A 56,073-nucleotide genomic window follows, 5' to 3' on the forward strand; every position below is an offset into this window, starting at 1 on the left:
CGTTCCCACTCAGCATCACTCAGATCACCCCGCCCCATGTCCACATCAACGACCTGGACACGAAGTAGTCACATGATCGACCGGACAAGTCCTAGGGCCGGCCGACGGCGGGGGACGCGGGACGCGGTTACCAGTACGCCGGGTACTTCGCCGCGCCGCGGCGGATGCGCGAGCCGGCGTACCCGGTGAGGACGAGGAGCAGGGTCGCGCCGAAGAGGAGCGGAACGAACCGCTGCGGGGACGGGGTCTGCAGCACGATGACGACGGCGGTGGCGCAGGCGGGCGAGTGCGGCGTCCGGGCGATCATGGTCATGGCCAGCGTGATGCCGCCCGCCACCGCCGCGGCCCAGGCGTGGCTGCCGACGGCCGTGAGGACGCCGTAACCGGCGGCGGCGCCCAGCAGATGGCCGACGATGACGCTGCGCGGCTGGGCCAGGGGCAGGGTGGGCGCGCTGTGGACGAGGGCGGCGCTGGCCGCCAGGGGCGGTATCAGGACCGGTTCGTGGATCACCGTGCCGATCGCCACCAGCGCCAGCAGGACGGCCGTCACGGCACTGACGCTGTGGAACGCGGCACCCGGGGAGGGCGCGGCGGGAGCGCGGCCGGCCGCGCCGCGCGCGCTCGCCGGGGCAGTGGCGGCAGGCTCGACAGGGGCGGCCGGCGCCGTGGCCGGTTCGAGGCAGAGGGTGGAGTCAGTACGCATGGAAAAGATCTCTGGGGCAGGGGCAGGGGCTGGGGCGGGGCGGGGCGGTCGAAGCTGCGCGGAGCGTGCCCTGCGGATGTACAGAGTTCTGATCCTGCGCTCGGCCCGGGTGGGGCCAGACGCTTTCCGTGTACAACTTTATCGGTCGGGGCCGGGCCGCCTCTCCGCACCCCCCGGCACCGTCCCGCTCCCGCCCCCCGGCGCGCTGACGCCGGGGGGCGGGCACGTGTCACCGCACAGCGGGCACGTGCTGCGTGACGCAGTGGATCCCGCCGCCGCCCCAGGCGAGCGTGCGGGTCGGTATGCCGACGATCTCGCGGCCCGGGAAGAGCGTCGCGAACCGGCTGAGCACGACGGCGTCCTCGGCCACACCGGCCGTCGGCACGACGACGCTGCCGCGCGTCTCGTAGTAGTTGGTGTAACTGAACGTCTCCACGAGCGCGCCGTTGACCCGGAACTGCGGCTGCTGCTGCAGCTCGACCAGGTCGAACCGTCGTCCGCAGGCATCGGTGGAGGCCTGCAGGACCGCCTTGTTCGCGTTCATACGGGCGTGGTTCGGGTGGGTCACGTCGGGCTGGGTGTGCAGCAGCAGCCTGGCCGGGCCGAGGTACGAGGCGACGAGGTCGACATGGCCGTCGGTGATGATGTCGTTGTTCAGGCCGTACGGAAGCCAGATCACCTTCGAGGCGCCGTACGCGGCCAGCAGCGCCGCCTCGATCTGGCCGCGCGTCATACCGGGGTTGCGGTTGGGGTTGAGCAGGCATTCCTCGGTGGTGACGAGGGTCCCCTGGCCGTCGGTGATGACGGCCCCGCCCTCCAGGACGAGGTCCACCGGCCGGCGGGGTACGGAGAAGTGGGCGCAGACGCCGACGGGCAGCAGGTCGTCCTTGTCGTAGGGGTACTTGTTGCCCCAACCGTTGAAGCGGAAGTCGAGGCCGGTGCGCTGGGTGCGCTCGGCGTTCAGGCTGAAGATGGGGCCGGTGTCGCGGGTCCAGCAGTCGTTGATGGGGTACTCGATGACGTCGACGGTGCTGCCGCACTGCTGGCGGGCGTCGGCGGCGGTGCCCGGCTCGGCGACCATGGTGACGGGTTCGAACCGGGCGATGCTCCGGGCGATGGCCGCGATCTCGCCCTGGACGTTCTTGAGCAGGGTGCCCCAGCCGACGTTCTTGTCCCAGGGCCAGGCCATGACGCACCCGGAGTGGGCCTCCCACTCGGCGGGGACGGTCCCGGTGGCGGTGGTGGCGGATGTCGCGGTCGAGGCTGTCGCCGCGCCGGCGCTCCTCGCGCCGAGGAACGTGGTCGCGGCGGCGGTCAGTGCGGCGGTACAGAACATGCGTCGGGTGCTGCGGGGCAGGTCCATGGGCGGTGTCCCTCCGAGTCGCGTTGCGCTTCTGTTGTCGTGACTTCTGCTGCTGTGGGGGATGGGTCAGGAGTGGTCGGCGGTCGGCGCCGTGGGCCGCGCGTCCGCCGACGGAGCGGAGGCCGGGGCGTGCGGGGTGTCCTCGCCGCCCGGGCGGTCGTCGCGCAGCTTGTCCTGCGGCCGTCGGACGGCGAGGTAGATCAGGCCGGAGCCGAGGACCACGGCCGTGCCGAGGAGGGCGGCCCAGACCTGGTACCAGGGGGCGTCCGGCGGCGCGAGGATGGCGCGCGGCCAGCAGACGTTGATCACTTCGAAAGCGGTCCAGGCCACGGCCAGGACGTTGAGCACCGTGCCCTTGCGCCCGAGCCGGATGCGCCCGGAGGGGATCCAGGTGCCGCGCAGCCGGGCGATGAGCGCGGCGAGCGAGACCAGGAAGAAGGGCAGATAGGTGGCCGCGGTGCCGAAGGAGATCAGGCTGCCGATCGCCGTGGCGTTCAGGCCGAGCGCCAGCGCGCTGCCGCTGATGAGCGTGGAGGCGATGAGACCGCCGATGGGGGCCTTGCGGCGGTTGACCTTCCTGACCTGACGGGAGAAGGGGAAGACGCCGTCGCGGGCCAGGGAGAACAGTCCGCGGGCCGCGCCGCCCTGCGAGGCCATCGCGCAGGCGAGGAAGCCGACCAGGACCACGATGACGAACGGCTTGTCGGACCAGGAGCCGAAGGAGTGCACCACGGCGGTGGTGACCGGGTCGATGTCCTGGCCGGAGACCACGGCGGCCGGGTCGGGGTGCGCCAGGGCCACGGCCATCGCGTTGAGGATCACGACCGCGCCGACGCTCAGCAGCGCCCACCACATGGCGCGCGGCACCTGTCGGGCCGCGTCCTTGGTCTCCTCGGCGGTCGAGACACAGGCGTCGAAGCCGATGAAGGCCCATCCGGCGACGGCGACCGCGGCGAGGAAGCCCATGGCGGTGGAGCCTCCGGAGAGCGCCTCCGCGCCGAGGGACTCGGTGAAGAGCGGGAAACCGTGTTCACGGAAGAAGAGCAGCAGGATCATGCCCACGAGTACGGAGGCAATCGCCTCGGCGGCGATTCCGAGGGACACGAACCAGCGCAGGATGGTGATGCCGTACGCGTTGACCAGCATGCACAGCAGCAGGATGCCGACCGCCACGGCGACGAGTCCGCCGGGGGTGGGGGCGGCCCCGATGAGCGCGAACACCCAGGGCGCGGCGAGATAGGCCACCGTGGTGTTGCCGAACATCACGGCGAACTGCCAGACCCAGCCGCCCAGCCAGCCGAACGCGGGACCCAGCAGCCGCCTTCCCCACTGGTACGGGCCTCCGGCGAGCGGCCACTGCGAGGTGAGCTCGGAGTAGACGTTCACCACCAGACACTGGCCCGCCAGCACCAGCGGCAGGGCCCACACCCACAGCGGCCCGGCCACCGTGGTGCCGACCATCGAGACGGCGTACAGGGCGACGACGGGTGAGACCACGGCGAAGCCCATCGAGATGTTGCCGAGGATGCCCAGGCTGCGTCGCAGCTCCTGCGCGTATCCGAGGTCCTTCAGGCGGGCGGCGTCGGCGTCGGGCCCGGCCTGGGGGGCGGGCGGTTCGCCGGCCGGGATCCGGCCAGACGGTTCGTTCATGATCACCTCACGGAGAACGCACGGCCGTTGCCGGCGCGCGGAGCTAAACCTAACCGCGTTAGGTAAATGGGGTGGCGTGAATGTAGCCCCACTCCGAGCCGCTTGTGAAGCGTTTCCGACGGGTAATCTGCACGTCGGACAACCGAAGGAGCCGCGCGATGCCCCGCCCGAGCCAGACCCTTCTCAGCCGACCGGCGATCGCCCGGGCGGCCCTGGATCTCCTCGACGAGCAGGGCGCGGAAGCCTTGAAGATGCGGACCATCGCGGACCGGCTGGGCGTGCGAGGGGCTTCGCTCTACCACCACGTCGCCTCCAAGGACGACCTGCTCGACGCGGCGGCGGACCTGATCAACGACGAGATCGACCTGGGCCCTCTCGCCGACCCGGGCGGTACGCCGGGCATCGCGCAGTACGCCCGCGGGTACCGCCGCGTCTATCTGCGCTATCCGCACATGATCCCACTGATGGCCCGGCACCGGGTCGCCTCCGACAAGGCACTGCGCGGGTACGACGCGCTGATGGCCGCCCTGACCGGCGTCGGCTGTCCGCCCGCCGAGGCGGCGGAGGCTGCCGCCGCGATCGACAACCTGGTCCTCGGGTCGGCGCTCGAGACCTTCACCGCCGGCTTCACCCGCGCACCGGAGGGCTACCGCCCGGACTACCCGGCGCTCGCGACCTCGCTGAGCGCCGCCGATGCGGCGCGGGACGGTCTGCGCGGCCTGGACGACCGGGGGTTCGAGCTCGGCCTGCGCCTGCTGCTGGCCGGGCTGCCCACCAGCGGCGCCCCGGCGGCCCCCACGGCCTGACGCGGCGCCCCGACCCGACAGCCGCCGGCTCACCGCCGGACACGGACCCCGCTTCCCGGGCCCGAGCAAGGCCCCGGCCCGGCTCCCCCCACGGGCGTGACCTGCGTGGCCGGCTCCCACCTCACCGTTCAGGGCGATCCGGGACCCGCGTCCGTGCCGCGTTGAGCCAGGTGGCGGTGCCCCGCGCGGATCCGGCCGCGCAAGAGGTGCAGGGCCCCCCGGTCCGGGGAGACGATGGGACCCGGAACCCGGGGACTGCGGAGGCGAAGGGTGCGAGCAGGATTCCGGACCAGGCAGCACGCCGGGGCGGCAGGCGGAAGGAGTGCCTGGGGATGAGCGCGAACGACGCTTCTCAGCCCGGCCCCGTCCCGGTGGGGGGTCTCTCGTCCGCACCCGGCGGTCTGCTCGATCAGCTGAACGTGGCCGCCGTCGTGCTGGACGCGAACGGACGGGTCGCGCTCTGGAGTCCGCAGGCGGAGAGCCTCTTCGGGTACACCGCCGAGGAGGCGCTGGGCCGCTTCGCGGGCCGCCTCCTGGTCCACGAGGAGCATCTGGACATGGTGATCGGTCTCTTCGGACACGTCATGGAGAGCGCCGGCAGCTGGGCGGGGGTCTTCCCCGTCCGGCACAAGGACGGCGGGACGCGGCTGGTCGAATTCCGCAACATGCGGCTGCAGGACGACCGACGGGCCTTCTTCGCCCTGGGCCTCGCCATCGACCAGGAGACCCTGCGGGCCGTCGAGCGGGACGTCGCGCTGTCCAGCCGGCTGATCTCCCAGGCACCGATCGGCCTCGCGGTCCTGGACACCGAGCTGCGGTACGTCACCGTCAACCCGGCCCTGGCCCGCATCAACGGCCTTCCGGCCGCCGAGCACCTCGGCCGGCACGTCCGTGAGGCCCTGCCCTTCCTCGACGCCGACGCGATCGAGGCCTCGATGCGCCAGGTCCTGGCGACGGGCGTCCCCCTGATCGACCAGCACGCCGTCGGCCGCACCCCGGCGCACGCCGGTGACGAGCAGGCGTGGTCGGTCTCGTACTTCCGGCTGGAGAGCCCGAGCGGACAGGTGATCGGCCTGGCGACGTCGGTCGTCGACGTCACCGACCGGCACCGGGCGGCCACCGAGGCCGCCCGCGCGCGCCGGCGCCTCGCCGTCATCGCCGACGCCTCCGTCCTCATCGGAACCACCCTCGACCTCGACCGGACCGCCCAGGAGCTGGCCGACGTCGTCGTTCCCGACCTGGCCGACCTGGCGGCGGTGGACGTGCTCGACAGCGTGCTGATCGGGCATCGGGGCGCCGCGGCCCCGATGCGCGGCCCGACGGTGTTCCGGGCGCTGGCGCTGGCGGCGGCGTTCGAGACGGAGGCCATCGGCGCCGCCGACCGCACCGGCGAGCTCGCCAAGTACGACACCGACCGGCTGGTCACCCAGTGCGTCACCCGCGCCGAACCGGTGCTGATCCCCCGGGTGGAGAGCGCCCACCTGCCGCAGATCGCCCGCAGCCCCGAAGCCGCCGTCGTCCTGGAGCGCGCGGGCCTGCGCTCCTATCTGGCGGTGCCGCTGATCGCCAGGGGCGAGGTGCTCGGCGCCCTGGACCTCAAACGCTTCCGCAACCAGCTGCCCTTCGACGACGACGACGTGGTCCTGGCCGGTGAGCTGGCCGCCCGGGCCGCCGTCTGCATCGACAACGCGCGCTGGTTCCAGCGGGAGCGCAACACGGCGCTCACGCTCCAGCGCAACCTGCTGCCGCAGCGCCCGGCGGTCCGGGCGGGACTGGAGATCGCGTACCGCTACGAGCCCGCGCAGGCCGCGGGCGAGGTGGGCGGCGACTGGTTCGACGTCATTCCGCTGAGCGGCGACAAGACCGCGCTGGTCGTCGGCGACGTCATGGGCAGCGGCGTCGACGCGGCCGCCACGATGGGCCGGCTGAGCGCCGCCGTGCGCGCCCTCGCCGATCTCGACCTCGAACCGGACCAGGTGCTGCGGCACATCGACCGCAGCACCTTCGGCCTGGAGCAGTCCATCGCCACCTGCGTGTACGCCGTCCACGACCCGCACCAGGGGCAGTGCCGCATCTCCCTGGCCGGCCACCTGCCGCCCGCCCGGGTACGCCCGGGCCGTCCCCCGGAACTGCTCGACCTGCCGACGGGCACACCGCTCGGCGTCGGCGACGTCCCCTTCACCACCACCACCTTCCGCCTGCGGCCCGGCGACGAACTCGTCCTCTACACCGACGGCCTGGTCGAGAATCGCGAGGAGGACATCGACACCCGCCTGGCCCTCTTCCTGTCCCTCCTCGACGCCCCCGGCCGCCCCCTGGAGGAGACCTGCGACGGGCTGCTGCAGGCCCTGCGGCACCCGGACGACCACGACGACGTGGCTCTGCTGATCGCGCGCGTCCAGCCGTTCACCCCCGGCCCGTGAGCGCGCGCGGCTCCCTCGCACGTCGCCGGGCCTCACCGACCCTCCCGCCTTCAACAACCTGCACGGGCCTGGACGGGCCTGCACGGGCCATCGCCGCAGGCGAATTCGTTTCGTACGGTCGCGGGCGGTTACCCGCTCCCTGAGCCGCGGACACCGACGGGAAAACACGACCGACGGGAAAGGCAGGTGAACGTCATGCACTCCACCGACCACCACCCTCCGCCGAGCAGTACCGAGGCCTCGATGGGCGAGCTGGTGAACCGTGCGTCACGGCAGCTCTCGGAGCTCGTACGCGAGGAACTCCAGCTGGCCCGGGCCGAGATGACCGAGAAGGGAAAACGGTTCGGCATGGGCGGAGGCCTGTTCGGCGGCGCCGGAGTGGTGGCCTTCCTCGCCCTGCAGGCCCTGGTGGCCGCCGCGATCGCCGGGCTCGCGCTCGTTCTGCCGGTGTGGGGTTCGGCCCTGATCGTCTTCGGCGTCCTGCTCGCCGTCGCCGGTGTTCTCGCCCTGACCGGCAAGAAGAAGGTCCATCAGGCGGCGCCGCCGACCCCGACGCGGACCATCGACAGCGTCAAGGCGGACGTCGCCGAGATCAAGGAGAAGGCCCACCGATGAGCACCTCATCCCCCTATGACGGCCACAACCCCACGCCCGACGAACTGCGCGAGCAGGTGGAGGCCACCCGTAAGGAACTCGGTCGGACCGTCGAGGCACTCGCCGAGAAGGCCGACGTGAAGGAGCAGGCCAAACACAAGGCAGCCGCGCTCACGGCCTCCGCCAAGGCGGCCGCGACACAGGCCCAGCACAAGGCGGCCGACGTGGCCCACCAGGTCAAGGAGCGGGCCCCCGAGCCGGTGAGGGAGAAGGTCGCCGTCGCCAGGACCGAGATCCCGCGCCGGGCCGCGATCGCGGCGGACGCCGTGGCGCACCGGACGCCGGAGCCGGTCAGGGACAGGACCCGGCAGGCCGTCGGCTTCGTGCGCCGCCGGCCGGTGCCCTTCATCGCCGCGGCCGCCGTCACGGTCCTGGCCCTCATCAGGGTCCGCCGGGCGAGGAGGAGCCGGTGAAAGCGGCCGCACTCGCCTACAAGCCCGTCGGGATGACGCTCGGCATGGTGAGCGGCCTCCTCGCAGCGGCGGCGTTCAAGCAGACGTGGAAGATCCTCGGCCACGAGGACGACGCTCCGGACTCCACCGATGAGCACCGCACGTGGCAGGAGGTCCTGCTGGCGTCGGCGCTGCAGGGCGCCATCTTCGCCGTCGTCAAGGCGGCGGTGGACCGCGGTGGGGCCGTGGCCACGCGACGCCTGACCGGCACCTGGCCCGACTGAGCTCTCGCTGTTCCCGCGTCCCGCCGCCCTGGTTCCCGGGGCGGCGGGACGCTCGGCTGTGTCGGTTCCGGGCTCGGTCCGCCTCCGGGGCGCTGTGAGCGTGCGCCGACGGTCGATCGTGCTCGGCCCCCGCCCTCAGGACCTCCGCGCGTCCTCCCTCTCGACGCCCGCGCGCCTTTTCGGCTCACTCGCCGGGGCGGCCTTCCGTCGCTCCCCCGGCCCCGCGGCCGGGGGAGCCCCATTTCGGCTCACTCGCCGATTCCGGCGGTCCGCTGTTCGTTGGTGTCCTGACGGATGCGGTCCATGTGGCTGGTGACGCCGTCCACGCGGGCCGCCAGGTCCGGGTGCGCGTCCTGCAGGTGCCGGCGCGTGTCGGCCAGGGGCCGGACGAGCTTGGCGGCGTCGTCCTCGGCGAGGGCGCGCGCGAGGTGCCCTATGGGGGCGTCGGCGTGGGGCGGAAGGTCGGTGAGAGCCGTGATCTGACCGGCGAGCTGGCGCAGTTCGGCCGCGTTCCCCCGGGCCCAGGCGCTGACGGTACGGTCGGCGGCGCGGCGGTCGCGGGTGGCCTGGACCCGCTGCTCGCCGGTGGTGCCGGCGGCCCCGGGCCGCAGCCGCAGATAGCGGCGTTCGGCCGCCTGGCGGCTGGTGACTCCGAGCGGCTGGGCGAGTTCGGCCCAGCTCGCGCCGGCGTCGCGGGCCGCTTCGATGAGGCCCGACTCCCACCCGGCGAGCCGGTGGCGCACCTCGCGCAGCAGAAGGAGAGCCGACAGGGCCTGCTCGGGCCCGGTGGGTCCGCCGTCGTGACCGGCGCCGGCCGGGGCGGCGCCGGCTTCCCGTACGGCCTCGTCGATGGCGTCCAGCGCCGCCGCCGCGGCGACGAAGGAAGCGGGGCTCACGGAGGGCGAGGGGCCCACGTCGGAGGGGGGCTGGGCTGCTTCGGCCACGGTGCGACTCCTTCGCTGCTTGTCATCCTTTCGACGACATCAGGCTTGTCATCGTTTGGATGACATGTTACAACGGGAGACAGGTGAAGCGCATTGGCAGGTACTGCCTGAACCAACTGGAGGTGTTTCGCGATGTTGATGCGCACCGACCCGTTCCGCGAACTCGACCGGCTCACCCAGCAGTTCCTGGGCTCGTCCGGCACCTGGTCGCGACCGTCCGCGATGGCGATGGACGCCTATCGCGAGGGCGACGAGTACGTCATCGCCTTCGATCTGCCAGGTGTGTCGACGGACGCCATCGACATCGACGTCGAGCGGAACATGCTGACGGTCAAGGCCGAGCGGCGCCCGGCGCCGAAGGCGGAGAATGTTCAGATGGAGCTCTCGGAGCGTCCGCTGGGCGTGTTCTCCCGCCAGATCATGCTGGCCGACACGCTCGACACGGAGAGCATCAAGGCGGACTACGACGCGGGGGTGCTGACCCTGCGCATCCCGATCGCCGAGCGTGCCAAGCCCCGCAAGATCGCCATCGGCGGGGAGTCGGCGCCCAGGCAGATCAGCGGCTGACGTCAGAAGCACACCCCGAGCGACGGAGGGCGGGAGCCCGGACTCCCCTTCCCGGACCCGCCCTCCGCGCCGGACCCGAACAGGGGGCAGTGGTGGTGCACATGAGGTGGGACGCATTCCTTGACCAGGTCCGGGAACGCGGCGAATACGACTCACAACAGGAAGCCGAGCGCGCGGCCCGGGTGGTCCTCGCGCTGCTGGGCGCGCATCTGGTGGGCGAGGTGAGAACCGAGCTGGCCGCCCGGTTGCCGGAGACCTTCGCCCTGATCCTGCTCAATCCCCTCCAGGCGGCCGAACCCCTGGCTCCCGAGCGATTCGTCCGCGCCACCGCGGCCTGGATCGACGGGGCCAGCGAGGAAACCGCCACCTGGGACACCAGCGCCGTCCTGAGCGTGGTCGCCGACGCCGCCGGCGACGACCTCATGGAACGCGTGCTGCTCCAACTCCCCGTGGGCTACGACCTGCTCTTCGGTCGCCCCCGGGCGATCTGAACCCGCGCCGCCGGGGTGACGGCGCGCGAGACAACGCCAGAGAAGGAAGGAAACGAACTGTGCAGTGGCACGAACTCGTCCAGCAGGTGCGGACGTCGGGCCGGTACGACACCGACGCGGAGGCGGAGCGCGTCCTGCGCGCCGTGCTGACCGTACTGGGCGGTCATGTCACCGGCGAGGAGCGCTGTGAACTCGCCGCGGCCCTGCCCCTGCGGGCCGGCCGCCTCCTCGCCGCACAGATCCCCTTCACCGAGCCGCTGGCCGCGCCCGCCTTCGTCGAGGCCGTCGCCGCCCTGCTGGAACCCCGCACCCTGCCCGCCGCGCGCTGGGCCACCGGCACGGCCCTCGCGGCCATCGGCGCGTGTGCGGGGGACGACCTCACCGACCGGATCCTCGCCGGGCTCCCGCGCGGCTACGCCCTGCTGTTCGGCCAGGCGGAACTCGCCCCGGCCGCCTGAGCGGCGCCAGCGCCCCTCCCTCGCGCGGGCGGCCCGGAGACCTGCCCCTCGGCAAGCCCCGGACCCGTTCTCGACTGGGCCCGCCCGGGAACCTCATCCCGCGACGAGCCGCTCGAACACCGCGGCGTCGAGGACCGCCGCGCCGCCGGGATCGTTGTTGAAGTAGGCGTAGACGTCCGCGTCCTTGGGCCAGGTGTCGGCGATCCGCGCCGCCCACGACCGCAAAGCGGTTCTCCCGTACCGGGGCCACGGGCGTGCGCGGCCCTCGTGGAAGCGGACGTAGCCCCATTCGGCGGTGCGCCACAGCGGAGTCACCGGGCGCGATCCCCGGTCCGCCCAGCACAGCGTGGCTCCCCTCTCGGTCAGGACGGCGCGTACCTCGTCCGTCCACCACGAGTCGTGCCGGAGCTCGACCGCCACCCGCGTCCCTCGGGGGAAACACGCGAGACAGGCGTCGAGCGCCGAGGCGTCCGCGCGCAGGGTGGGCGGGAGTTGCAGCAGGACCGGGCCCAGGCGGTCGCCGAGCCCGGCGCTGTGCGTCATGAGCCGGTGGACCGGCTCCCGCGGTTCCCGGAGCCGCTTGATGTGGGTCAGATACCGGCTGGCCTTCACCGCCATGACGAAACCGGCGGGGGTGCGCTCACGCCAGTTCGCGAACGTCTCCGGGCTGGGCAGCCGGTAGAAGGCGTTGTTGTTCTCCACCGTGCGGAAGTGCCGGGTGTACTCCTCGAGCCACAGCCGCTGGGGCCGGTCGGGAGGGTAGAAGATCCCTGCCCAGTCCCGGTACTGCCATCCGGACGTTCCCACGAGCACGGGCATGGCACCCATCATGCGCGCGGCCGGGAACCGGCGCATGCGGGTGCCGGCCGCGCTCCCCCACCCGGGTCAGAGGCGCACCTTCCACGTCACGGTGGACTTCATCGTGGCGGCGGTCCTCGGGTCCCGTACGGCGGCTGTGCGGTCCTCGGCGGTGACCGAGAGCTTGTGGGCGCGCCGGTCGAGCAGCCGCCCGCCCAGCTCGGACACCCGCACCTTGGTGTGACCGCGCACGTGCTTCAGTTCCTTGCCGTCGAGGTACCACCGGACGGACGGACGGCGGGGGTCCGGCCCCATGAACGCGGGTACGGTGACGCGTGCCGAGTCCCGCAGCCGCAGCGTGCGATCGGTGGGGGTGAGCGCGGTGGCGATCTTCGCGTGCCGGTAGAAGCCGCCGATCATCGCTTCCACGCCGGGCAGGTTGAACGGCTTGCCGAGGACGCGCATCAGCGAGTTGTCGGTGGGCCGGTTCAGCCCGGCGACGTAGTAGCCGCCGCCTTCGTACGCGCCGACCGTGCCGCCGTCGGGCGACTCCTCGCCGAGCCAGCGGTACCACTTGGCGCGGCCGGCCGTCATGTCCGCTGCGGTCAGGGTGGAGATGTTGGAGTCGGCGGGCTCGGGTCCCGTGTACTGCTCGTAGCCCGGGTAGCCGGGATAGAAGTACTCGTCGGCGAGCTTGCCCAGGGAGTGGCCGGTCTCGTGGATGGCGACCTGGCCGGACTTGGCGTTGCCGGCCGAGGCGGTGGAGATGCCGTCGTAGCCGAGGGTCGCGCTGGGCTCGTTGTAGCCGGCGCCGCCGTACTTGGCGCTGTTGGCGAGGACGATCACCAGATCGGCCTCGGGGGCCTTCGCCACGTACCCGTCGACCTTGTCCTGGTCGACGCAGAGCAGCCGCTCGATGTCCTCGCACCAGAAGTACGACCCGACGGCCGTGTCGCGGACCGTGCCGGGGTCGGGGTCGCCCGAGACGCCGGACTGGTTCGACACGGCGTCGACGGTCCACACGTTGAACAGCTTCTGGTAGGTGCTGTACGGCTCGACCGCCGCCAACTCGGCCCACTTCTCCTTGGCGTCGGTGTGGAACGCGTCCAGCTCGGCGGAGGTGTAGCCGTCCCCGATGACGACGACGTCGAGCCGGTCGGCCGTGGGGCCGTTGTCCAGCAGTTTGGTGACCGTGCCGTCGGCGGCCGCCTCGGACGCCGAGAGCCGCGACTGGGGCCGGTCCAGGCCCTGGGGCGGTACGTGCTTGTGGCCGGACCCGGCGACCGTGCCGTGCTCCGGCCCGGGTATCTCGACCTCGACCCCGGCCCTGGTGGGCGCCTCCGGGTCGTCGGCCGCGGTGGCGGGCGCGGCGGTGAGAACGGCCGCGACGGCGGCGGTCACACCGACCGCCGCCATGGCTCTGCGCAGGGCTGCGCGCATGGAATCCCCTCCCCGACAAGGAAGTTAAGTGAATGAGTAAACGGAATGAACCGGCTGCTTAAACTAGGCGGCGGCACAGGACGTGCGCAATGCCTACTGCCCCTGAATACTGGGGAGTTCGAGCTACCAGGGGGTTCCCATGGACGAACCGGTCGAGATCGGCCGCCGGGTGCAGCGGCTGCGCGGCCAACGCGGCCTGACCCAGCGACAGTTGGCGGAACCCTCGTACACGGCCGCCTATGTGTCGACCCTGGAGTCCGGCAAGGTCCGCCCCTCCGAGACCGCGCTGCGCTTCCTCGCCGAGCGGCTCGGGACCTCGTACGAGGAACTGGCCACCGGGCGCCCCGCCCATCTGGCCACCGAGCTGCGTCTGGCCCTCACCGACGCCCAGCGGGAGCTGGCCACCGGCGCCGCCGACGAGGCCGCCGTGCACTACCGCCGCCTGCTCACCGACGCGGAGCACCTGGGCATGGCCCCCGAGCGGGCCGAGGCGCTGCTGGGTCTGGGCGACTGCGCGCTGGAGACCGGTGAGCTCGCCGACGCCCGACGGCATTTCGAGGCGGCCGAGCGGCTCCTCGCGCGGGAGCCGCTGCCCCGCCGCGCCCGCGCGGTCCGGGGCCGCGCCGTCGCCCACCTCCTCGCCGGGGAGCTGCGCTACGCCTGCTACCTCCTCGAGTCCACCATCGACGAGCTCGGCGCGAGCGGTCTGACCGACCCCGAGGCGCTGGTCCTGCTGTACGCCGCCGTCATCGGCCCCTACATCGACATGGGCGCACACGCCCGCGCCGCCCACGCCGCCGAGCTCGCCCTCGCCCTGGCGCCGCGGGTGGACGACCCGGCACTGGTGGCGGGCATGCACCGGCAGGTGGCCCGTACCTTCCTCGCCGAAGGGCGCACCGCCGACGCCGACGCCTCCCTCGCGAAGGCCCAGGCCATCTACCGGCAGCTCAGACTGCGCACGGACCTCGCCCACTGCCACTGGATGCGCGGCTACGTCCACGCGCAGAACGGCGAGCTCGCGCTCGCCGAGGAGGAACTGCGTACCGCCCGGGAAATGCTGACCGCCAAACGCGCGCTGCTCTACACCGCCCAGGTGGAGGTGGAGCTGGCCGACGTCCTGCGGCGGCTCGGGCGGCACGAGGAGGCGACCGGTCTGCTCTCGGCCCTCCTGGAGCTCGGCGACCGGCACGGCGCGGTGCACGCGGCCGGAGCGCACCGGCTCCTCGGCATGATCGCCGAGGAGCGGGGGGAGCCCGAGACGGCCGAGGAGCATTACGTCCTGGCCCTGGCGCTGCTGGAGCGCAGCGGCGCCAGCGGTGACCTGGCCGACCTGTGCCGCCTCCTCGGCGACCTGCTGCGCCGCACCGGCCGCACCGAGGCCGCTCTGGACGTCTACCGCACGGGCCTGGGCCACCGGGCCGCTCCGGGCACGACGACCCTGGGGCCGGCGCCGGCGGCGCCCTTCCCGCAGCGATAGCGGGGCTTCGCACGCGCTCACTCGGACGTGTCCGAAGGATCAGTTCAGTGTTACAAAGGACACGTGGTCGATCGTCGCAACCCGTGCCGGGCACGTTGGTGCGGTCACTGAGCGGGAAGCGCCCGCGGAGCGTCGCCGGGCAGGTGTTCATCCTCCAGGTGGCGGTCGTGGTGCTGCTCGCCGCCGGTGCCGTGCTCGCCCTGGTGCTCCAGTCGCGGCACGACGTGGACCGTGAGGCCCGTACCCGCTCGGTCGCGGTCGCGGAGACCTTCGCCCACTCCCTCGGGCTCCAGGCGGCACTGAAGACCCCCGACCCGTCGAAGATCCTCCAGCCGCTCACGGAGGAGACGCGAAAACAGGCGGGCGTCGACTTCATCGTGGTGATGGACACCGAGGGCATTCGCTACACCCACCCCCAGCCGGACCGCATCGGCAAACGGTTCGTGGGCACGATCGAGCCCTCCCTTGCGGGCCGGGTGCACACGGAGAGCGTGGAAGGTCCCCTCGGCCAGGAGATCCAGGCCATCGTGCCGGTGACCTCGGCCGACGGCCGGGTCGTCGCCCTGGTCTCGGCCGGTCTCACGGTGAAGAACGTCACCGGCGTGGTGGACCGGCAGCTCCCGGTCATCCTCGGGGTCAGCGCCGCCGGGCTGGCCCTGGCCACCGTCGGCACCGCCCTGATCACCAGACGGCTGCGGCGGCAGACCCACGGGCTCGGACCGCTCGAGATGACCCGGATGTACGAACACCACGACGCGGTTCTGCACGCCGTCCGCGAGGGCGTCCTGATCACCGACGGGGAAGGCCGGCTGCTGCTCGCGAACGACGAGGCGAAACGGCTGCTGGACCTGCCCGCCGACGCCGATGGGCAGTACGTCCGGAAGCTGCCCGGGCTCGACCCGCGGATGGCCGAACTCCTGCTGTCCGGCAGGATCGCCACGGACGAGGTCCTCGCGGCCGGGGACCGGCTCCTGGTGGTGAACCAGCGGCCGGCGAAGCCACGCGGCCAGCCGGAGGGCGCCGCCGTCACCATCCGCGACTCCACCGAGATGCGCGTTCTGACGACCCGGGCCGAGGCGGCCCGCCGACGGCTGAAGCTGCTGTACGACGCGGGAGTGGGCATCGGCACCACGCTCGACGTGGTCCGGACGGCCGAGGAGCTGGCGGACGTCGCCGTCCCCCGTTTCTCGGACTTCGTGACCGTCGACCTGGCGGACGAGGTGCTGCACGGCGAGGAGCCCACCGGCAGCAGCGCCGACATACGGCGTACGGCGGTCAGCGGCATCAGCGACGACCAGCCGCTCTATCCGCGCGGCAAACTGATCGACTTCCTGCCCTCCACCCCGCAGGCCCGGGGGCTCGGCACCGGGCAGGCGGAACTCGTACCCGACCTGTCGGACGCGCCCGGGTGGTACGCCCAGGACCCACCCCGGGCGCAGAGCATCATCGACTACGGCATCCACTCCCTCATCACCGCGCCGCTCAAGGCGCGGGGCGTCGTCCTCGGGGTGGTCAACTTCTGGCGCACCCGGAAACCGGAGCCCTTCGACGACGACGATCTCTCCCTGGCCGAGGAGCTGGTCGCGCGGGCGGCCGTCAGCATCGACAACGCCCGGCGCTACACGCGCGAGCACGCCCTGGCGGTCACCCTGCAGCGCAGCCTGCTGCCGCGCGGCCTGCCCGAGCAGAGCGCCGTCGAGGTGGCCCACTACTACCTTCCCGCGCAGTCCGGTGTGGGCGGCGACTGGTTCGACGTGATCCCGCTGTCGGGCAGCCGCGTCGCACTCGTCGTCGGCGATGTCGTCGGCCACGGGCTGCACGCCGCGGCCACCATGGGCCGGCTGCGCACCGCCGTCCACAACTTCTCCTCCCTCGACCTGCCTCCCGACGAGCTGCTCGCCCGTCTCGACGACCTCGTCCGGCGCATCGACCACAACGGCGAACCGGACGACCACGAGGGCGGCATGCTGGGCGCCACCTGCCTCTACGCGGTCTACGACCCGGTGTCGCAGAACTGCGCCGTGGCCCGCGCGGGCCACCCGCCGCCGATGGTGGTCCGGCCCGACGGCACGGTGGACGTCCCCGACGTGCCGGCCGGTCCGCCGCTGGGCCTCGGCGGCATGCCGTTCGAGACGGCGGAGCTGACCCTGACCGAGGGCAGCCAGCTGGTCTTCTACACCGACGGGCTGATCGAGGGCCGTACCCGCGACATCGACGAGGGCCTCGAGCTGCTCCGCACGGCCCTGAGCCATCCCGACCGTGATCCGCAGGAGAGCCGCCGGGCGATTCTCGAGGTACTGCTGCCGGCCCGTCCGCGCGATGACGTGGCCCTGCTCATCGCACGGACCCGCGCCCTCGGCCCGGAGAGCGTCGCCGAGTGGGCGGTGCCGTTCGAGCCGAGCGCGGTGGGCGCCATGCGGGCGGTCATCGGCGAGAAGCTCACGGAGTGGGGACTGTCGGAGCTCGAATTCGGCACGGAGCTGGTCCTCAGCGAGCTGATCACCAACGCCATACGGCACGGCTCGGCACCGGTCCGGGTACGCCTGCTGCGCGACCGCACCCTGACCTGCGAGGTGTCCGACGCCAGCAGCACCGCACCGCACCTCCGCTACGCCGCCACGACGGACGAGGGCGGGCGCGGGCTCTTCCTGGTGGCCCAGATCTGCCAGCGGTGGGGCACGCGGTACACCCCGGAGGGCAAGGTCATCTGGGCCGAACAGTCGCTGCCGGGCGCGTCGGACGGCGCGGAGGCGGCCCTGCCGAACTTCCTCGACATGGACCTCGACAGCGACATCGACACCTTCTGACGGCTGGGCGGGCACGTGCGGAGAGCCGGCGCCCGGCGGGAGCTGCCTCGCCCTCCGCGTCCAGTGCGCGAACCCCTCGATGTAAAGGAAGCTTGACACCGTGTCGGAAGTACTTGACACTCCTGAGTGTCAGGTTTTCTTTACATGGGGAGTCGGCGTGGCAGTCGAAGAGAAACGTGCCTGGATCCTGGTCCTGGTCAGCATCGCGTCGTACGCGGTCTATCTGGCCGTCGTCCTCGGGCGGCCCGGGGACGCGCCCCTTGCCGAGGCCCCCTATGTGTCCGCACTGCTGTGGACGGTGATCTCCGCGATCGTCGCCTCGATCGTGCTCCACATCGTGGTGTCCTCCTTCTCGCCCAGGGAGGCCACCGTCAAGGACCAGCGCGACCGGGAGATCCACCGCTTCGGGGAGCACATCGGGCAGTCGTTCGTCGTGGTCGGCGGCGTCGCCGGGCTCGCGCTCGCGATGGCCGACATCGACCAGTTCTGGATCGCCAACGCGATCTACCTGGCGTTCGTCCTGTCGGCGATCCTCGGTGCCGTCGCGAAGATCGTCGCCTACCGGCTGGGCTTCCACCCGTGGTGAGGCCGACCAGGGTCACCAACACGATCCGGGCCCTCCGCTTCGCCCACGGCGAGATGACCCAGGCAGAGCTCGCCCGCCGCGTCGGGGTGACACGGCAGACCGTCATCGCCATCGAACAGGGCCGCTACTCCCCCTCGTTGGAGATGGCGTTCCAGATCGCCCGGGTGTTCTCCGTCCCGCTCGACGACGTGTTCCAGTACCCCGACTCCGAGGGAGACACCTCATGAAGGCCATCGTCCACGACACGTACGGACCGCCCTCGGTGCTGCGTCTCGAAGAGACCGCGAAGCCGGTGCCCGGCAAGGGCGAGGTGCTCCTGCGGGTCCACGCGGCCGGCGTCGACCCGGGGGTATGGCACCTCACGGCGGGCCTGCCCTACCTGATCCGCGGCATGGGCTTCGGCCTGCGTGCGCCGAAGACCCGCGTCCGGGGCCTGGACGTCGCCGGACGCGTCGAGGCGGTCGGCCCGGGTGTCACCCGCTTCCGGCCGGGCGACGAGGTGTTCGGCAGCTGCGACGGCTCGTTCGCCGAGTACGCGTGTGCCAAGGAGGACCGGCTCGCGCCCAAGCCGGCCGGCCTCGACTTCGAACAGGCCGCCGCCGTACCGGTGTCGGGGTGCACCGCCCTGCAGGCGGTGCGGGACGCGGGTCGGCTGCGGGCGGGGCAGACCGTCCTCGTCCTCGGCGCCTCGGGAGGCGTCGGCACGTTCGCCGTGCAGCTGGCCAAGGCCCTCGGCGCCCATGTCACGGGCGTCTGCAGTACCGCCAAGACGGACCTGGTCCGCTCCATAGGCGCCGACGAGGTACTCGACTACACCCGCGAGGACCCGACCGACGGCACCCGCCGGTTCGACCTCGTACTCGACACCGGCGGCAACCGGCCCCTCTCCCGGCTGCGCCGCGCCCTCACCCCGCGCGGAACCCTTGTCATCGTCGGGGGCGAGGGCGGCGGCGACTGGGTCGGCGGCTTCGACCGGGCGCTGCGCGGACTCCTCCTGTCGCCGTTCGTCGGCCAGCGGCTCCGCGGGCTCGCCGCGGTGGAACGCCACAAGGACCTCGTGTACCTCGGCGAACTCATCGAGGCCGGCTCGGTGACCCCCGTCGTCGACAGGACGTACCCGCTCGCCGAGGCTCCCGACGCGATCCGCCACCTCAAAGAGGGCGAAGCGCGCGGCAAGTTCGTGGTCCGGGTGCTCCACGACCAGTGAAGCGAAGGTGGGGAACGACGTGCTCGTGTTGGGTAGGATCCGGTGGCTCGATCTGACGGACTACGGGGGTAAGTGGCGTGAGCGGACACGGAGGAGGCGGGTTTCCGGGTCCGCAGGGCGGCCCGGGCGGCCGGCCGCCGGGACCCGGCCCGCATCGCGGACCGTATCCGCCGGTGCCACCCGGCGCCGTCGGCCCCTACGGCCCGCCGCGGCCACCCGTTCCGCCCCAGGGGTATCCCCATCCCCCACGCCCGTACCCTCAAGGGCCCTATCCCCAGGGCCCGTACGGCGGCCCCTGGCCGCCCGGCCCACCGCCTCCCCCGCCGACCCGTCGCCAGAAGATCGTCCGCTTCGTCTTCAATCCGCTGTACGCGGCCCAGCGGGTCTTCCGTCCCTCGCGCCCGGGCGTCATCCAGGACCCCACCATCCGCAAGCTCCAGTTGTGGCGGACGGCGCTGGGCGCGGCGGCGTGGCTCGCGCTGACGCTCACCTACACCGCCATCAGCAACGCGCGGCAGGCCGAGGCCGTCGCCGCGGACCGCTTCGACCAGAGCTGGTCCAGCGTCCTCGTCCTGGTGTGTACGTTCCCCGTCGTGGTCGGGTCGTTCATCGCGGCCGCCCGGGGGAGCACGCGGCGCGTCTATCTGCGCCGGTCGCTGCGTTCCGCGGGGGCGGTGTTCGCCCTGATGGGCTCCATGTTCACCTTCCCCCTCGCGATGGCGCCCGAGCTGCAGCCGGTGCGGGACCTGATCGGGCTGCCCGGGAAGATCGTCCTCTGGCTGCTCTGCCTGTGGTCGCTCGGCTTCGCCATGTACGGCATCGGCCTGTCGCTCGTCCATGTCTTCCGTACCGCGGACATCCACGAGCTGGTGCCCCCGGCCCTCGCCACCATTCTGGTGTGGGAGATGGCGCTCCTTGACCTGGTGACCGGCGCCTATCCGAACGTCCCGCCGCTCGCCCGCGTCGTCTTCATCCTCGGCGCGCCGGTGACGGTGTCGGCCCTCTCCTGCTGGGAGCTGTACCGGCTGCGCCGCCACCACGGGCTGAGCCTGCACGCGGCCCTGCGGCCGCCGGCCTGAGCGGAGCCGCCGTCGGTCCGCGTCGTGTCCGGCCGGTCCGACACGGCCCCGGCGGGTTCACGCCCCGCCGGGGCCGTGTCGGAGCAGTACCGCGCGAACGGTCTTGCCCCGGGGACCCGGGAGCACGCTGACCCTCTCCGCCACATTGCGCACCATCGGCCAGCCGAATCCGCCGGTGCCGCCCGTGAGGTCCGGGGTCCGCTCCCGAGGCGGACGAGGGTCCGCGTCAGTGACGGCGACGGTCACGGCGTCGGGCCGCGCCTCCAGGCGCAGCGCGCACGTGGCGCCACGCGCGTGCCGTACGGCGTTGGTGACCAGTTCGGACACCACGAGCTCGACGCTCGCACCGACCTGGGCGTCCACGGTCGGCGTGAGCGTGCGCAGGAAGGCGCGGGCGACATCGCGCGCGCGGGCGATCGCTTCCGGTCGCCTTTCGAGGACCGCGTGGCCCGGCGGTCCAGTGGCCAATCGGGTATGGGCGTCCACGAGTCCCTCCTCGTAGCTGTGGTCGGACAGATTCGCTTGCCCCGAAAACGGACTTTTCAACGTCTCCGGGAACCTGAGGAAAGCGGGTGTAGCCGCACCGATGCGGGGAATCTTCGACACCCCGATGCCCGGCGCACAAGGCCGGCACGGAATCCGGCAGCAGGCCCGAGAAGGCCCGACAGAAAAGGCGATGCTCCACGATGTCCGATGACGCGTATCTGTTCCTGCTTCCTGAGCGACATCCCCGGCTGGGCGCCGCCCTGGGCGCCGTCGGCGGCCTGGAGTGCGCCGAGACCCCGGCCGTACGGGCCTGGCTGGACGCGCACGAGGTGTCCGCCTCTTCGGAGCGGGTCAGGATCCTGCCGTCCGAGGCGAAACTCTTCATCCCCGCCGACGTCGAACGTCTGCCCGTCCCGCTGACGGAGGAGGAGACAGTACGGGTGCGGCAACAGGGCGCGCCGCAGTCCGTCACCGACATGGAGGCCGAGCTCCTGGAGTTCCGGGACACGACCCAGGACTGGGAGGCGCTGGTGCACCGGGCGCTGGCCGCCGGTGTCCCCGCGCCGCGCATCGCTCAGCTCACGGGCCTCCCCGCCGAGGACATCGCCCGCCTCACCGTGTGAGCGGGCCGCGCGGGCGTGACCGGCGTCGGCCCGGTCATCCGGCGGGGGCCCGGGACCGCCGCGTGAAGCGGTGCCACCAGCGCTCACGCCGGGGATGAACGGCCCGCGCCAGCCTGCGCCCCATCAGGAGGTACCCCAGCAGGGCGCCCGCGGTGTTGAGCAGGACGTCGTCGATGTCGAAGGCGCGCCCGGTGATGAGGGCGCCCTGGACCAGTTCGACGAGCGTCATGACCAGCGCCGTGACCACCGTGATGCGGATGCGTCCCCTGGTCCGCGGCGCCAGGACCGGCAGGAGCAGACCGAAGGGGACTCCCAGGGCGATGTTTCCGCCGAGCTGCTTGACGGTGTCGCGGAACGCGGGCTGCGCGAGGTACTGTCGGATCGAGTTGCCCGGTCGCAGGTTGGTGTGCGTCAGCGCCTCCGAGGCGGCCGAGGGCTCCAGCGTCAGACGGGCCAGCACCACCGCGAATCCGACCGTCGCCCCGAAGGCCACCAGCATGGCCGCGGCGCGCGCCACGGGAGAGAGTCCCGTTCTCTCGGCGCTCCTCTGCCGCCCTGACCCCTTCCCGGTCCGGCGGTGCGGAACGGTCCGTGCCATCTCGTGCCCCCCTCGTCGGGATCGTGGTCAAGCTCGGTCGGGTCGTTGGTCGCGGTCGGCCTGCTCCGCGAACCGGGAGTCCGTCGCACGCGTCCGCGACGGCTGGAGGACGAGGTCCGCCACGTCGAGCAGCGACACCCCGTCGCGGGCGCTGACCTCCTGCAGTCGCACCAGCGCCTCCGCGACGGCGCACCCTTCTCCGGCCGCGACATAGCCGGCGGCCCGGTGAATGCGTTCCCAGCGCGCCGCGCGGGTGTCGGTGGTCCACACCGGCCGTCGGCAGTCGGACCCGGCGTGCACGGGCCGCCAGCGCATGAGCGCCTCCAGGGCGAACCCGGCCGCGGACTGCGCGTCGGCGATATGGCTGCCCGTGACCGGGGTGGCTTCGGTGTAGTACAGGCAGATCACGCCGATCGGTGTGTGCTGGGCGTGCAGCGGGAGCGCCAGTACGCGCTGGACGTCGGGGAGGTCCTCGGCCAGCCGGGGACCGGTACGGCTGTGGTAGTCGCGCAGGTCGGTCACGAGCACCGGCCGCATCTCGAGTGCGGCACTGATCGAGGGCCCGTCGGCCAGCGCGAACTGCGCCGCCTCGCCCTGCAGGGCCGACTCGTCGGTGGCGTGGAGAAGTTGCCAGTCCTCCAGACGCGGCAGCAGCGAGAGGGCCGCGCGGCGCGCACCGAGCGACTGCGTGAACGCGGCGCAGAGGCGCTGCGGCAGGGCGCGCCTCCCCACGGCGGCGGCGACGGAGACGTCATGCACGATCGATGGTGGTTCCTCCATGGCTCCATCCCTCAACGGTTGAGGGTTCGTCTACCACTCCTCGGCGACGTCATGTCTGCTCTGTGCGAACGGCCTTCATCGGCGGGCCGCCGGAGGCACATCACGGGCACCCGGCCGGGTAGGCGTAGCGGTATGACCATTCATCGGAGGGTACGGAGCGAGGAACCACGGGTGGGCACGCGCGCCTACGCCGACGTCGAGCGGGCCAGGCGGCGGCTCGAGGCCCATGCGGCCGAGGGCGCCCGGGCGCCGCAGTTCTCCAGCGGGGCGTCGGCGGCTTACCAGTGGTCGCTGGGGCGCGTGGAACGCGGGCCGGTCACGGGGGCCGGCGTCGCGGAGGGCGTGCCGGATCTGAAGGTGCTGACGGCCGAGGTGGACGCGGCCGTGGTGCAGATGGAGGATCCCACCGGGCGCCCGGGGCAGCGGGACTACAGCCGCGGCGTCCACGACGCACTGGCCTGGGTCTGCGGCCACCGCGACGAGGCCCCCTGACGGGCGAAACGCGGACACGAAGAGGCGCCCTGACCTGGGCATGCGCGGGGTCGGCTCCCTACGCGGCCCCCGACCCGCGAAGGTGCACGGAACCGCCACGACGAGGCCTGATGGGCGGGGGCGCGCGGCGCCGGTTGCCGTCGGCAACCGGCTCGTCCGCGAACCCTCCCCGCGTCCGCGGCGTACGGCGTTACGGCCGCCCGTGCCAGTCGAGGCAGACGACCATGGCGTCGTCCTCCGCGTCGATCGGCCCGCGATGTCCCGCGAGCTCCTTGAGCACCGCCCCGGGCACCTGGGAGGGCGGGAGCAGCCGGGTCGCGGCGATGGCCCGGGCCAGCGCCTTCTCGCTGTAGCGCTCGCCCGCCGGTGAGGTCACGTCGTAGACGCCGTCGCTGAGGAAGAAGAGCCGGTCCCCGGGCAGGACTCGGATGGACTCGGCCGTGTAGATGCTGTCCTCGAACATGCCCAGCGGCAGCTGCGCCTCGAGCTCGATCGGCTCGGCCTTCCCCTGCCTCAGGCGCCACATCTTCGGCGATCCGGCGTCCACGATCTCCACCTCGCCGGTGGCCAGGTCGAAGCGCAGCAGCAGTACGGAGAGGTGGACTCGCCCCTGGTAGTGCCCGTAGACGGCCTGGTCCGCGAGGAAGGCCTGATCGACCAGCGACAGTCCGGCCCGCCGGGCGTTGCGCAGTGCGTTGACCGCGAGGTTGGTGAGGAGGGCGGCTTCGATGCCCTCTCCCATCCCGTTGGTGACGGTCAGGGTGAGGTGGTTCTCCGAGGTGGACCAGTCGAAGTTGTCTCCGAAGATGGCGTAGGCGGGTTCCAGCTGGGCCCCGATCTCGTACTCGGGACGGGAGCAGGAGCGGCCGGGCAGGAGCTGCCACTGCATCTCGGCGGCGAGGGTGAGCCGGCTCGCGCGGCTGGCCTGGAGGTACAGGTCCGTGTCCCGCTCGGCGACGACGATCTCGTGGCCGAGGACCTCGGCGATCTCCTGGAGTTCGTATTCCGCTTCCGCCGTGTACGCGTCGGCGGGGAGGCAGACGGTGAGGACGCCCATGCGGTCGCCCCGCACGCTCACGGGAAAGTGGGCGTTCACCTGGCTGGTCCGGTCCAGCTTCTCCACGTAGGGTTGCTGGGCCCCGAAGGCCCGCCCCGGCCCGCTGTTGTGGACAGGAACCGGGTCCGCGGTGTAGGGGAGCGCGTGGACCGGTTGCAGTATGGTCATCGCGTAGTCGGCCATGAGCAGGTCAACGGAGGCGGCTGTGTAGTGGGCGATGAGCGCGTCCCGCACTGCGTTCACGAGAGCGTGGGGCGCGGAACCGCGCAGAGCCCGTTCCACAGCCTTGAATCTGTCCACCGTTCGATTACCACCTATTCGTGAAGATAGAGCAAAAGGAGCGGTTGGCCTCTTATGTCTCAGCGACTGACAGGGCCGTTGCGAAGTGTCACAGTTGGGGGCATGCATCCCGAGACTCCTTCTGGCGACGGTCGGCAGGCTGCCGTGCGCGCCACTGGGGAGATCATCGAGCTGCTGGAAGTGCTCTGGAACAAGGGCCGGGACATGGCGTCGGCCGGCCCGGTCTCGTCCTCGCAACTGCGCGTGCTGTACATCCTGGATCGCGAGCAGCCGATCAATCTGCGCACGTTGGGTGACATTCTCGGATCGGCACCGTCTTCGGTGAGTCGCATGTGCGACCGTCTCGACGCATTGGGCTTCATCGAACGGTCCGCCAGTTCCGCCAGCCGCCGCGAACTCGAGCTGCGTTTGTCGAACCGTGGAGAAAGTTACCTAAAGGACCTGCGCTCCCGTCGGGAAATCGCCCTGCTCGAAGTCGTCTCCGCGATGACGGGGGCCGAGCGCGCTTCCCTCGTGGACGGCCTGAACGGTTTCTGTTCCGCCGTGGAGGACTCCACTCCGAAGAGGGACACGGTGCACCCGGGTGCGGCGGAGTCCGCCTGACCGCTCCACGCGGTCGGCACGTCGACCGCTTCACCCGTCACCAGCCTTCATCTCTCCTCTGAACGCGCGGAGGGCGCACACACGATCCGCACGGGGAAAGAGTGTTTCCTCGGGCATACAGTTGTCAAACTGCAACTGTTGACGTTCATATGGGCCCCCTCACTCCTCCCCCCGCGGGGTGGCGCCCTGAACCCCCTCCCCAGGTGGGCGACTTCCGATGGTCCCCCGGCCTCCGCTAACTTTTTCCCTGCGACAACTATTGCGAAGGTGGGATCGCATGACCGTCCAGGACGCCGAGGCGCGGCTCCATGTCAGCGTCGCGCTGCGCGAGCAGAGTGAGAAAGTGGCCGACCGCTGGGTCCAGTTGCAACTCGAGCAGGCAGTGCTGGGGACCGGCATCACCGAGATCGAGCTCCGCGAGGAGGCCGACGCCGTGGTCGAAGCGCTGCGCTCCGGCCTGGAGTCGGACCGGCGCACGGAGCGCGTCGTCGCCGCTCACCCGGCCCTGCGGCAGGCGTTCACCGAACTCTCCCTGCGCCGCGCACGGGGCGGCGCCTCGCCGACCGCGACGGCGATGGCGATCCTGGCGCTGAAGGAGGCACTGCTGGAGACCGTGCAGCAGGTCACGCGCGACGCCGACACGCTGTACTCCGCCGTCCTGCTCGTCAACCGGCTGGTGGACGCGGCCGGCGCGCTGTCCTTCACCACCTACGTGGAGGGGCGCGAGGAGATCATCCGGCGGCAGAGCCGGCAGCTGCTCGAAGTGTCGACTCCCGTCGTACGCCTGTGGGACAAGGTGTTGGCCGTCCCGTTGATCGGCGCGCTGGACACCAGCCGTACGCAGGTGGTCGTGGAGAACCTCCTGGAGGCCATCCAGCGGGAAGAGACCCAGGTGGCGATCATCGACATCACCGGCGTCCCGACGGTGGACACGGCGGTCGCCCACCATCTGATGCAGACGGTCAACGCCGTGCGGTTGATGGGCGCGGACTGCCTGATCAGTGGCATCCGCCCGCCGATCGCCCAGATCATCGCCCAGTTGGGCATCGACCTCTCGTCCATCCTGACGCGCGCGACCCTCGCCGACGCGCTCGCCGCCGCCATCTCCCTGACCGGCCAGTCCGCGCACCTGGCCGGTTCCACGGCCGCCCGGTGACCGGCTCCTCCTACGGAGGCGTACCGATCCTGCGCCTGGGCGACGTCCTCGTCACCGGTCTGCTCGACGAACTCGACGACAAAGCGGTCGTGTCGTTCACCGACGAACTGACCCAGCGGATCGTCTCCGACCGGGCGCGGGGCGTCCTGATCGACATCTCGCAGCTGGAAGTCATCGACTCGTTCGTCGCCCGGACGCTCATGCAACTCACCACCACGGCACGGCTGTTGGGTGCCAGGGTCGTGGTGGCCGGCATGCGGCCGGCCGTCGCCATCACCCTGGTGGAGCTGGGGCTGCGACTGCCCGGCGTGGAGACCGCGCTCAACGCCGAGCTGGCCATGGCAGCTCTGGGCTGGTCCCGTACTCCCCCGTCCCCTTCGAAGGGAGCCCCGGGTGCTTCCCTCCAGTGACCTCGGCCGGGCTCCGGCTCCTGGCGCGGACGCCGGTGAGCAGCACGGCGCGGGACCCGTGACGCACCAACTCCGCGCCGAGGAGGACCTGCTCACCGCCCGGCACGCCGTCCGCGCGGTCACGCAGCGCGCCGGATTCGGTCTGGTGGACCAGACGCGCATCGTCACGGCCGCGAGTGAACTGGCCCGCAACGCCTATGTGCACGGCGGCGGGGGGACCCTCGCGATCGAGCTCGTCCAGCGGGCCGGTCGACGCGGTCTGCGGCTGTGCGTGGCGGACCAGGGCCCCGGCATCGCGGACCTGGACAAGGCCTTCAGGGACGGCTACACCTCCGGCGCGGGCCTGGGGTACGGCCTGGGCGGCGCCCGGCGCCTCATGGACGAGTTCCACGTCCGCACCGCTCCCGGACAAGGCACCACCGTCATCGCCCTGCGCTGGCACACCCGGCCGTGAACACGTCCTCCACGCCGACGTCATTCGTCCCCATCGATCACCACAGCGCCGTGTCGATGGCGGCCCGGCGCGCCCAGGACCTCGCCCGCGCCTGCGCGATGCCCGGCGCGCTGCCCGAGCAGGCGGCGGTCGTCGCCGGCGAACTCGCCAGCAACATCGACAAACACGCCCGCAATGGGGCGGTGTATCTGCAACCCGCCGCCCGGGGGTCCGGCCTGGACGTCATCGGCGTGGACCGGGGGCCCGGCATCGCCGACATCGCTCTGAGCTTCACTGACGGCTACACCACCACCAACACCCTCGGGGCCGGCCTCGGAGCGGTACGGCGCATCGCGACCGACTTCGCGTTCCGCTCCGAACCCGGGTTCGGAACCCTCGCACACGCCTGGCTCGCCGCCCCGGGCGGGACGCGACAGCCCGCCGACGTAGGAGCGTTGTGCCTTCCGGCGGCCGGTGAGCAGGAGTGCGGGGACGGATACGCCGTCGCCCGCCGGGGGGACACCTGGACCGGGCTCGTCCTGGACGGGCTGGGCCACGGCCCCGAGGCCGCGATCGCGAGCCGGCTCGCGGTGCGCACGTTCGTCCACCGCGCGGATCAGCCGCTGCCGGACATCCTCACGGCGCTGCACAAGGCGCTGCGCCACACTCGCGGCGCGGCGGCGGCGGCCGTACGCGTCCACGCGGACCGGGCCGAGTACTGCGGCATCGGCAATGTGCGCGCTGTGACGCTCACCCCCGAGGGTGTCGACCAGCAGCTCACCGGGCAGCCGGGAATAGTGGGATACACCATGCCGGCCCCGCGCGTGCGCACGCTGGGGCTCCACTCCTGCCCCTCCGTCATCGTGGTGCACACCGACGGCATCGACCACCGCTGGACGCACGCGGCGCCCTCCCCGCCCTCCGGGCTGCCCCCGTCGCTCCTGGCCGCCTCGCTGCTCCACACCCACCGCCGCCGTCGCGACGACGCCACCGTCCTCGCGTTCGGCCCCCTCCAAGGGGTCACATGTCCCGAGACACCTTCCGTACGCTGAGCGCCCTGCGGCGCACGGCTCGGAGCATCGCCCTCACGCACCGGCTCCCCGCCGAGCAGAGAGCCCGGCTCGTACTGACGCTCAGTGAGGTGTCCGCGGTCCCGCTGGGCCACGGACGCCAGGTCACCCTCACCACCGCTCACGAGTCGACCGGTGACGGCCCGGGCCTGCTCACCATCGCGCTGGGCTTCCCGCAGCAGGGTGTGGGTGTCACCCCGGATCCCGACCGACTCCCCCTGCCGGGGTGTGCGACGGCCGACGGCACGATCGTCTGGCATCTGCCGCTTCCCCCGGACCTCGAGCGCCCCGACCGGTCCGGGCGCGTCGTGCTGCCGTCACCGGGCCCGCCGCCGTCGGGACGCACCGCTCAGGCGCTCGTCACGGCGTCACCGGACAACGGCCACGCCGATCTGGCACTGATGGAGGAGGAGCTCCGCGCCGCCCTCGCGCGGGCCGACGCCCTCTCGGAGGCGCACCGTCGGCTGGAGAACGAACTCGCCGAGACCAACAGCGGGTTCCTTGCCCTCTACGTCCAGCTGGAAGAGCGGGACGAGCACCTGCGCAAGGCGCACGGCCGCACACTGCGCGCCCTCGAGGACGCGCTGCGGCCCCGCCCGCTGAAGGTGGACGGGGCCGAACTCGCCGTCCACTACGCGCCCGCCGGCGACGACGACCCCACCGGCGGGGACCTGTACGACTGGTTCACGCTGCCGGACGGAACCGTCCACATCACCGTCGTCGACGCGCTGGGCCACGGCGTCACCAGTACGCGCACCGCCCTGACGGTGACCCATGCCGTACGGACGCTGGCGCTGGAGGGCCACCCGCTGGAGACGATCGTGGCGCGCACGGACGAGATCCTGACGCCGTTCGACGAGAACGTCATGGCGACCCTGCTCCTGGCGCGCCTCGACCCCGCCACGGGCGAGCTGAAACTGGCCAATGGCAGCCACCCGCCCGCGCTCCTGGTCCGCCCCGACGGGACGGGCGCGTACCTCGAGGTGCGGGGCCGCGGTATCGGCTATCCGCAGCCGGGCAGTGAACGTGTGCTCACCACCGACCTGGAGGCCGGAGATCTGGTCATCCTCTATACGGACGGCCTCACGGAGAACCGTCGCGACCCCCGGCTGGGAGAGGAGCTTCTTCTGAAGTCGGCCCTGCGGCATCTCGGTGAGCCCACCGCCGGTATTCCGGGCGCCATTGCCGAGGACATTCTCACGCATGTTCTGCATCCGGACGACACGCTCGCCATCGCCATTCGTCTGGGTTCCCGCGATGCGACGGGTTCTTGATCGCCCTCCGCGATTCCTGTCTCCATGATTCCCCGTTCCTGGTTCCCCTTATATGCGTAATCGACCACTGGAAACACCGCTGGGGCGGCACCCCGAAAGGTGCCGCCCCGACGAATGCGATTAAGGCGCGTCAGAGAAGAGGGCCGCCGTAATAGCCACCGATCGTCCGGTGGTATTCCGGGTCCTCCAGATGCTTGTCCGGGTGGAACTCCGGGGCGTCCTTGATCTGCTCCTTGGTGCGATCCACGTGGATCGCCTTCTCGTCGACGTCGATACGGGTCACCGTGCCGGCGGGCAGGAGCACGTGCTTGCCGAAGATCCAGGGGCCGGTGTCCACCACCAGATAGGAGGAGCCGACCTCGTCGGAGTGCTTGTCGACCTTGCCGATGCTGCCGTCCGTGGCCTCGACCTTGTAGCCCTCCAGCGACACGCCGTCGAGACGGCCGGACGCCTGGCGGTAACCCCAGATGTTGTCAGTCATGAGCACCTTCCTCGCAGAATGGAGATTCTGTCGGATTCGTTCTGCCATCCGACCGCTTTTCGCCCTACCAGCGATACCAGCGGCCACTTCCGCCACGGGGACGGGCGACAAACCCGATCAGCCACAGGACGAGGAGCACGACCGCGATCCACCAAAGGGCCTTCAGCGCGAAGCCCGCACCGAAGAGGATCAGGATGAGCAGGAGTACCAGAAGCAGGGGAACCATGTTTATCAACCTCCGGAATCGATGGTGCCCCCGAACATGCGGACCACACCTGCCGAGTTGAGTCGTCATTCGCCCGGACCGCTTCGCTCCATTCCGGCGGCATGTGACAGGGATCGCGCTTTTCCGCGCCGATCCGACCGCCGCCCGGCTCGAGGCGGCCGGAGCGGGCATCAGGTGCGCGGTGCGCCCGGCCCGGGCCGGGAGGCGGGAAGGCGGCCGGTGAGGAGCCGGCGCCGCCGGCGTACGCCCCTGCCGAGGACAGCCACGGGAAGCCCCCGAAACCGGTCAGCCCGGCCGGAAAGCGGCCTGACGCTCGATTGCCCAGGTCAGCCGCCGTGCGTTAGCCTGCGACGTATTTTGTCGTACGGCAATGGTTAAGTGCCGAAAAGATTTGGCGGTGAGCATGCCACCTCCGTGGCACGCCCCTGTCGGGTCTTTCGTCGTGGCATCCGAGCGGAACGAGGTTGGTCATGGCAGAGACGGTGGCCGAAGGCTCACGTCCTGTGCATCGTTCGCGCCCTTCCAGGGAGAGCGGCAAGGTGGGCGAACCGGAGCTGCGACAACTACTGGCAGGGCTCACGGCCGTGCGCGACGGCGATTTCGGTACGAGGCTGCCGGACGAGGCGGACGGGCTGCTCGGCGAGATCGCCACCGTGTTCAACGGCATGGTCGACCAACTGTCGCTGTTCACCTCCGAGGTGACGCGCGTGGCGCGCGAGGTGGGCACCGAGGGCACCCTCGGCGGTCAGGCCGAGGTTCCGGGCGTCTCCGGTACGTGGGCGGACCTCACCGACTCGGTCAACGCGATGGCGGGCAATCTGACGGCCCAGGTGCGCGACATCGCCCAGGTCGCCACGGCCGTGGCCAAGGGCGATCTCTCCCAGAAGATCGACGTCGACGCGCGCGGCGAGATCCTCCAGCTGAAGGAGACCGTCAACACGATGGTCGACCAGCTCTCCTCCTTCGCCGACGAAGTCACCCGCGTCGCCCGCGAAGTGGGCAGCGAGGGCCAGCTCGGCGGACAGGCCGAGGTGCCCGGTGTCGCGGGCGTCTGGCGGGACCTGACCGACTCGGTGAACTTCATGGCCGGCAACCTCACCGACCAGGTCCGCAACATCGCCCAGGTCACGACCGCCGTCGCCAAGGGCGACCTCTCCCAGAAGATCGACGTCGACGCGCGCGGCGAGATCCTCCAGCTGAAGAACACCATCAACACGATGGTCGACCAGCTCTCCTCCTTCGCCGACGAGGTCACCCGCATGGCCCGCGAAGTGGGCACCGAGGGCCAGCTCGGCGGCCAGGCCGATGTGAAGGGCGTCTCCGGCACCTGGCGCGACCTGACCGACTCGGTCAACTCCATGGCCGGCAACCTCACCGCGCAGGTCCGCTCCATCGCCCAGGTCGCCACCGCCGTCGCCAAGGGCGACCTCTCCCAGAAGATCACCGTCACGGCGCGCGGCGAGATCCTGGAGCTGAAGGACACCATCAACACGATGGTCGACCAGCTCTCGTCCTTCGCCGACGAAGTCACCCGCGTCGCCCGCGAAGTGGGCACCGAGGGCAACCTCGGCGGCCAGGCCACCGTGCGCGGCGTGTCGGGCACCTGGAAGGACCTCACCGACAACGTCAACGTCATGGCGTCCAACCTCACCGGCCAGGTGCGCTCCATCGCGCAGGTCGCCACCGCCGTCGCCAAGGGCGACCTCTCCCAGAAGATCACCGTCGAGGCCAAGGGTGAGGTCGCCGCCCTCGCCGGCGTGATCAACACCATGGTGGACACACTCTCCGCCTTCGCCGACGAGGTCACCCGCGTGGCCCGCGAGGTGGGCACCGAGGGCCGCCTCGGCGGCCAGGCCCGGGTGCCGAACGTCGCCGGCACCTGGAAGGACCTCACCGACAACGTCAACTCGATGGCGAACAACCTGACCGGACAGGTGCGCAACATCGCTCTGGTCACGACCGCCGTCGCCAACGGTGACCTGTCGAAGAAGATCGACGTCGACGCGCGCGGCGAGATCCTGGAACTGAAGACGACCATCAACACGATGGTCGACCAGCTGTCCTCCTTCGCCGCCGAGGTCACCCGCGTGGCCCGCGAGGTGGGCAGTGAGGGCCGCCTCGGCGGCCAGGCCGAGGTCGAGGGGGTCTCGGGTACGTGGAAGCGGCTGACGGAGAACGTCAACGAACTGGCCGGGAACCTGACCCGTCAGGTGCGCGCCATCGCCGAGGTCACGAGCGCCGTCGCGGAGGGCGATCTGACCCGCTCCATCACCGTGGACGCCTCCGGCGAGGTCGCCGAGCTGAAGGACAACATCAACTCGATGGTGGGGTCCCTGCGCGAGACGACCCGGGCGAACCAGGAGCAGGACTGGCTGAAGTCCAACCTGGCACGGATCTCCGGGCTGATGCAGGGCCACCGCGACCTCGCGGTGGTCGCCGAGCTGGTGATGGACGAGCTGACCCCGCTGGTGTCGGCCCAGTACGGCGCCTTCTACCTGGCGGAGGAGGCGCCCGGGGGGATCGAACTCACCCTCGTCGGCTCGTACGGACGCCCCGCCGACTTCGACGGCCACACCCGCTTCAAGCTGGGTGAGTCGCTGGTGGGGCAGGCGGCGCGGAGCAGACGTACGATCGCCGCCGACGGCGTGCCCGGCGACTACGTCACCATCTCCTCCGGTCTCGGCCGGACGGCCCCGGGCAGCCTGATCGTCCTGCCGATCGTCGTCGAGGACCAGGTACTGGGCGTCATCGAGCTGGGATCCTTCACCCCCTTCACTCCGGTGCACCGGCGCTTCCTCGAGCAGCTGATGGAGACCGTCGGCGTCAACGTCAACACGATCGTGGCCAACGCCCGTACCGATGAACTGCTGGGCGAGTCACAGCGGTTGGCGAGCGAACTTCGGGCCCGGTCGGAGGAACTCCAGGACCAGCAGGAGGAGTTGCAGCGCTCCAACGCGGAGCTGGAGGAGAAGGCGGCGCTGCTCGCCTCGCAGAACCGCGACATCGAGACGAAGAACCTCGAGATCGAGCAGGCGCGGCAGGAGCTGGAGACCAGGGCGCAGCAGCTGTCGCTGGCCTCCAAGTACAAGTCCGAGTTCCTCGCGAACATGAGCCACGAGCTGCGTACGCCCCTCAACAGCCTGCTCATCCTCGCTCAGCTGCTGGCACAGAACCCGACGCGCAATCTCACCCCGAAGCAGGTCGAGTACGCCGGGATCATCCACTCCGCCGGCTCCGACCTGCTCCAGCTGATCAACGACATCCTGGACCTGTCGAAGGTCGAGGCGGGCAAGATGGACATCAACCCGGAGCCCGTCCAGCTGCGTCAGCTGCTCGACTACGTCGAGGCCACGTTCCGTCCGATGACCACCCAGAAGAACCTCGCGTTCACGATCAGCACGGCGCCCGGCGTTCCGACGGACGTCCTGACCGACGACTCGCGGCTGCGGCAGGTCCTGCGCAACCTGCTGTCGAACGCGGTCAAGTTCACCGAGCAGGGCAGTGTCGAGCTGCGCATCGAGCCGGCCCGGCCGGAGGAGCTCCCCTCCTCCGTGCAGCGCGGCGAGGGCGTCGTGGCCTTCCGGGTGAAGGACACCGGCATCGGCATCTCCGAGCAGCAGCTGGAGACGATCTTCGGCGCCTTCCAGCAGGCCGACGGCACCACGAGCCGCAAGTACGGCGGCACGGGCCTGGGGCTCTCCATCAGCAGGGAGATCGCGCATCTGCTCGGTGGCGCGGTCGTCGCCGAGAGCGTCCAGGGCAAGGGCAGCACGTTCACGCTCTTCCTGCCGGTGGCGCGCACGGACTGGGGGACCTACTCCGCCGGTCCTTCGGGGGAGGCGCCCGCGACGCACGGCACGGCCGGTGTCGAGCTGCTGACGGCCCGCCCGGCTCCCCTGCCGCGGCAGAAGCGCCGGCTCCTGGTCGTCGAGGAACGCGCGCGGGGCCTGCTGTCCCTGGTCGCCGAGAGCGCGGTGGCCGATGTCTCCGGACCCCAGGATCTGGGCGAGCGCCGGGACGACATCGAGGTCATCACCGCCGTCGGCGCGCAGGAGGCCGCCGCAAGCCTGGCCACGGCGCCGTTCCACTGCGTCGTCCTGGAACTGGACATGCCCAGTGGCGAGGCCATGCGCTTCCTGGAGGCCATGGACGGTGACGCCGCCGTCATGACCGTGCCCGTCCTCGCGCACAACAGCCGCAGGCTGGACCCGGCGCAGGAGGAGAGCCTCCAGTCCCGGGCGGGCAGTCGGCCGCTCGAACTGCTGTCGAGCCTCGACGAGTTGCGCGAACGCATCGCCCTGCACCTGTCGGCGGACGAGCCCGGCGACGTCCTGCCCCTCGTACGTCCGGAGGAGACGCGCAGGCCGTCCTCGCAGCCCATCGACGGGAGCCTGCTGGGCCACACCGTCCTGGTCGTGGACGACGACGCCCGCAATCTCTACGCCATCAGCGGCATCCTCGAGCTCCACGGCATCGAGGTGCTGCACGCCGAGAACGGCCGCAAGGGCATCGAGGCCCTGCGCGAGCATCCCGAGATCGGCCTGATCCTGATGGACGTGATGATGCCGGAGATGGACGGTTACGCCGCCACCGCCGCCATCCGGGCCGAACCCGCCCACGCCAAGCTGCCCATCATCGCGGTCACGGCCAAGGCCATGCCGGGCGACCGTGAGAAGAGCCTGGCGTCCGGGGCGAGCGACTACGTCGCGAAGCCCGTGGACGCCGACGACCTCATCGCCTGCGTACGGCGCTGGCTGAACAACTGAGGCACGCCGAGGGGGAGGGGCACCGCCCCTCCTTCACACGCCTCTCCCCCACCACCGCCGACCGAGGAGCCAGCAGTCCAGTGAGCACTCCCGAACGACCGGGGCAGCCCGTGCGGGACGACGGGCGGTCGGCACCCGCCGTCCCGCACGATCCGTCCCCGCCGGCTACCGCGCACGACCCGGACCCCGTCCTCTCCCCATCGGTCGACGCCCTGACGGACCCCTCGCTCAGCAGAGCGGCCAACGTCGGCAGGCTGGCCGCGACCGTGCAGCGCCTGCGGAGCGAGATCCGCGCCGCGCAGGCGGCGGCCGACGGCCGCGCACTGATCGAACTCGCCAAGGGCGTCCTCATCGAGCGCCTTCGGTGCGGGCCGTCTTCGGCCGCCCAGCAGCTCGCGACGCTCGCCGAGGAGGCGGGCCTCTCGCAGCTGGAACTGGCGGCGGACATCATCAACCAGGCCGCCCGCGACCAGGTCGCCGAGGTCGTCGACGCCTTCGTCCACCGGACCGCCGGCCTGCCCGTGGACGGGGAGGAGAGCGGCGTCTCCGTCGCCGTGCGGCTGCGTACGGCGGAGAGCGCCGCCCTGGCGGCGGGAGATACCCAAGCGGTCGCGGAATCCCTGCTGGAACACGCGCTGACCCCGCTCGGGGCCACCGCCGTCGCGGTGTGGACGGCGGGCTCCGACGCCTCGCTGACCCTCGCGGGCCACGCGGGTTTCACCACCGACGAGGCAGGCCGCTGGCGTTACGTACCCCCCGGTGTGGCGACCCTGGCCCGCCAGGCGCTGAGCGAGCGCCGGACCGTGTGGGTACGGTCCCACTCGTCGGCGGTCCTGCCGTCCATCGGCTCCGCGCAGAGCGCCGGCGGTGGCCGGGTGGCGGTCCCGGCCGGCACCGGCGGCCGGATCCACGGCATCCTGGAGATCTGCTGGCCCGGACCGCTGGAGCCGCAGCCCCCGCAGATCGAGCGCCAGATCGAGGCGCTCGCCGAGTTGTGCGCCCACACGCTGGAGGCCATGCCGGCGTCGGCCACGGCGTGGGACACGGTCAGGCCGTCGGCCGACCTCACCGAGCTGGTGGACCTGTCCGACGGTCTGTACGACCCGGCCCTGGTCCTCACGCCGTTCTTCGGGCCCGAGGGTGAGCTCGCCGACTTCCGCATCCACCATGTCAACGGCCACTTCGTCGACCCGGCCGGCCGACCCCGTACCGCCGTCAACGGCGCCCTGCTGCTCGAGGCCTATCCGAAGGCGGTCGGCGACAGCGACCTCTTCGAGAAGATCGAGCGGGTCTACGCCACCGGAGAGCCCTACCGCACCGAGCGGATGACGCTCACCGCCCTGGTGGACCAGGTGCCGCTCGCCGCCGTCGCCGACATCAGCGTCAGCCGCCACGGCGGCAGCGTGCTTCTCATCTGGCGCGTCGAGGACGAGACGGCGCGCCTGGCGAGTCTGCTCCAGCACGCCCAGCGGCTGGGCCGGATCGGCGGCTTCGAGGAGAACGTCGCCACGGGTGAGATCACCTGGAACGGTCAGCTCTTCGACCTCTACGGCCGCCCCCCGGGGTCCGACCCCGTGCCCCTGCACGAGCTGGCCGCCCATGTCCACCCCGACGACAGCGTCCTGATCGGTCGCTTCCTGCGTTCGGTGCTCAACCAGCGGCGACAGGCCTCAGCCGCGTTCCGGCTCCAGCGCCCCGACGGCATCACCCGGCACCTGCGCGTGATCGCCGAGCCGGTGCTGGACGCCGGCCGGCGACTGCTGGCGGTACGCGGCGCCTACCAGGACATCTCCGCCCAGCACTGGACCGAGGTGGCCCTGGCGGCGACCCGCGACCAACTCGCCCACACCGAGCAGCAGGCCGCCGAGCGCAACCGGCTGACGCTGCAGCTGCAGCACGCCATCATGCCGCCGACCCAGGCCCCGCTGGACAGCCCCGGGCTGCAGATCGCGGTGCGCTACCGTCCCGCGGAGTCCGAGTCCATGGTGGGAGGCGACTGGTACGACGCCGTCGTCCTGCCGTCGAAGCAGATCATGCTGTGCGTGGGAGACGTGGCGGGCCACGGCATCGAGGCCGCCACGACGATGGTGGTGCTCCGCAACGCCATGCGCGGACTCGCCGTGACGGGAGCCGGCCCCGCCCAGCTCCTGTCCTGGCTCAACATCGTGGCCCACTATCTGACCGAGCAGGTCACCGCCACGGCGGTGTGCGGATTGTACGACCCCGAGACCCACATCCTGCGCTGGGCGCGGGCGGGGCACCTTCCCCCGGTCCTGATCCGGGGTCAGCGGGCCACCACACTGCGGCCGCTCAACGGGATACTCCTCGGCGCCCTCGCGGAGGCCACGTACGAGGAGGAGGAACTGCGGATGGAGGCGGGCGACACCCTCCTCATGTACACCGACGGTCTGGTCGAGCGGCGGGACCAGTCGGTCCAGGACTCCCTGACGCATCTGCTGGAAGGGGCCCGCACGCCCAGCACCACGCTCGAGCGGCGCCTCGACGGGCTGCTCACGCACAGCAAGTCGGACACGGACGACGACACGTGTCTGATCGGCGTGCAGGTGATGTGAGACGGACGCGGCCGCGGGCGGCGCGGGCGTGGAGCGGGGCCGCGGTCCGGAGGGGAACGGACCGCGGCCCCGCGTCGTACTGGGCGCTCAGCGCGTGGTGAGCAGGCCTTCGCGCAGTCGTGTCAGCACCCGCGTCAGCAGTCGCGAGACGTGCATCTGGGAGACGCCGAGCTGCTCGCCGATCTGCGACTGGGAGAGCTCCTCGACGAAGCGCAGGTGCAGGATGCGCCGGTCGCGGTCGTCGAGCTGCTCGATGAGCGGGGCCAGGGCGTGGAAGTTCTCGACGAGTTCCATCGCGGGGTCCTCGGCGCCGATGAAGTGGGCCAGCGAGGCGTCGTCGTCCTCGCCGCCGTTGATGGCAGCGTCGAGGGAGCTGGAGGTGTAGCCGTTGGACGCCAGCCGGGCCTCGATGACCTCGTCCTCGGAGAGGTTCATCAGGGCGGCCAGCTCGCTGACCTTGGGGGCGCGGCCGAGGCGGGTGCTCAGCTCCTCGGTGGCCTTCGCCAGTTCGACGCGGGCTTCCTGGAGGCGCCGCGGCACGTGCACCGCCCAGGAGGTGTCGCGGAAGAAGCGCTTGATCTCGCCGACGATGTACGGCACGGCGAAGGTGGCGAACTCCACCTCACGCGAGAGGTCGAAGCGGTCGATGGCCTTGATGAGGCCGATCATGCCGACCTGGACGATGTCCTCCATCTGGTCGCCACGGCTGCGGAATCGGCCGGCGGCGTAGCGCACCAGGGACATGTTCATCTCGACCAGGGTGTTACGGGCGTACTGGTACTCGGGCGTGCCTTCCTCGAGCGTCACCAGCTGGTCGAAGAACAGCTTCGACAGGGCGCGTGCGTCCTTGGGCGCGACCTGCTGAGGGTTCTCGACCACCGGCAGCTCCGCGATGCCGCCCTCCGTCACCGTCCCCGTCGCCGTCGTCGCCGCCGTCGCCACCACAGTCGCCATCGTCCTGTTCCCTCCCATAATCAGCACGCACTCTGTCTTGGTACCGGAGTCGTCCAGTGAGCCGCGTCTACCCCGGGCTCCACCTCCTATGCCCACATCTTCTCCGCGAGTTGCGAAAAATACGGGGCCGCGCGCCTCAGAGAAAGCGCCGAAGCGGGGTGACCGCCGCCTCCTTGACGCGTTCGGCCAAGGGGCGGGCCTCCCAGTCGGCGAGGGTGACGGCGCGGCTGCGGGCGAGATCCTCGTCGAAGTGCCGGTCGAGGGTGGCGGTGAACTCCTCGTCGAGCACGGCGAGCATGACCTCCTCGTCGTGGTCCATGGAACGGCGGTTGAAGTTGGTGGAGCCGATCAGGGACGCGACACCGTCCACAGTGATGATCTTGGCGTGCATCATGGTGGGCTCGTACTGGCGGATGGCGACGCCGGCCGCGAGCAGGTCGCCGTAGTGGCCCTGGCCGGCCAACTGGCTGACGCGCTGGTCGGTGTGGCTGCCCGGCAGCAGGATCTCGACCCGTACCCCGCGCCGCGCGGTCTCGCAGAGCAGTCCGATGAAGTACTCGTCCGGCGCGAAGTAGGCGGTCGCCAGACGGAAGCGGTTCTCCACGGAGGTGAGCATGATGCGGATGAGGGTCTGCATGTCCTGCCAGCCGATGCTGGCCGACCCGCGCACCACCTGGACGATCGCGTCGCCGTGCTGGGCATGGGTGGAGAAGCGGTCGCGGTGGTCGAACAGTTCGGCGTGGCACTCGGCCCAGTTCTGCGCGAAGGCCGCGGCGATGCCGTCGACGGCGGGCCCGCGGACCCGGACATGGGTGTCGCGCCACTCGCGGGGGCCGCCCGCGTCGCCGCACCACTCCTCCGCGATGCCGACGCCGCCGGTGAACGCGGTGTGTTCGTCGACGATCAGGGCCTTGCGGTGACAGCGGTGGTTCTGCTTCAGCGGGGAGAGCCACAGCGGCTTGCGGAACCAGGCCACTTGCACGCCCGCGGTGTCCATCTCCTCGAGCAGGGCGGTCTCTATCTGCCGCGCGCCGAAGCCGTCGAGCAGCAGTCGTACGCGTACTCCGGCGCGGGCGCGGCCGGCGAGGGCGGACGCGAACTCGCGGGCTATCTCGCCGCGCCAGTACACGAAGGTCATCATGTCGATGGTGTGTTCGGCCCCTCGGATGGCCTGGAGCATGGCGGGGAAGATCTCCACGCCGTTGCGCAGCGGCAGCAGCTCGTTCCCTTCGGTGGCCGCGACGCCGATGAGGCGCTCCAGGCGGCGGCGGAGCCTCTGTTTGCGGTCCTCGGTGTCGCACCGCGCCACGTCGAGGGGCGTGGCGTCGTCGTGTCTGACGAAGTCGGTGACGCTCATCCGTGTCCTCCGGTCCTCCGGGTCCGACGGCGCCGACTCGCTCCCGTGGTGGCGAAGCCGCGGACGGCGTGTGCTGACGTGGCCCGCTTACCCGGCCGACGATCAGTCACGCCGTCGCTCTTCACTCCCCCGCGCTACTCCCCCGGCCTCACTCCCCGACGGCCCTGGCCCGGCGGCGGGCGGTGCGCCGCTTGAGTATGCGGCGTTCGTTCTCGTCGAGGCCGCCCCAGACGCCAATGTCCTGACTCGCCTCCAGCGCCCACGCCAGGCACCGCTCCCGCACGGGGCAGGGCCGGCACACCGCCTTGGCCTCTTCCGCCTGCAGCACGGCGGGGCCCGTGTTGCCGAGGGGGAAGAAGAGGTCGGGGTCCTCGTCCCGGCAGGCGCCGTCGTGTCGCCAGTCCTGTCGCCAGTCCGTCATTGGCTGGTGATCCTTCCTCTCCAGGGATGTGCGGATGTGGTGCGCGTACGGTCGGGTCCGCCCGGGATCACGGGCGGGACCGTCCCCTTCGGCTGACCGTCGGAGCCCGGCCCCAAACCCGGCCGGAAGTCCTTCGGGAAAACCGTGTTCAGACGGCCTCCTCCCAGGGCGCGGGGCCCGCGCCGTCGGTCCAGGCGACGAGGCCGTCCAGATCGACGCAGCGGATCCCGCACTGCTCGGCGTAGTCAGTGGCGGGCTGGGTGAACTCGCTCGTGGTCACGACCGCCGCGACATGGGCCTCGTGAACCGCGAAGCACGTCCCTCCGAAGCGTTGTACGTCCTGGGAGCCGACCTTGTTCAAAGGGCCGTAGCGCTTGCACTGGATGACGACGCGGCGTCCGTCCGGGGCGGTCGCCGTGACGTCGGCGCCGAGGTCGCCCGCGCCGCCGACGACCTCGACGTCCAGGCATCCGTCCCGCTCGCACAGGGCCGCGACCGCCTGCTCGAAGACGGCCGGATCCATGGCGGCGTAGTCCGCGGCCTCGAAGGTCCGCGGAGCCGCTCCGGCATCCTGCGCCGGCCCGGCCGGGAGCGCGGCGGCGGGGTCGTCGCTCAGCGTCCCGGCCATCTGGTGCGTGGCCTCCACCACCGCTTCGGCGGCCCGGCCGACGGCCCGGCGCCGACGTGCCTTCCGCAGCCCCGCCGCGGCGCCGAGGAGGAGGAGCGCGGCGGCGACGCCCACGAGGGGATGCTGCCCGGCTTGTCTCGCGATCACCTTCAGCGTCAGCCCGACGCCGCACAGGACGAGCGCGAGGAGCCCGAAGAACAGGATGGTCTGCCGAAGGCTGAAGGCCGGTCCACGCCGGCGTACGGGCATCGTCATATCCGGTGGCCACCCCCGGCCGCGACAGCGTCAAGATCACTCATGACTGCCGTCTGCCCGGCCTCGGCCGACTTCAACTACCTTGAGTAGTACATCATCTGACGATCCATCAGAACCGGTGGGCGCGGGCAGGGAGGGGCAGGGGGCGTTACTGACGCGGGTGTGTCGTCCGGCGCGGCGTGCCGGACCTCAGGCGGCGAGGGCGTCGTCGACGCTGGCGTACAGCGGGATGACGTCGTCCAGGCACACCAGCTCGATCACCTTGCGCACCGGCGGCTGGAGGCACGCCAGCCGCATCCAGCCGCCGGAACCCTGCGTGCCCTGATAGGCCCGCAGGAGGGCGTTGACTCCGGAGGAGTCCATGAACCTCAGGTCCGACAGGTCGAGCAGCAGACTGCTGCTCCCCTGTGCCCGGAGTGCCGTGAACGCCTCCAGAAAGGCGTCGACCCCGTCGAAATCGAGCTCGCCGCCGACTCTGAGCACCCCGATTCCAGATGGATGTACCTCACCCCGTACCTCCACCCGCGCGAGCTCCATTCCGCTTCTCCTCCTCCACACCGCGTCGGCGCCGCGCTCCGGCGCCGAGGTCCTCGACTCGACACTCGCCCGGGGATGTCAGTGCACCGCGAGCCGCGCCCGCACCCGCTTGCCCGAAGGGAGCGGCTCGACCTTCACGCTCTCGCAGACGGCCAGGACGATCTCCAGCCCATGCTGCCCGATCCTGCCGGGATCGGGTGCCTCCGCGACGGGAGCCTCGGGCCGGGTGTCGGAGACGGCGATGTCCAGTACTCCGCCCTTCAGTCCCAGGTCCACGCGGCACGGGCCGGGAGCGTGCCGGACGACATTCGTCACCAGCTCACTGACCACCAGCCGTGCGTCGTCGATGGTCCGCGGCCTCACCGCGCCTCCGGCGGCCCGCACCGAGAGAAAGACTCCGACGAAGTCCCTCGCCGCCGCGATCGCCTCCTGCGAATCACTGAAAGCCGCTGACGCGCGCTCCGACCGCTCACACGCTTCGTCCGTCGGCGTTGTCCCCACCGCCACCTGATGCCCTGCCTTCCGCTCAAGGGCTCGGCATGTCGTCGTGCCTCGTGTGAAAGTCACGCGCTCGCCCGTCAACACCACGGTTCCCCCCTCGCCCGCTCGACTCCCCCTTACCCGCACATGCGGCACCTTGCACCCATCGACTTTCATGACGAAGGCCACAGGTGGGAGGGCGGCCCGGAGCGTACGCCACACCTTCACTCCCCCTCGGCACGCCCCCACGCGCCTCCGCCGCGCCTCCCGACACCCCGTTTACGGGAAGGGCCACGGGTAAGGCGCTCCGGGCAGGGCGCGGCGACAGCAGAGCGAGAAACAGCGAGGAGCAGCGATGATTTCCCAGGAACGGTTGGCGACGCTGGCCGGACAGCCGGTCTACGCCGCGGAGGGCGTCGGCGTCGGAACCGTCGTCCATCTCTTGCTGGACGACACCACGGGTCGGCCCGAGTGGGCGCTGGTACGTAGCGATTCGTCCGGTTTCGGCGAGAGGTTCGTCCCCCTGAGGGACGCGATCGCCGCTCCGGACCGTCTGCTGGTCCCCTTCACGTCGGCCAAGATCGCGGCGGCCCCCGCCGTCACCCGGCAGAGCCTGTCCGTGGCGGACGAGAAGCAGCTGTTCACGTACTTCGGCGTGGAGGACGCCCGCGAGGAGGTCCACGCGGAGGCCGGCGCGGGCTGGGCCGGGATGGACAGGGCTCAGGCCATTCGGGCGGGCACCGCCGGAGCGGAGTCCTCGCGCAGCCGCCTGCGCGTGTTCAATGAGCACAGTGTCTGAAGCGGTCCACCTTCGTCCGAGGAGAGCCACGTGACCACGTACGTCATCACGATTCCGGGCACGTTCCTGCGGGAGCCGAACGACGACGCCAGGGCCGCGTTCGTGCGGCGTCTCCGGCCGGCCGATCCGCGCCACACCACCCTCGGCCGGATGGAGGACCTGGACATTCTGACCGTGAACGACGACGGCACCTTCACGGTCCGCCTGGAGGTCGAGGCGGACGACAGCGGCAGCGCCGAGGACGCGGCGCGGCGCGCGACGGCCGCCGCCCTGGGCGAGGCGGGCCTCTCCGAGGACGAGGCGCCGATGGGTCCCGCGGCCGTCACCGGTATCGACTCACAGACCTGACACAACCCCCGGGGGTCGATTGCCGTCCGCCCGTCGTACCCTTCCCTTCCTGAACGCCTCTTTGGACCCGGCACGCGCCCAACAGGAAGAGACCGATCTGCTGTGAATCGCCACGACGGGGGCGCCCCCACGACCAGCGGTGAACGCATGCTGCAGCACAGCCTCGGTACGGCCGAGCGGGCCGCGGGCTTCTACGACCGCCAGGTTCAGCCGCATCTCACCCCCGACATGCGGCGGTTCATACGCCAGCAGACCATGGTCTTCCTGGCCACGGCCGACGCCGGCGGCGCCTGCGACTCCACCTTCCGCGCCGGACCGCCGGGATTCGTCGTCGACCTGGACGAACGGACCCTCACCTACCCGGAGTACCGGGGGAACGGCGTCCTGGCCAGCGCGGGCAACATGCTGGAGAACCCCCATCTCGGGCTGCTGTTCATGGACTTCAGCCGCCACCACATAGGGCTGCACGTCAACGGGACCGCCCGCCTCCACGGCGACGACGACCAGCGGCGGGCGTATCCGCATCTCCCCTTCGACACCGCTCCGGGCCGACGGCCCGAATTCTGGGTGCACATCACGGTGGACGAGGCCTACGTCCACTGCTCCAAGCACATCCCCCATCTGGAACCGGCGCCCCGCCCCCGCGTGTCCCACGATGTCCGGCCGAAGGACTCCGACTACTTCGTCACGGGCGCCCCCGGCTCCTAGGGCCTCGCATCCGGCGCTTCCGGGCCCGCTCGTCCTGCGTACGCGGGACCACGCGCCGAGGTAGCCGGAGCGTCCGGGGGTGTCACGTTCCGAGGGTACGGGCGAGGAGCACGGCCACATCGTCCTGGGCGGCGCCGGGGAGCAGCCGGCCGAGGATGCCGTCGCAGAGTTCGTCCAGCGGCTGGTCGAGACGGAGCAGCGCCCCGGCGAGCTGGTCCATCCCCTGGTCGAGGTCCCTGTCGCGGGCTTCGATGAGGCCGTCGGTGTAGAGGACCAACAGGCTGCCGGGGGGCAGCGGCACCTCTTCGGTACGGAAGTCCTGCCCTCCCGTGCCCAGCGGCGTGCCGGGCGGGCCGTGGAGGAACGTGACCGGTCCACCCGGCGTGGCCACCAGCGGCGGAGGGTGGCCGGCCCTGGCGATCACGCAGGCGCCGGACGCCGGGTCGTGGACGGCGTAGACGCACGTCGCCATCTCGTCCTCGCCCAGGTCGGCCACGACGGCGTCGAGGGAGCTGAGCATCTGCGCGGGGGAGATGTCGTGCCGCGCCAACGTGCGTACCGCCGTGCGCAGTTGCCCCATGACGGCCGCCGCATGGATGCCGTGGCCCATCACGTCCCCGATGACGAGCCCGGTTCTTCCCTCGGGCAGCGCGATGACGTCGAACCAGTCGCCGCCCACGTCGTGGTCGCTCGCGGGCAGATAGCGCCCGGTCAGTTCCAGCCCGGTGGCGGCGGGGAGCGCACTGTTCGTCAGACTGCGCTGGAGAGTCAGCGCCGCTTCCCGCTGGGTCGTGTACATCCGGGCGTTGTCGATGTTCAGCGCCGCGCGGGCGACCAGTTCGTCGATGAGGACGCAGTCCTGCTCGTCGAACGGCTCGCGGCCGCGGAGCCGGGTCACCACGACCGCGCCGAGCACTTTGCCACGGGCGACCAGCGGGATCATCCGCGCGGAGCCGATGCTGGTGGCGAGGTAGTCGCGCAGTTTGGCGGCCCGGGGATCGGTGATCAGCGCCGGGATGTCCGACTGGTAGAGGTTCATCGGCCGTCCGCCGGCGATGACCCGCTCGTAGACCGAGTCGATGGGCAGCTGGAGGGTCATGCCGGGCTTCAGTTTGGCGGTGGGGGCGGTCGGATCAGGGAAGGCGGCCGCCAGGCGGCGGACCACACCACGGGTGGAGGCGGCGGCCTCGTCCGGGTCGAGTACCTCCTCGAGGAGTTGCACGTCGGCCGAGTCGGCGAGGTGGGGCACCAGGACCTGCACCACTTCCTCGGCCGTCTGCCGCAGGTCCAGGGTGGTGCCGATCCGTGTGCCGGCCTCGGCGAGCATGGCGAAGCGGTGGCGGGCGCGCTCGGCGTCGATCTGGGCCTGCTGGCCCTCGGTGATGTCGATGAGGGAGGCGATCAGACCCAGGCGCCGGCCGGCGTTGTCGATCAGCGGGGCGTAGGAGCAGGACCAGGTCCGCTCGCGCTCGGGGTCGGCCGGGGTCCGGCCGGTGCGGCGGGCGTCGACGACGGGCGTGCCCCGATCCAGGACCTTCCGCATCATCGACTCCAGCGCCGTGGCATTGACACCGGGCACCACCTCGGTCAGCCGCTTACCCAGGTGCTCGGCGGCGGAGACCCCGTTCATCCGGGCCAGCGCGTCGTTCACCCGCAGAAACCGCAGGTCGGGGCCGAGCGTGCCCAGACCGATGGGCGACTGGGTGAAGAGGCTCTCCAGGGCCGCCAGGGAGTCCCGCATCCGCAGGACCTCCGAGGTCTCCACGGCGATCAGCAGAGCTCCCGGCCGTCCCCGCGCGTCGGTGGCGGGGACGATCCACATCTCCATCGTCACCTGATGACCGTCGCGGTGCCGCACGGGCAGCGTTCCGACGACGGTCTCCCCCGCCTGGACCTGCCGTGTCAGCTGGTCGGCCAGCTCCCGGTTGACGTCGGGGACGAGCAGGGACGCGGCAGGGCGGCCGATGACGTCCTCGGCCTGGTGGCCGAGCAGGTCCTGGGCGGCCAGCGACCACTCCTCGATGCGGCCGTCCGCGTCCTCGCGCCACAGCGCGATCGGCAGCAGCTCACGGAGCACACCCGCGTATCCGACGGCCGCCAGCGGCGGCTCCGGGACCTGGCTCGTCGACTGGTGTGTGTCCAACGCACCGACCTCACCCCGAGGGGCCCTCTACCTACCGATCCACACTAGCCGAGACGCCGATGCGGGGCGCTTCGCGCGGCGGCGGCTCAGCCCTCCGCCTTTCGCTCGGCCAGGCCCGTCACGTCTTGTACGTACCGCAGGCTCGGCGGTGCCAGGACGGCGTGCAGCTGCTGGAACACCTGCCGCGCGGCGACCGCGTTCCAGTCGTCCGGCAGCAGTTCCTCCGGGAGTCCCGGGTCCAGGTAGGGCAGCCGCCGCCACTGGGTCAGCATCGGCACGTAATGGCGGAAGGCCTCCGCGGTGTCCATGCCGTCCCGGGAGGCCAGACGGTCCGCGACGGGGCCGAAGGTGTCGGTGAAGGCGGCGTACTGCGCCTGGATCGCCGGGAAGTCCCACCAGGTGCTGACGGACGTGCGCAGCTCGCTGAACGCCGCGTACTCGGATGTGAAGAGGTGCACGTACTCGCTCAGCCCGAGGCGCACAAGCGCGCCCCGGGCGTCGTCCAGGAGCCGGCCGGGAGCCAGCCACACGCCCGGGGCCATGTTGCCGAAGCCCAGCCAGGTCAGCCGTGTGCGCAGCTGGTAGCGGTGCGAGCGCTCGGACTCGGGTACGGAGAAGACCGCCATCACCCAGCCGTCGGCCAGGTCGGCCGGTGCCAGGCTTCCGAAGATGCGCCGGTCGCCCTCGTCGAAGACGGGGTGGACGGCCGGGCTGAGGCGGTAGCCGGTGGCGCCCCGCCGCTCCGGCTCCAGGATCCCCCGCTTCTTCAGGCGGGAGATCGCCGATCGCACCGCCGGCCCGTCGACGTCGAGCGCGGCCATCAGGACGATCAGATCGGCGATGGAGGCCCAGCCGCCCAGACGGCGAAGGAACGCTCCGTAGACCGTGTTGATCAATGAGCTGGGCCTGATGGAGCTGTCCGACATGATCGCCTTCCGTCGTATGCGGTGGCGATCCTATCCAGTGCCCCGCGCCGCCCGAGGGGCGGACCGGGCGGCGCGGGGGCGGTCATGGGGTGGTCTCCTCCCACTGGGGCAGCGGCGCGTCGGCGTAGGCGCCGGAGAGCAGGTGCCCCGCTCCGGGGGCCGTCGCCGGGAGACCGAGCGCGCGCAGCATCTGGTGCGCTGTGCACACCGCGGCCGAGACGACCGGCTTGCCCAGAAGCTGTTCGGCCTCCTCGACGGCTCCCAGGGACGGCATCTGGACGCATGCCGAGAGCACGACGGCATCGGCGTCGGCATGGTCCAGGGCGTCGGCGAGCCCGGGCAGCCTGGCGGGATCGTGCGCGGCGACATCGAGGTTGCCGGGGATCTCGAGCGCCGCGTAGTCCAGCACCGTGATGCCCTCGTGCGTCAGATAGTCCACGACAGTCCGCGTCAGCGGGCGCATGTACGGGGCGATAAGGGCGATCTTCTTGGCACCGAGCGTGCGCAGGCCGTGGACGAGGGCGCCTGCGCTGGTGACGACGGGCGCCGGGGCGCCGTTCTCCACCGTACGGCCGTGGAGGCGCCGCTCGGACGTGCGGTGGTAGCCCGGGCCCATGCTCATGATGGCCACCAGGCAGGCGTAGCCGAGCACGTCCACCTCGGCGTCGGACAGTTCGACGGCGCAGCGGTCGGAGTCGGCGTCCATGGTCTTGAGCTGCTCGGGCGTCACATGGGTCATGCGCATACGGCTGGAGTGGAAGGTGAACCGTTCGGGCGCGACGCGCTCGCGTGCGCGCAGGATGGCCGGGATCTCGGTTTCCATCGTGACGTTGGAACTCGGCACGATCTGGCCGATCCGGTAGGTGCGGTGGGACACGGGGGTGCTCCTGACGGTCCGGTCGAAGGACGGAGGGGTCGAAGGACGGACGGGTCGACGGGGAACGGGGCGGCGGAAGGGACGGGAGACGGGTCAGCGGGCGTCGACGACGGGATTGGACAGGGTGCCGATGCCCTCGACGGTGGCTTCGACGGTGTCGCCGGGGACCAGGAACTCCGGGGGGACCATTCCGGCACCCACCCCCGACGGCGACCCGGTGGCGATCACGTCGCCGGGCTCCAGGGTCATGCCCGAGGAGATGTCGGCGATCAGGCGGGCGATGGGGAAGAGCATGTGCCGGGTGTTCGACTTCTGCTTGATGACACCATTCACCCGCAGTTCGAGGTCCAGCGCCATCGGGTCGGGGACGTCGTCCGCGGTGACCACGGCGGGCCCGAAGGGCGCGTAGGAGTCCTGGCCCTTGGAGAAGAACCACTGGCCCGAGCGGCGCTGGTCGCGGGCGCTGATGTCGTTGACGATGCTGTAGCCGAAGACGTGGTCGAACGCGTCCTCCTCGTCGACGCGGAAGGCGGTGCGGCCGATGACGACGGCGAGTTCGCACTCCCAGTCGAGCCGGCTCGTCAGATCGCCGTTGTGGAGGATCGGCTGCCCGGGGCCGGTGACGGCGGTGGCGGGCTTGCCGAAGAGGACCGGTCGCGGCGGAAGGTCCTTGTCGGTGTCGAGGCTGCGGCTGGACTCCTCCACATGCTCGACGTAGTTGAGACCGACGCCGATGATCTTGCCGGGACGCAGCGGGGCGCGCAGGGAGACCTCGTCGAGGCGGTGGACGGCTTCGGCCGGCAGGCCGGCCGGGTCGTCGGCGAGCAGTCGCCGCGCGGTGTCGTGGACTTCGGCGCCCGCCTCGATGAAGTCCTTGAGGGAGTGCGGCAGTTGGACGCCGCGATGCTGTGCGAGTACGGCGAGATCGATGACGCGGTCGCCGACCTGCGCGCCGAGCCGGGCGGAGGTGTCGGGGGCGGGGGACGCGTGGGCGGGGGTGTAGGTCACCAGGCGCATGGGGTGGAGCTCCTCGCGGGGATGCGGGTTGGGGGGTCGGTCGTGAGGCGGTCGGAAGGAACGCGGGCGCCTAGGCGGCGGGAGAGCCGGTGGACTGGGCGACGGGCTGGTGACCGCCGTTGTCGGGGTACGCCTCTTCCCGGTGGAAGCCGAGTGAGCGCATCACGGGAAAGTCGTTGAAGGAGAAGAGGCAGGCGTCCTCGCTCGGGTCGAGGTTCGCGTGCTCGTGCCAGGCCCAGGACGGCACACAGAAGATGTCGCCCTCACGCCACTCGAAGCGCTGTCCGGCGATCACTGATACGCCGTGCCCCTTGGCCGCGGTGTAGATGACCGAGCCGGTGTGACGGTGGGCCCGGGTGGCCTGCCCGGGCCGCAGCAGCTGCATGTGCGCGCCCATGGTCGGCATGACGGAACCGCCGGTGAGCGGACTGGTGTACTCGGCGATCACTCCGTCGTACGGAGAGCCTTCCGTGGCCCTGGCCAGGTCGCGCAGCGACTCATAGGTCGGCTCCCACGGATAGGCGAGGAGCGGCGAGTAGGGCCGGGTCCACTTCTCCGCACCGTAGGGAAGCAGGTGCGCGCCATAGGTGAGGACGGAGGAATTGATCACCTTTCCGGGCTTCTGGTAGAGCTCCGGGTGGACCTCGTAGAAGCCCGCGTCGAGGGCGTTGACGAGGGGGATGTCCAGGCCGTCCTGCCAGATGACGGGGCCGTCGTCGGAGTCGTTGCCGTGCTCGTGCCAGGTGCCGTTGGGTGTGATGGCGAAGTCGCGCGGCCCGACCTTGAGCTTCTGTCCGTCGACGATGGTCCAGGCGCCGGTGCCTTCGTGGACGAAGCGCAGGGCGGCGGCCTGGTGCCGGTGGGCGGTCATGGCCTCGCCGGGCCCCATGATCTGCAGGCCGGTGTAGAGGAGACCGGCGGCGGCGCTGACGTCGCGCCGGCCGGGGTTGACGAGCATGACCACCCGGCGGCCCGCGTCATCGGCCGCGACCAGGTCGAGCGCCTTGCGGACCAGGGGGCGCAGCGTCTGGTAGCGCCACAGGACGGGCACGGACTTCGGCTGTGGGTACCAGGGCTCGATGTCGTTGGCGACGGTCCAGAGCGCGCCGGCTTCCAACTCGGCGAGTTCGCCGTAGTAGGCGGTGAGTTCGGGGGTGTCGGCCACGCGGGCCCGGCCCAGCCTGTCGTCGTCGTACTCGGTGGTCATGAGTCCTCCTTGGGGGTGCCTGTGCCTGTGGCTGTGCGCTTGCCGCCGGTACGAGTGCCGGTGCTGCCGCTCGCGAGAGGCGCGGGGGCGGCGCTGGAACCGGCGGTGGGAAGGGGCGGTGGGGTGGGATGGGACGCGGGGTTGGGAAGGGGCGCGGGGGCCGGTTCGCGGCCAACGGGTGGCGCGGCGAACGTCATGGGGGTGCGCGGGGTGTTGTCGACATGCAGCTGGAAGACGTCGAAGCGGTTGTAGTGGCCGACGATGTCGTGCATCTGCTTGGGCTGGACGCACGCGGCCAGGTCGATCTCGGCGTAGACGATGCCCTCGTCGTCGACCAGCGGTTCGGTGACGGGACGGCCGTCGGGTCCGAAGATGCCGGACAGCGCGCTGCGGGGACGGGCGAGCATGCGCCGTACGTCCTTGTCGTCCCCGGCCACGGTGTCGACGATCTCCGGCGAAATGGTGGAGCAGGCCACGACGGAGAAGACCTTGCCCTCGAAGCTGTGCGCGGCGGTACGGACGGCGATCGCGTCCGCCATGTCGTAGTCCTCGGGGGCGACCGGGAGCGCGATGTAGCCGGCCGCGTGCACCAGCTCGCCCTGCGCGAGCAGGGTGAAGCGGGCCAGTGTGTTGGTGTTCTCGCCGCAGGCCAGCACGCCGAGCGGCCCGATGGGCGTGTGGTGGACCGCGAGGGAACTGCCGTCGCCGCCCGTCCAGGTCAGTTTCTCCGCCCAGGTGGGCACGAGCTTGCGGTGCGCCCCCAGCAGTTCGCCGTCCGGGCCGATGGTGAGGAGCGTGTTGTAGAGGACGCCGAGACTGCGCGGGCTGCGCTCGTTGACGCCGATGACGACCACGACACCGTGCCGGCGGGCCGCCGCGCGGAGTGTGTCGACGTGCGGTCCGGGGACGTCGACGGACGCGTGGCGGAGCCGCGCGAACCACGGGGAGCCCTGGACCGGGTTCATCGTCCAGTTCCAGTACGGATATCCGGCGACGAACACCTCGGGCAGGACCACGAGGGAGGCGCCGTTGCCGGCCGCCTCCGCGATGAGGGCGACGGCCTTGTCGACGGTCGCGTCGGGGTCCAGATAGACGGGGGCCGCTTGGACGGCGGCGGCCGTGAAGCGGGGCAGGTTCTGCATCACTCTTCTCCTCGGACCCTGGGCGGGCGGGCCATGTCGGCGCCCCCTCCGGGCTGGTCGGGCGGGCGGGCCATGTCAGCTGACCGTCGCCGGTGCGGCGGCGGCGCTCCCGGTGGGCGCGGCCCAGCGCCTGCGTGCGGGAACGGGAGGTTCGCGCAGCAGCTGGAGGCGGGGCGGAACGCGGTCGGTGCGGGCACCCGGCGGTCTGCCGCTCCCCGCCTTCCACGACGCCGGCCAGGGCGCGGCAGGGCCGGTGTACTCCTGGGCCGCGGCGGCGTGCAGCGTCCAGAGGGGGTCGTGCAGCTGGGCACGCCCCACGGCGCACAGGTCGGCCCGGCCGGCCAGGATGATCGAGTTGACGTCGTCGTACGTCGAGATGGCGCCCACGGCGATGGTGGGGACGCCGGTCGCGTTGCGGATCATGTCGGCGTAGGGCGTCTGGTAACTGCGTCCGTAGCGGGGCCGTTCGTGGGCGACGACCTCGCCCGTCGAGACGTCGACGGCATCCGCTCCCGCGTCCGCCAGGGCGCGGCAGATCGCCACGGCGTCCGCCTCGCTGGTGCCTCCTTCGGCCCAGTCGGTGGCCGAGACGCGGACGAGGAGCGCCTTGCCCGCCGGCCAGACGGCCCGGACGGCCCGCAGCACCTCCAGGGGAAACCGCAGCCGCCGCTCGAGGGTCCCGCCGTACGCGTCGGTGCGCACATTGGTCAGCGGCGACAGGAAGCCGGACATCAGATGGCCATGTCCGTATTGCAGTTCGAGCACGTCGAATCCGGCCCGGTCGGCACGGCGGGCCGCGGCGACGAAGTCGCGGGCGATGACGTCCATGTCGGCGCGGGTGGCCTCGCGCGGGGTGGCACTGGCCGGGTCCCACGGAAGCGCGGACGCGGCCACCAGGGGCCGGCCGCTTTCGCCGAGGGGCAGGCACCGGCCGTCCGCCCGGGGCGTGCCGGTGGCGGCGCGACGGCCGGCGTGGGTGAGCTGGATGCCCAGGAGCGCGTCGGACTGCCGGTGGACGAAGTCGGTGATCCGCCGCCAGGCGGCCTCGTGTTCGTCCGCGTACAGGCCAGGGCACCCGGACGTGGCGCGCCCGTCGGCGCTCACGGCCGTCATGCCCGCCAGGACCAGACCGGAGCCGCCGAGCGCCTGGGTGCTGAGATGGACGAGTTCGAAGTCGCCGGGCACACCGTCGTGCGCCGCGTACAGCGCGGTGGGCGGCACGACGATCCGGTTGCGTACCCGCAGGCCTCCGAGCTGAAAGGGCCGGAACATCGGCGGTACGGCCCCGAGGGCCGGGGAGGCCGGTGCCGCCGCGGGGTGACGGCTGCCGCCGGACGACGGGGCCGGCGCCCCTGCTGAGGAGCGGCTGTCGCTGGGCGCGGCCGCCGGGGAGCGGCTGCCCGCGGACGCGACCGCCGTGGTCTCTGCCGCGTGCCAGGCGTCCACCGCTCCGGTGAACCGCTCGTCGCGCGCCCTCAGGTTGTCGTAGGTGACACGGCGGCTGCGGGTGAGCAGGTTGAAGGCGAACTGGAGCGGTTCCTGCCCGGTGTAGCGGCCGATGTTCTCGAACCACTCGAGGCTCGCCTGGGCGGCCCGCTGGGTGGACTCGACGACCGGCTTGCGCTCGGCCTCGTACGCGGCGAGGGCCGTGGGGACGTCGGGGTGCTCCCGGAGGCAGGCCGCCAGGGCGAGCGCGTCCTCCATGGCCAGCTTGGTGCCGGAGCCGATGGAGAAGTGCGCGGTGTGGGCCGCGTCCCCGAGCAGCACCACGTTCCCGTGCCGCCACGTCTCATTGCGCACCGTCGAGAAGCGGATCCAGCGGGAGCCGTTCGGGATGAGGCGGTGGCCCCCGAGAGGGCCGGCGAGGATCTCCTCGCACAGCCGGATGCTGTCCTCGTCGCTGGTTCCGGCGGGATGGTCGCGTTCGGCGAACCTGTCGAAGCCCGCGCGCCGCCAGGAGTCCTCGTCGATCTCGACGATGAAGGTGCTGCGGGTGGCGTCGAACGGATACGCGTGGACCTGGAGCGTGCCGAAGTCCCGCTCCGCGACGATGAAGGTGAAGGCCTCGAAGACCTTGTCCGTGGCGAGCCACATGTAGCGGCAGCGCCGTTCGTCGAGATCCGGCACGAAGGTCTCCGCGTACGCGCTCCGCGTCGCCGAGCGCACACCGTCGCTCGCCACCACGAGGTCGTAATCGGCGGAGAGTTGAGCGGCGGGCGGCGCCTGCGTGCGGTACCGGACGTCGACGTTCAGCGCGGCGCACCGCTCCTGGAGGATCTCCAGCAGGCGCTTGCGTCCCAGGGCCGCGAACCCGTGGCCACCCGAGGTGAGGACCTGGTCCCTGTAGTGGACGTCGATGTCGCTCCAGCGAGCGAACCCGGCCGACATGGCCGCGAAGATCTCCGGGTCGGCCTCCGCGATTCCGCCGAGCGTCTCGTCGGAGAAGACCACACCGAATCCGAAGGTGTCGTCGGCCGCGTTGCGCTCCCAGACGGTGATCTCCCCCTCCGGGCAGAGCTGCTTGGCCAGAGCCGCGAAGTACAGCCCGCCGGGCCCTCCGCCGATGACTGCTATGCGCACGGCGTCCTCCTTGTGGATCCGGGCAGTTCGGGAGACTGCGGGCCGGCCGTGGACAGGACCTCGCGGACCTCGTCGGGCCAGGGCGTGGAGCCGGTGGCCCGCGCGGCCGAGTGGACGATCGTCATTCGGCCGGTGGCCACGGCTTCGCCGACGCCCTCGCCGCCCTCGCCGCCGCGCACCGTGAAGGCGTAATGCAGCGACGACGTCCCGACCTTGGTGACGCGCAGTTCGATGCGGACCGGGTCGCCGAACCACAGACGCGCGCGGTAGTCGGCCTCGAAGTGGACGCGCGGGGTGCTCCCGAAGAGATGGGCCAGCCCGAGCCGCCGGAGCAGGACCGCCTCGGCCGCCTCGGCCCAGCGCACGACGGTGGAGTGGTGGTAGTGGCCGGCGGCGTCGGTGTCGGGCCACTCGACCCGTCGCTCGATGACGACGCTGGGCAGGTCCGGTGGGGGTGCGGGGGGGCGGAGTGGACGCGTGCATGGGGGTCGTGCCTTTCGTCGGCCGGCGTCGCCGGATCCGGGGCTGTGAACGTGCGGAAGCTGAGCGGGACGGAGAGATACAGGAGTGGAGGGAGAGGAGTGGAGGGAGGGAGGAAAGGGGAGGAGGGGAAGCGGGAGGAAGCGGCGGGGCCTGGGGCGCGGCCGGGCACCGGGGTCGCCGGGCCGGCGCTCGGTGCCCCGGGTGGGCGGCGGGCGGGTGAGGGGCGTCAGCCGATCGCGCTGCCCGCCCGCCTGCGCAGCTCCCCGCGGCGGAGCTTTCCATTGCTGGTGCGCGGCAGTTCGGCGACGAACTCGACGGCGCGTGGGTACTTGTAGGGCGCGATGACGCCCTTGACGTAGTTCTGCAGTTCCTTGACGGTCACGTCCCCGGGTCCGACACCGGGGCGCAGCACGACGTACGCCTTGACGACCATTCCGCGCGTGTCGTCGGGAGCGCCGACGACGCCGCAATCCACTACGTGGGGGTGGGTGAGGAGCGCCTTCTCGACCTCGGGGCCGGCGATGTTGTACCCGGACGAGACGATCATGTCGTCGCTGCGGGCCACGTACCAGAAGTAGCCGTCGCGGTCCCGTATGTAGGTGTCACCGGTGATGTTCCAGCCGTTCCTGACGTACGTGCGCTGGCGCGGGTCGTCGAGGTATCGGCACCCGGTGGGGCCCGTGACGGCGAGCAGGCCCGGCTCTCCGTCGGGTACGGGCTCTCCCGCCTCATCGACGACCCTCGCCCGGTAGCCGGGGACCGGCCGGCCGGTGGCCCCGGGCCGGATGTCGTCGTCGGCGGCGGAGATGAACACATGGAGCATCTCGGTGGCGCCGATGCCGTCGATGATCCGCAGGCCCGTCGCGGCGTGGAAGCTCTCCCACACCTGGGCGGGCAGGGCCTCCCCGGCGGACACGCACCGGCGCAGGCCCGCCAGACGGTCCACGGCCCCGGCCGCCATGATCGCGCGGTACGCGGTGGGCGCGGTGAACAGCACCGTGACGCCGTGTTCCGCGACGAGGTCGGCGAGCCGCTCGGGCGAGGCCTGCTCGATGAGCAGCGTCGCCGCCCCGACGTGGAGGGGAAAGACGACCAGGCCACCGAGTCCGAAGGTGAAGGCGAGCGGCGGTGTGCCGGTGAACACGTCGTCGTGCCGCGGCTTGAGGACATGGCGGGAGAACGTGTCGGCGTTGGCGAGCACGTCCCGGTGGAAGTGCATCGTCGCCTTGGGCCGCCCGGTCGTCCCGGAGGTGAAGGCGATCAGGGCGACATCGTCCGCGGCGGTGACGACCGTGGAGAACGTGTCGTCCTTCGTCGCGCAGCGCCGCGTGAGGTCCAGGTCACCAGGACCGCCGTATGGAACGACGACCAGACCGGGGGTGTCGGCGGCGTGGAGTTCGTCGACGTAGCGGTGGTCGCACAGGGCGACGGCGGGGCCGCTGATGTCGTGCAGTTGGGCGAGCTCGGCGGCGCGCAGCATCGGCATCGTGGTGACCACGACGCCTCCCGCCTTGAGGACACCGAACCAGGAGGCGACGAGCCAGGGGTTGTTGGGTCCGCGCAACAGGACGCGGTTGCCGGGGCGCAGGCCCAGGTCTTCGGTGAGCACGCGAGCGACCTGGTTGGCGCGGTGCTGCAGTTCGCCGTACGTCCACCGGTCGGTGGGGGTCAGCAGGCAGGGGCGGTCGGGGCCCCATCGGGCCACGGCGTCGTCGAGCAGACGCGCGGCGCAGTTGAGACGGTCCGGGTACCGC

The 56,073-nt window shown here is 71.5% G+C and carries 54 protein-coding genes (1 of these 54 only partly in view); 27 read left to right on the forward strand and 27 right to left on the reverse strand.

The features are described 5' to 3' along the window. Window positions 1-127: 127 nt before the first annotated feature. The 3 genes from ACZ7J0_RS00005 to ACZ7J0_RS00015 form a co-directional block, all read right to left on the reverse strand. A complete protein-coding gene (locus tag ACZ7J0_RS00005) occupies window positions 128-703 on the reverse strand; it encodes an HPP family protein (protein WP_470882677.1) in 576 nt (191 codons plus the stop codon). Between the two features lie 229 nt (window positions 704-932). Beyond that, window positions 933-2,066 (reverse strand): agmatine deiminase family protein, encoded by a 1,134-nt coding sequence (locus tag ACZ7J0_RS00010; RefSeq protein ID WP_470882678.1) that lies wholly within the window; start codon window positions 2,064-2,066, stop codon window positions 933-935. A 66-nt stretch (window positions 2,067-2,132) separates the two neighbouring features. Continuing rightward, window positions 2,133-3,716, reverse strand: coding sequence for an APC family permease (locus tag ACZ7J0_RS00015; RefSeq protein ID WP_470882679.1), 1,584 nt, complete (start codon window positions 3,714-3,716; stop codon window positions 2,133-2,135). Window positions 3,717-3,874: 158 nt separating this feature from the next. On the opposite strand from ACZ7J0_RS00015, the gene ACZ7J0_RS00020 reads away from it, so the two are divergent. From ACZ7J0_RS00020 to ACZ7J0_RS00040, 5 genes are all read left to right on the forward strand, one after another. Next, window positions 3,875-4,522: a TetR/AcrR family transcriptional regulator gene (locus tag ACZ7J0_RS00020; protein ID WP_470882680.1), complete on the forward strand. Its 648-nt coding sequence runs from the start codon at window positions 3,875-3,877 to the stop codon at window positions 4,520-4,522. A gap of 332 nt (window positions 4,523-4,854) precedes the next feature. Further along, window positions 4,855-6,945: a SpoIIE family protein phosphatase gene (locus ACZ7J0_RS00025; protein ID WP_470882681.1), complete on the forward strand. Its 2,091-nt coding sequence runs from the start codon at window positions 4,855-4,857 to the stop codon at window positions 6,943-6,945. 195 nt (window positions 6,946-7,140) lie between these two features. Then, window positions 7,141-7,560 (forward strand): phage holin family protein, encoded by a 420-nt coding sequence (locus ACZ7J0_RS00030; RefSeq protein WP_470882682.1) that lies wholly within the window; start codon window positions 7,141-7,143, stop codon window positions 7,558-7,560. After that, the gene (locus ACZ7J0_RS00035) at window positions 7,557-8,012 is read left to right on the forward strand and encodes a DUF3618 domain-containing protein (protein ID WP_470882683.1); all 456 of its coding nucleotides are present in this window, start codon (window positions 7,557-7,559) and stop codon (window positions 8,010-8,012) included. Before ACZ7J0_RS00030 ends, ACZ7J0_RS00035 begins: the two co-directional genes overlap by 4 nt. Beyond that, window positions 8,009-8,275 carry a DUF4235 domain-containing protein gene (locus ACZ7J0_RS00040; protein WP_470882684.1) on the forward strand — a complete coding sequence of 89 codons (267 nt, stop codon included), beginning with the start codon at window positions 8,009-8,011 and terminating at the stop codon, window positions 8,273-8,275. The genes ACZ7J0_RS00035 and ACZ7J0_RS00040 overlap by 4 nt, the downstream gene beginning before the upstream one ends. A gap of 248 nt (window positions 8,276-8,523) precedes the next feature. On the opposite strand, the gene ACZ7J0_RS00045 is transcribed toward ACZ7J0_RS00040, so the two are convergent. Further along, on the reverse strand, window positions 8,524-9,219 hold the full coding sequence (locus tag ACZ7J0_RS00045; protein WP_470882685.1) for a type III effector protein: 696 nt from the start codon (window positions 9,217-9,219) through the stop codon (window positions 8,524-8,526). 132 nt (window positions 9,220-9,351) lie between these two features. Here ACZ7J0_RS00045 and ACZ7J0_RS00050 point away from each other — a divergent pair, with 132 nt between their 5' ends. The 3 genes from ACZ7J0_RS00050 (at window position 9,352) to ACZ7J0_RS00060 (ending at window position 10,735) form a co-directional block, all read left to right on the forward strand. Continuing rightward, window positions 9,352-9,786 (forward strand): Hsp20/alpha crystallin family protein, encoded by a 435-nt coding sequence (locus ACZ7J0_RS00050; protein ID WP_470882686.1) that lies wholly within the window; start codon window positions 9,352-9,354, stop codon window positions 9,784-9,786. Between the two features lie 101 nt (window positions 9,787-9,887). Next, window positions 9,888-10,277, forward strand: coding sequence for a DUF2267 domain-containing protein (locus ACZ7J0_RS00055; RefSeq protein ID WP_470882687.1), 390 nt, complete (start codon window positions 9,888-9,890; stop codon window positions 10,275-10,277). Between the two features lie 59 nt (window positions 10,278-10,336). Beyond that, window positions 10,337-10,735, forward strand: a complete 399-nt coding sequence (locus ACZ7J0_RS00060) for a DUF2267 domain-containing protein (protein ID WP_470882688.1) — start codon at window positions 10,337-10,339, stop codon at window positions 10,733-10,735. Between the two features lie 93 nt (window positions 10,736-10,828). On the opposite strand, the gene ACZ7J0_RS00065 is transcribed toward ACZ7J0_RS00060, so the two are convergent. Then, a complete protein-coding gene (locus ACZ7J0_RS00065) occupies window positions 10,829-11,554 on the reverse strand; it encodes a DUF72 domain-containing protein (RefSeq protein ID WP_470882689.1) in 726 nt (241 codons plus the stop codon). Between the two features lie 66 nt (window positions 11,555-11,620). Beyond that, window positions 11,621-12,973, reverse strand: a complete 1,353-nt coding sequence (locus ACZ7J0_RS00070) for a M64 family metallopeptidase (protein ID WP_470882690.1) — start codon at window positions 12,971-12,973, stop codon at window positions 11,621-11,623. Window positions 12,974-13,112: 139 nt separating this feature from the next. Between ACZ7J0_RS00070 and ACZ7J0_RS00075 the strand changes: the two genes are divergently transcribed. The 6 genes from ACZ7J0_RS00075 (at window position 13,113) to ACZ7J0_RS00100 (ending at window position 20,129) form a co-directional block, all read left to right on the forward strand. Continuing rightward, window positions 13,113-14,450, forward strand: a complete 1,338-nt coding sequence (locus tag ACZ7J0_RS00075; protein ID WP_470882691.1) for a helix-turn-helix domain-containing protein — start codon at window positions 13,113-13,115, stop codon at window positions 14,448-14,450. An 83-nt stretch (window positions 14,451-14,533) separates the two neighbouring features. Then, entirely contained in the window at window positions 14,534-17,257 is a 2,724-nt protein-coding gene (locus ACZ7J0_RS00080; RefSeq protein ID WP_470882692.1) for a SpoIIE family protein phosphatase, read from the forward strand. 157 nt (window positions 17,258-17,414) lie between these two features. Continuing rightward, complete coding sequence (locus tag ACZ7J0_RS00085) at window positions 17,415-17,843, forward strand: hypothetical protein (protein ID WP_470882693.1); 429 nt, start codon at window positions 17,415-17,417, stop codon at window positions 17,841-17,843. After that, window positions 17,837-18,070 (forward strand): helix-turn-helix transcriptional regulator, encoded by a 234-nt coding sequence (locus ACZ7J0_RS00090; protein WP_470882694.1) that lies wholly within the window; start codon window positions 17,837-17,839, stop codon window positions 18,068-18,070. Before ACZ7J0_RS00085 ends, ACZ7J0_RS00090 begins: the two co-directional genes overlap by 7 nt. Next, window positions 18,067-19,050 (forward strand): NAD(P)-dependent alcohol dehydrogenase, encoded by a 984-nt coding sequence (locus tag ACZ7J0_RS00095; protein WP_470882695.1) that lies wholly within the window; start codon window positions 18,067-18,069, stop codon window positions 19,048-19,050. The genes ACZ7J0_RS00090 and ACZ7J0_RS00095 overlap by 4 nt, the downstream gene beginning before the upstream one ends. 173 nt (window positions 19,051-19,223) lie before the next feature. After that, window positions 19,224-20,129, forward strand: coding sequence for a hypothetical protein (locus ACZ7J0_RS00100; protein WP_470882696.1), 906 nt, complete (start codon window positions 19,224-19,226; stop codon window positions 20,127-20,129). 57 nt (window positions 20,130-20,186) lie between these two features. Here ACZ7J0_RS00100 and ACZ7J0_RS00105 read toward each other — a convergent pair whose 3' ends face one another. After that, the gene (locus ACZ7J0_RS00105) at window positions 20,187-20,615 is read right to left on the reverse strand and encodes an ATP-binding protein (protein WP_470882697.1); all 429 of its coding nucleotides are present in this window, start codon (window positions 20,613-20,615) and stop codon (window positions 20,187-20,189) included. A gap of 200 nt (window positions 20,616-20,815) precedes the next feature. On the opposite strand from ACZ7J0_RS00105, the gene ACZ7J0_RS00110 reads away from it, so the two are divergent. Then, a complete protein-coding gene (locus ACZ7J0_RS00110) occupies window positions 20,816-21,238 on the forward strand; it encodes a DUF6003 family protein (protein ID WP_470882698.1) in 423 nt (140 codons plus the stop codon). 34 nt (window positions 21,239-21,272) lie between these two features. Here ACZ7J0_RS00110 and ACZ7J0_RS00115 read toward each other — a convergent pair whose 3' ends face one another. Further along, entirely contained in the window at window positions 21,273-21,755 is a 483-nt protein-coding gene (locus tag ACZ7J0_RS00115) for a VanZ family protein (RefSeq protein ID WP_470882699.1), read from the reverse strand. Window positions 21,756-21,863: 108 nt separating this feature from the next. After that, entirely contained in the window at window positions 21,864-22,616 is a 753-nt protein-coding gene (locus ACZ7J0_RS00120) for a GAF domain-containing protein (RefSeq protein ID WP_470882700.1), read from the reverse strand. Window positions 22,617-22,787: 171 nt separating this feature from the next. Here ACZ7J0_RS00120 and ACZ7J0_RS00125 point away from each other — a divergent pair, with 171 nt between their 5' ends. Continuing rightward, on the forward strand, window positions 22,788-23,108 hold the full coding sequence (locus ACZ7J0_RS00125) for a hypothetical protein (RefSeq protein ID WP_470882701.1): 321 nt from the start codon (window positions 22,788-22,790) through the stop codon (window positions 23,106-23,108). A gap of 190 nt (window positions 23,109-23,298) precedes the next feature. Here ACZ7J0_RS00125 and ACZ7J0_RS00130 read toward each other — a convergent pair whose 3' ends face one another. Beyond that, complete coding sequence (locus tag ACZ7J0_RS00130; RefSeq protein ID WP_470882702.1) at window positions 23,299-24,465, reverse strand: PP2C family protein-serine/threonine phosphatase; 1,167 nt, start codon at window positions 24,463-24,465, stop codon at window positions 23,299-23,301. 102 nt (window positions 24,466-24,567) lie between these two features. On the opposite strand from ACZ7J0_RS00130, the gene ACZ7J0_RS00135 reads away from it, so the two are divergent. The 6 genes from ACZ7J0_RS00135 to ACZ7J0_RS00160 all read left to right on the forward strand — a co-directional run bounded on the left by ACZ7J0_RS00135 (window position 24,568) and on the right by ACZ7J0_RS00160 (window position 29,411). Beyond that, window positions 24,568-25,068 carry a MarR family winged helix-turn-helix transcriptional regulator gene (locus ACZ7J0_RS00135; RefSeq protein ID WP_470882703.1) on the forward strand — a complete coding sequence of 167 codons (501 nt, stop codon included), beginning with the start codon at window positions 24,568-24,570 and terminating at the stop codon, window positions 25,066-25,068. Window positions 25,069-25,345: 277 nt separating this feature from the next. Next, window positions 25,346-26,224, forward strand: a complete 879-nt coding sequence (locus ACZ7J0_RS00140) for an STAS domain-containing protein (protein ID WP_470882704.1) — start codon at window positions 25,346-25,348, stop codon at window positions 26,222-26,224. Further along, the gene (locus tag ACZ7J0_RS00145) at window positions 26,221-26,634 is read left to right on the forward strand and encodes an STAS domain-containing protein (protein ID WP_470882705.1); all 414 of its coding nucleotides are present in this window, start codon (window positions 26,221-26,223) and stop codon (window positions 26,632-26,634) included. Before ACZ7J0_RS00140 ends, ACZ7J0_RS00145 begins: the two co-directional genes overlap by 4 nt. Beyond that, window positions 26,618-27,088, forward strand: coding sequence for an anti-sigma regulatory factor (locus ACZ7J0_RS00150; protein WP_470882706.1), 471 nt, complete (start codon window positions 26,618-26,620; stop codon window positions 27,086-27,088). Before ACZ7J0_RS00145 ends, ACZ7J0_RS00150 begins: the two co-directional genes overlap by 17 nt. After that, the gene (locus tag ACZ7J0_RS00155) at window positions 27,085-28,119 is read left to right on the forward strand and encodes a SpoIIE family protein phosphatase (protein WP_470882707.1); all 1,035 of its coding nucleotides are present in this window, start codon (window positions 27,085-27,087) and stop codon (window positions 28,117-28,119) included. The genes ACZ7J0_RS00150 and ACZ7J0_RS00155 overlap by 4 nt, the downstream gene beginning before the upstream one ends. Continuing rightward, window positions 28,092-29,411, forward strand: a complete 1,320-nt coding sequence (locus ACZ7J0_RS00160) for a PP2C family protein-serine/threonine phosphatase (RefSeq protein WP_470882708.1) — start codon at window positions 28,092-28,094, stop codon at window positions 29,409-29,411. The genes ACZ7J0_RS00155 and ACZ7J0_RS00160 overlap by 28 nt, the downstream gene beginning before the upstream one ends. A 130-nt stretch (window positions 29,412-29,541) precedes the next feature. Here the strand turns inward: ACZ7J0_RS00160 and ACZ7J0_RS00165 are convergent, their stop codons facing one another. After that, the gene (locus ACZ7J0_RS00165) at window positions 29,542-29,892 is read right to left on the reverse strand and encodes a PRC-barrel domain-containing protein (RefSeq protein ID WP_468709920.1); all 351 of its coding nucleotides are present in this window, start codon (window positions 29,890-29,892) and stop codon (window positions 29,542-29,544) included. A 64-nt stretch (window positions 29,893-29,956) separates the two neighbouring features. Further along, window positions 29,957-30,118 carry a DUF5670 family protein gene (locus ACZ7J0_RS00170; protein WP_468709922.1) on the reverse strand — a complete coding sequence of 54 codons (162 nt, stop codon included), beginning with the start codon at window positions 30,116-30,118 and terminating at the stop codon, window positions 29,957-29,959. Window positions 30,119-30,588: 470 nt separating this feature from the next. Between ACZ7J0_RS00170 and ACZ7J0_RS00175 the strand changes: the two genes are divergently transcribed. Both ACZ7J0_RS00175 and ACZ7J0_RS00180 read left to right on the forward strand, forming a co-directional pair. Beyond that, a complete protein-coding gene (locus tag ACZ7J0_RS00175; protein ID WP_470882709.1) occupies window positions 30,589-34,884 on the forward strand; it encodes a HAMP domain-containing protein in 4,296 nt (1,431 codons plus the stop codon). 80 nt (window positions 34,885-34,964) lie between these two features. After that, entirely contained in the window at window positions 34,965-37,457 is a 2,493-nt protein-coding gene (locus tag ACZ7J0_RS00180) for a SpoIIE family protein phosphatase (protein ID WP_470882710.1), read from the forward strand. A gap of 87 nt (window positions 37,458-37,544) precedes the next feature. On the opposite strand, the gene ACZ7J0_RS00185 is transcribed toward ACZ7J0_RS00180, so the two are convergent. The 6 genes from ACZ7J0_RS00185 to ACZ7J0_RS00210 form a co-directional block, all read right to left on the reverse strand. Beyond that, entirely contained in the window at window positions 37,545-38,411 is an 867-nt protein-coding gene (locus ACZ7J0_RS00185; RefSeq protein WP_470882711.1) for an RNA polymerase sigma factor SigF, read from the reverse strand. 136 nt (window positions 38,412-38,547) lie between these two features. Continuing rightward, the gene (locus ACZ7J0_RS00190; RefSeq protein ID WP_470882712.1) at window positions 38,548-39,768 is read right to left on the reverse strand and encodes a phospholipase D-like domain-containing protein; all 1,221 of its coding nucleotides are present in this window, start codon (window positions 39,766-39,768) and stop codon (window positions 38,548-38,550) included. Between the two features lie 148 nt (window positions 39,769-39,916). Further along, window positions 39,917-40,189, reverse strand: coding sequence for a WhiB family transcriptional regulator (locus ACZ7J0_RS00195; protein ID WP_470882713.1), 273 nt, complete (start codon window positions 40,187-40,189; stop codon window positions 39,917-39,919). 148 nt (window positions 40,190-40,337) lie between these two features. Further along, on the reverse strand, window positions 40,338-41,072 hold the full coding sequence (locus ACZ7J0_RS00200; RefSeq protein WP_470882714.1) for a restriction endonuclease: 735 nt from the start codon (window positions 41,070-41,072) through the stop codon (window positions 40,338-40,340). 189 nt (window positions 41,073-41,261) lie between these two features. Next, complete coding sequence (locus ACZ7J0_RS00205; RefSeq protein ID WP_470882715.1) at window positions 41,262-41,609, reverse strand: STAS domain-containing protein; 348 nt, start codon at window positions 41,607-41,609, stop codon at window positions 41,262-41,264. A 78-nt stretch (window positions 41,610-41,687) separates the two neighbouring features. Continuing rightward, window positions 41,688-42,266, reverse strand: coding sequence for an ATP-binding protein (locus ACZ7J0_RS00210; RefSeq protein WP_470884053.1), 579 nt, complete (start codon window positions 42,264-42,266; stop codon window positions 41,688-41,690). 178 nt (window positions 42,267-42,444) lie between these two features. Between ACZ7J0_RS00210 and ACZ7J0_RS00215 the strand changes: the two genes are divergently transcribed. The 3 genes from ACZ7J0_RS00215 (at window position 42,445) to ACZ7J0_RS00225 (ending at window position 43,944) form a co-directional block, all read left to right on the forward strand. Beyond that, entirely contained in the window at window positions 42,445-42,888 is a 444-nt protein-coding gene (locus ACZ7J0_RS00215) for a PRC-barrel domain-containing protein (RefSeq protein ID WP_470882716.1), read from the forward strand. 30 nt (window positions 42,889-42,918) lie between these two features. Further along, window positions 42,919-43,236 (forward strand): hypothetical protein, encoded by a 318-nt coding sequence (locus ACZ7J0_RS00220; protein WP_470882717.1) that lies wholly within the window; start codon window positions 42,919-42,921, stop codon window positions 43,234-43,236. 147 nt (window positions 43,237-43,383) lie between these two features. Continuing rightward, the gene (locus tag ACZ7J0_RS00225) at window positions 43,384-43,944 is read left to right on the forward strand and encodes a pyridoxamine 5'-phosphate oxidase family protein (protein WP_470882718.1); all 561 of its coding nucleotides are present in this window, start codon (window positions 43,384-43,386) and stop codon (window positions 43,942-43,944) included. Window positions 43,945-44,026: 82 nt separating this feature from the next. On the opposite strand, the gene ACZ7J0_RS00230 is transcribed toward ACZ7J0_RS00225, so the two are convergent. The 9 genes from ACZ7J0_RS00230 to ACZ7J0_RS00270 all read right to left on the reverse strand — a co-directional run. Then, complete coding sequence (locus ACZ7J0_RS00230; protein WP_470882719.1) at window positions 44,027-46,087, reverse strand: SpoIIE family protein phosphatase; 2,061 nt, start codon at window positions 46,085-46,087, stop codon at window positions 44,027-44,029. An 86-nt stretch (window positions 46,088-46,173) separates the two neighbouring features. Continuing rightward, on the reverse strand, window positions 46,174-47,013 hold the full coding sequence (locus ACZ7J0_RS00235; RefSeq protein WP_470882720.1) for a PaaX family transcriptional regulator: 840 nt from the start codon (window positions 47,011-47,013) through the stop codon (window positions 46,174-46,176). Window positions 47,014-47,095: 82 nt separating this feature from the next. Next, window positions 47,096-47,836, reverse strand: coding sequence for a maleate cis-trans isomerase family protein (locus ACZ7J0_RS00240; protein WP_470884055.1), 741 nt, complete (start codon window positions 47,834-47,836; stop codon window positions 47,096-47,098). Window positions 47,837-47,983: 147 nt separating this feature from the next. Next, window positions 47,984-48,907, reverse strand: coding sequence for a fumarylacetoacetate hydrolase family protein (locus ACZ7J0_RS00245; protein WP_470882721.1), 924 nt, complete (start codon window positions 48,905-48,907; stop codon window positions 47,984-47,986). A 70-nt stretch (window positions 48,908-48,977) separates the two neighbouring features. Then, entirely contained in the window at window positions 48,978-50,114 is a 1,137-nt protein-coding gene (locus tag ACZ7J0_RS00250) for a cupin domain-containing protein (protein WP_470882722.1), read from the reverse strand. After that, window positions 50,111-51,256, reverse strand: coding sequence for a carbon-nitrogen hydrolase family protein (locus tag ACZ7J0_RS00255; RefSeq protein ID WP_470882723.1), 1,146 nt, complete (start codon window positions 51,254-51,256; stop codon window positions 50,111-50,113). Before ACZ7J0_RS00255 ends, ACZ7J0_RS00250 begins: the two co-directional genes overlap by 4 nt. Before the next feature lie 75 nt (window positions 51,257-51,331). Further along, window positions 51,332-53,836, reverse strand: coding sequence for a bifunctional salicylyl-CoA 5-hydroxylase/oxidoreductase (locus ACZ7J0_RS00260; RefSeq protein ID WP_470882724.1), 2,505 nt, complete (start codon window positions 53,834-53,836; stop codon window positions 51,332-51,334). Then, window positions 53,827-54,549, reverse strand: coding sequence for an acyl-CoA thioesterase (locus ACZ7J0_RS00265; RefSeq protein ID WP_470884057.1), 723 nt, complete (start codon window positions 54,547-54,549; stop codon window positions 53,827-53,829). Before ACZ7J0_RS00265 ends, ACZ7J0_RS00260 begins: the two co-directional genes overlap by 10 nt. Further along, window positions 54,546-56,073, reverse strand: partial view of an AMP-binding protein gene (locus tag ACZ7J0_RS00270; protein ID WP_470882725.1) — the 3' portion only. The gene runs 98 nt beyond the window's last position; 1,528 of the gene's 1,626 nt are visible here — the last part of the coding sequence; its start codon lies off the right edge, out of view; it ends in the stop codon at window positions 54,546-54,548. The genes ACZ7J0_RS00265 and ACZ7J0_RS00270 overlap by 4 nt, the downstream gene beginning before the upstream one ends.

The organism is Streptomyces sp. NPDC038280 (assembly GCF_055600045.1).

Excerpts from the sequence above, each read along its gene's own strand:
- ACZ7J0_RS00095 (WP_470882695.1), top strand. The coding sequence starts at position 18,067 with ATGAAGGCCATCGTCCACGACACGTACGGACCGCCCTCGGTGCTGCGT.
- ACZ7J0_RS00185 (WP_470882711.1), bottom strand. The coding sequence starts at position 38,411 with ATGGCGACTGTGGTGGCGACGGCGGCGACGACGGCGACGGGGACGGTG.
- ACZ7J0_RS00010 (WP_470882678.1), bottom strand. The coding sequence starts at position 2,066 with ATGGACCTGCCCCGCAGCACCCGACGCATGTTCTGTACCGCCGCACTG.
- ACZ7J0_RS00050 (WP_470882686.1), top strand. The coding sequence starts at position 9,352 with ATGTTGATGCGCACCGACCCGTTCCGCGAACTCGACCGGCTCACCCAG.
- ACZ7J0_RS00205 (WP_470882715.1), bottom strand. The coding sequence starts at position 41,609 with ATGGAGCTCGCGCGGGTGGAGGTACGGGGTGAGGTACATCCATCTGGA.
- ACZ7J0_RS00235 (WP_470882720.1), bottom strand. The coding sequence starts at position 47,013 with ATGTCGGACAGCTCCATCAGGCCCAGCTCATTGATCAACACGGTCTAC.
- ACZ7J0_RS00215 (WP_470882716.1), top strand. The coding sequence starts at position 42,445 with ATGATTTCCCAGGAACGGTTGGCGACGCTGGCCGGACAGCCGGTCTAC.
- ACZ7J0_RS00015 (WP_470882679.1), bottom strand. The coding sequence starts at position 3,716 with ATGAACGAACCGTCTGGCCGGATCCCGGCCGGCGAACCGCCCGCCCCC.
- ACZ7J0_RS00135 (WP_470882703.1), top strand. The coding sequence starts at position 24,568 with ATGCATCCCGAGACTCCTTCTGGCGACGGTCGGCAGGCTGCCGTGCGC.
- ACZ7J0_RS00120 (WP_470882700.1), bottom strand. The coding sequence starts at position 22,616 with ATGGAGGAACCACCATCGATCGTGCATGACGTCTCCGTCGCCGCCGCC.
- ACZ7J0_RS00160 (WP_470882708.1), top strand. The coding sequence starts at position 28,092 with ATGTCCCGAGACACCTTCCGTACGCTGAGCGCCCTGCGGCGCACGGCT.
- ACZ7J0_RS00170 (WP_468709922.1), bottom strand. The coding sequence starts at position 30,118 with ATGGTTCCCCTGCTTCTGGTACTCCTGCTCATCCTGATCCTCTTCGGT.
- ACZ7J0_RS00065 (WP_470882689.1), bottom strand. The coding sequence starts at position 11,554 with ATGCCCGTGCTCGTGGGAACGTCCGGATGGCAGTACCGGGACTGGGCA.
- ACZ7J0_RS00020 (WP_470882680.1), top strand. The coding sequence starts at position 3,875 with ATGCCCCGCCCGAGCCAGACCCTTCTCAGCCGACCGGCGATCGCCCGG.
- ACZ7J0_RS00190 (WP_470882712.1), bottom strand. The coding sequence starts at position 39,768 with ATGAGCGTCACCGACTTCGTCAGACACGACGACGCCACGCCCCTCGAC.
- ACZ7J0_RS00250 (WP_470882722.1), bottom strand. The coding sequence starts at position 50,114 with ATGACCACCGAGTACGACGACGACAGGCTGGGCCGGGCCCGCGTGGCC.
- ACZ7J0_RS00225 (WP_470882718.1), top strand. The coding sequence starts at position 43,384 with ATGCTGCAGCACAGCCTCGGTACGGCCGAGCGGGCCGCGGGCTTCTAC.
- ACZ7J0_RS00175 (WP_470882709.1), top strand. The coding sequence starts at position 30,589 with ATGGCAGAGACGGTGGCCGAAGGCTCACGTCCTGTGCATCGTTCGCGC.
- ACZ7J0_RS00070 (WP_470882690.1), bottom strand. The coding sequence starts at position 12,973 with ATGCGCGCAGCCCTGCGCAGAGCCATGGCGGCGGTCGGTGTGACCGCC.
- ACZ7J0_RS00025 (WP_470882681.1), top strand. The coding sequence starts at position 4,855 with ATGAGCGCGAACGACGCTTCTCAGCCCGGCCCCGTCCCGGTGGGGGGT.
- ACZ7J0_RS00255 (WP_470882723.1), bottom strand. The coding sequence starts at position 51,256 with ATGCAGAACCTGCCCCGCTTCACGGCCGCCGCCGTCCAAGCGGCCCCC.
- ACZ7J0_RS00195 (WP_470882713.1), bottom strand. The coding sequence starts at position 40,189 with ATGACGGACTGGCGACAGGACTGGCGACACGACGGCGCCTGCCGGGAC.
- ACZ7J0_RS00035 (WP_470882683.1), top strand. The coding sequence starts at position 7,557 with ATGAGCACCTCATCCCCCTATGACGGCCACAACCCCACGCCCGACGAA.
- ACZ7J0_RS00245 (WP_470882721.1), bottom strand. The coding sequence starts at position 48,907 with ATGCGCCTGGTGACCTACACCCCCGCCCACGCGTCCCCCGCCCCCGAC.
- ACZ7J0_RS00140 (WP_470882704.1), top strand. The coding sequence starts at position 25,346 with ATGACCGTCCAGGACGCCGAGGCGCGGCTCCATGTCAGCGTCGCGCTG.
- ACZ7J0_RS00240 (WP_470884055.1), bottom strand. The coding sequence starts at position 47,836 with ATGGAAACCGAGATCCCGGCCATCCTGCGCGCACGCGAGCGCGTCGCG.
- ACZ7J0_RS00210 (WP_470884053.1), bottom strand. The coding sequence starts at position 42,266 with ATGAAAGTCGATGGGTGCAAGGTGCCGCATGTGCGGGTAAGGGGGAGT.
- ACZ7J0_RS00005 (WP_470882677.1), bottom strand. The coding sequence starts at position 703 with ATGCGTACTGACTCCACCCTCTGCCTCGAACCGGCCACGGCGCCGGCC.
- ACZ7J0_RS00055 (WP_470882687.1), top strand. The coding sequence starts at position 9,888 with ATGAGGTGGGACGCATTCCTTGACCAGGTCCGGGAACGCGGCGAATAC.
- ACZ7J0_RS00200 (WP_470882714.1), bottom strand. The coding sequence starts at position 41,072 with ATGACGATGCCCGTACGCCGGCGTGGACCGGCCTTCAGCCTTCGGCAG.
- ACZ7J0_RS00030 (WP_470882682.1), top strand. The coding sequence starts at position 7,141 with ATGCACTCCACCGACCACCACCCTCCGCCGAGCAGTACCGAGGCCTCG.
- ACZ7J0_RS00075 (WP_470882691.1), top strand. The coding sequence starts at position 13,113 with ATGGACGAACCGGTCGAGATCGGCCGCCGGGTGCAGCGGCTGCGCGGC.
- ACZ7J0_RS00165 (WP_468709920.1), bottom strand. The coding sequence starts at position 29,892 with ATGACTGACAACATCTGGGGTTACCGCCAGGCGTCCGGCCGTCTCGAC.
- ACZ7J0_RS00110 (WP_470882698.1), top strand. The coding sequence starts at position 20,816 with ATGTCCGATGACGCGTATCTGTTCCTGCTTCCTGAGCGACATCCCCGG.